Here is a 57,480-nt window from a genome sequence, read left to right as displayed (position 1 = left end):
GTAGGGCGAGCCGCCGGTGATCTCTTTCATGTTGGTGAGCGCAGGCTCGGTGTACGGCACGCCGACGATGATCATGCCGTGGTGGAGCAGCGTGGTGTGGAAGCTGGTGATGGTCGTTTCCTGCCCGCCGTGCTGTGTCGCGGTGCTTGCGAACACGCTGCCGACTTTACCGGCAAGCGCACCTTTGGCCCAGAGGCCGCCGGTCTGATCGAGGAAGTTGCGCATCTGCGCGGTCATGTTACCGAAGCGCGTCGGCGTGCCGAAGATGATCGCGTCGTATTCGGGCAACTGGTCGACGCGCGCGACGGGCACGCTGGCGAAGGCGGCGCGTGCGGCCTTTGCGCCACTTTTTTCCAGCACGTCGTCGGGGACGAGTTCAGGGACCTGCATCACAGTGACGTCGGCGCTGGCGACGCTGCGCGCGCCTTCGGCGACCGCTTCGGCCATCTTGTAGATGTGTCCGTACATGCTATAGAACACCACCAGGATCTTGGCGTTGGCCATGGAATTCTCCTTTGGGGTCGAAAGATGCCGGCGTCGCGGACCGTCGGCCGCGCGAGGCGAGCCGTTCCATCATAGTCGACGCGGATGACGCTTTAGCGCAGGCGGGGCATGCCTTAGCGAAAGTGTGACCCGCCTCAGCGCAAGTGCGACCCGCCTCAGCGCAAGCGCGACCCGATAAGGCAGCCCAGCGTCAGCGCTGCCATGAGCACCGTCACACTCGCCGAGACGCCGCCAGCCAGCGCGAGTCCCGTGGCCGCAAGTCCATGTGCCATCACCGCGGCGGGCACGAGCAGCATGGCGCTGACGACACACCAGCGCATGACGTAGCGCCACATGAAGCGACTCACGATCTGCATACGCGCGTCGAGTTGATGCCGCTGCCAGAAAGACAGATCGGCTGCCGCGTGGAAGAGCCACAGCGGGCTGAAGTATTTGATGAACAAGTCCATGACGCCGTACCGGAAACACAATGCCCGCAGGGCGCGGGCATGTCGTCGAGGCACGATGGCGGGGCAGACGCCCGATGGCACAGTCACGCACTTGGGGGGAGTCGACGCACCGGCATTGTAGCAGGCGCTCACTTACTTTGATGTGTCGAGATCCATCCCGATCAGGTGGTTTTTTGCTGAATTTCGCTCAACGGTGCGCAAAATTCCGGTATCCGTTGGCTATTCCCATCATGTCAGGGAGGGTCGCCCGACGCGTCACTTACGGGGCGTGCCTGACGCAAGCGAGTGCGGCGTATTGGCCGTGATCTGCTGGATCAGTTCCCAGACGGATTGTGCGGCGGGGGAGAGCGTCCGGTTCTTGCGGCGCACCAGCATGATGGTCCGGTCGATCTGCGGCGTGAGCGGCAGGGCCACGAGGCGGCTGTCCGCTTCCGCGCCGTTCACCGCCAGTCCGGGCATGGCGGGCAGCGCCAGCGCAGGCATGATGCTGATGCCGATACCCGCTTCGACCATCCGGAAGACGGTGATCGCGTGCCCGACTTCCTGTGCTACCTGACAGTACGCGCCGTGCTCGGCCAATGCGCGGTCGATCAGCGGTCGGCTACCGGACGCGTAGTCGAGCAACACCAGCTTCTCGCCGTTAAGCTCCTTCCACGTCACCTCTGCCTGCTTCGCAAAGCGATGTGAGCGGTCGCACACCACGAGGAACGGCTCGACCATGATGGGTTCGCCCACCAGATCGTCCGTGCCTTCCGAGGCGACGATCACGCCAAAATCCACTTCACCGTGCCGCACACTGTCCGTCGCGAGCGTCTGAACCTGATCGCGCAGCATCAGCGTGATGTCGGGATAGCGGGCGGCGCACGCCGAGATGCACTCGGGCATGAGATTCGCGGAAATGGTCGGCGCGCTGGCCACGCGCACGCGGCCGCGACGCTCTTCCGCCAACCCGTGCGTGTCGCGCAGGGCGCTCTCCAGTTCGTCGAGCACCCGGGCGAGGGTGGCGGAGAGGCTAGCGCCCACTTCGGTCAGCGTGACCTCCCGCGTGGTGCGGTCCACCAGCTTGAGCCCGAGTTCTTGCTCCAATTCCCGGATGCAGCGGCTCACGGCGGGCTGAGTCAGGCCGATATCCTCGCCCGCGCGGCTGAAACTGCCGTGCTCGGCCACTGCGAGGAATACTTTGAGCTGGCGCAGCGAGATATTCATGCGTCTTTGGTATGAATAAAATTTTTAAATGAATTTGTATTTTAACTACCCTTGCGCTCTAATACGTAAAAACCCGTAGCGCGAGCGCACACTTCCAGTCACTTTTTGACGCCTGGGCCTCCCAGGATCGACAGTCGACCATCGCTGATGGCCCCTCAATGCCATCGCGTCCCGTGTTCTGGCGGAACGGGCTTTGTCATTTCAGACGTATCCGAGAGAGTATTCAAGAGCAACGATGGCCAGACCGCGTTTCCTTCCCGACAATTTCACGTTGATGCTGGTGGCTACCGTAGCGCTGGCCAGTTTCCTGCCTGCGCACGGCGAGGGCGAAGTCGCCTTCAACCTGCTGACCAACGTGGCGATTGCCGCATTGTTCTTCCTGCACGGCGCGAAGCTGTCGCGCGAAGCGGTGCTCGCCGGTGCGACCCACTGGCGTTTGCATCTGCTGGTGTTCGCCAGCACGTTCGCTATCTTCCCGATCGTTGGCGTGGCGCTCAAGCCGGTGCTGTCGTGGATGGTCACCCCCGAGCTGTATCTGGGCATCCTCTTCCTGTGCACGCTGCCCGCCACCGTCCAGTCGGCCATCGCCTTCACGTCGATGGCGCGCGGTAATGTGCCCGCCGCGGTGTGCAGCGCATCGGCGTCCAGCTTGTTCGGCATCTTCATTACGCCGCTGCTGGTCGGCCTGGTCGTGATCCATCACGATGGCAACAGCGGCGCGTCGCCGTTCGACTCCATCGGCAACATCATGTTGCAACTGCTCGTGCCGTTCATTGCCGGGCAGTTGTCGCGCAAGGCCATTGGTAAATGGGTGGAGCGCAACCGTGGGCTGCTCAAAATCGTGGATCAGGGCTCGATTCTGCTGGTTGTCTATACCGCGTTCAGCGAAGCCGTGAACACGGGGCTGTGGCATCAGATTCCTCCGCTGGCGCTGCTGGGCCTGCTGGGCTGCTGTGCAGTCATTCTGGCGATCATGCTCGCAATCACGACGTATTCGGCACGCTGGCTCGGATTTTCGCGCGAAGACGAGATCACCATCGTCTTCTGCGGCTCGAAAAAGAGCCTCGCGAGCGGCATTCCGATGGCCAAGGTACTGTTTGCGACCGGCCCGCTCGGCGCGATTGTCCTGCCGCTCATGCTGTTCCATCAGATGCAACTGATGGTGTGCGCCGTGCTGGCGACACGTTATGCCAATCGTCAACGCGCCGCTCAGGCTGCGAAGGCCGTGGCCGGTAAGGCCGCGCCTGGTGCCAAGCAGGGCAAGGCGGAGAGCAGCAGCGCCAATGCGGGCGCGGGCCGCTGAACGCCCAAGGCGCCCAAACCGCCCGTCCTTCGACGCATTCGCCAGCGCGTAACCTGACGCGTTGTCCGATAGACACGGCCCGTCAAGGGCCGTTGTCACACGTTGGTCGTGCGCAAGTGCTAGAATTGCGTCTGTTTCGCTTCTTGACGACCACCCCGGTCCGGCGGCGCCCGACGCATCTGTTACATGACAGACCCCTCTCGCGCCAGCCTTGAGCATGGCGCGCAGCGCCCCTTGAATCTTCGCGAGTGAGCTTTGATGCGGAAACCCTTCCGCGTGGCGGCCCCCGTTTTTTTAAAAGAGATGTCCCTTCATCATGGCTGATGTAAATGCTGTTCCGACCCCCGGCTTCGATAGCTTTGGGCTGCATGCGGACATCTTGCGGGCCATCGCCGAGCAGGGCTACACCCAACCGACCCCGATTCAGGCACAGGCCATTCCGGTCGTGCTGTCCGGTCGCGACGTCATGGGTGCCGCACAAACGGGGACCGGCAAGACCGCCAGCTTCTCGCTGCCGATCATCCAGCGTCTGCTGCCCGATGCCAACACGAGCGCATCGCCCGCCCGTCACCCGGTGCGTGCGCTGATCCTCACGCCGACGCGCGAACTCGCCGATCAGGTGGCCGACAACGTGCGTTCGTACGCCTGTCACACGGCATTGCGTAACACCGTGGTGTTTGGCGGCGTCGACATGAATCCGCAGAAGGACGCGCTGCGCCGCGGCGTCGAAATTCTCATCGCCACGCCGGGCCGTCTGCTCGATCACGTCGAACAGAAAACGGTGAACCTGAGCCAGGTGAAGATGCTGGTGCTCGACGAAGCCGACCGCATGCTCGACATGGGCTTCTTGCCGGATCTCCAGCGCATTCTGAATTTGCTGCCGAAGCAGCGCCAGACGCTGCTCTTCTCGGCCACGTTCTCGAACGACATCAAGCGGCTCGCATCGAGCTACCTCACGAACCCGGTCACGATCGAAGTGGCGCGTCGCAATGCGACGGCCGATACGGTCGAGCAAGTCGTCTACGAAGTGGATGAAGACGACAAGCGCGCGGCTGTGGTCCAAATTCTTAACGAGCGCGATCTGAAGCAGGTCATCGTGTTCGTGAACAGCAAGATCGGCGCGAGTCGTCTGGCGCGTCAGCTTGAGCGCGACGGCATCGTGACGGCCGCCATTCACGGCGACAAGTCGCAGAACGAGCGCATGCAGGCGCTCGAAGCCTTCAAGCAGGGCGGGATTCGCGCGCTTGTGGCGACCGACGTCGCGGCACGCGGTCTGGACATCTCGGATCTGCCGGGCGTGATCAACTACGACCTCCCGTACAACCCGGAAGACTACGTGCACCGCATCGGCCGTACGGGGCGTGCTGGCGCGTCGGGAGAAGCGCTCTCGTTGTGCGCACCGGACGAGCGCAAGCAACTCGTGGAAATCGAGAAGCTGATCAAGCGCGAACTCAAGCGTGGCGAGCTGGTGATGGAGCGCCGCAGCCGTTCGCGTGACGACCGTGGCGATCGCTACGAGCGCAGCGACCGCGGTGAGCGTGCGGAACGTGGCGAGCGTGGTGATCGCGGGGAGCGCCACAGCCGTCACGATGGCCTGCGCGCTGGCCGTAGCGGTGGCAGCACGCCGCGTCGCGTGCGTCCGGAAGATGAATTCTTCTACAAGCCGTACGAGCCGTCGCCGTCGGCCGGTGAGTCGCAGCGCGACCATCGTGCATCGCATGACGCTGCTGCACCGACGACCTTCGGCGCGCCGTCGGAGAAGGCCCCTAAGCGTCAGGTCGCTGCACTGCTCGCGGGCTTCCCGCGCAAGGCACAGGACCGCTAATCCAAGGCCAGGCGCCGGGTGCGGTAGTTTCAGGCACCTTGCCGTCGTAAAAAAGCCAGCGTACACACGCTGGCTTTTTTCATTGGACGGCGATATCCGGACCGGGCAGGACAGTGGGCCGACGATGTCAGCGTGCGTGTTGCGCCTGCCACGCGCGCGTGGCCGCCGCGTAGAAGTCGGCGCGATGGGAGATGTCGGCGAGTACCGCTGGCAGCCCGAGGTGCGAGGCTGCGTCCTTGAGGGAGGCGAGGACCGCGTCGGGTGTATCGAGCGACAGCGGTGCGGCACCGTTCTGCTTGCTCAGCTTCTCGCCGTCGTCGGCCATGACGAGCGGCACGTGCAGATAGCGAGGCGTCGGTGCGCCGAGGCAGGCTTGCAGGTAGATCTGACGTGCGGTCGAGTCGAGCAAGTCGGCCCCGCGCACGACGTCCGTGATGCCCTGCAATTGATCGTCGACGACGACCGCCAACTGGTAGGCCCACTGTCCATCGGCGCGCTTGAGCACGAAATCCCCGACTTCCGTCGCCAGATCCTGCGTCTGCGATCCCATCCAGCGGTCTTCGAAGTGCATGCATGCGGCGTCGCCATCCGGCACCCGAAGGCGCCATGCGCGGGCCGTCTTCCCTTGCAGACCGTCGCGGCAGGTGCCCGGGTAAGCCAGTGTGCTGTGACGCGCATGCACGCGCGTGAGCGAGTCCGCGATTTCGCGACGGGTACATCCGCACGGATAGACGAATCCGCGTGCCGTAAGGGCCGCGAGCGCCTGCTCGTAAAGCGCATGACGACGGCTTTGCCAGACGATCGGTTCGTCCGAATGCAGGCCGAGACGCGTCAGCGTATCTAGAATGTTGTCAGCCGCACCGGGCACGCTGCGCGGTTCGTCGAGATCTTCCATGCGGACGATCCAGACGCCGCCGTGCGCGCGGGCGTCGAGCCAACTGGCCAGTGCCGTGACGAGTGAGCCGCGATGCAGCGGCCCGGTCGGGGAGGGGGCGAAGCGTCCGCGGTAGCCGCCGACGTCTGCACGGGCCGCCGACGTCGGGTCGTCGGTGGCCGGGGCGGCGGATGAGGTGGCGTCGTGCGCCGAAGCCTGCGCCACCCGGGGTCTCAGGCCGACGTTGCCGTGACGGCCGCAGCGGTATCCGCAGCGATGGCACCTGCCTTGTCACCCACGCACGCCGGGCACTGCTCGCCCTCGATGTAATCGGGGCTGCGCTGGTCCTCGGCCGTCACCACGGCGCGGCAGGCGAAGCACTGCTTGGTCGTTGACGGGGCGAGGTCTGGCGTGAGTGCCGTGCGGTAGTCGAACACGAAGCAGTCGCCCTGATAATGCGCGCCGCCCACATCTTCGAAGTACTTGAGAATCCCGCCGTCGAGCTGATATGTGTGCTCAAGCCCGATGTCGCGCATGTAGATGGCGGCCTTCTCGCAGCGAATGCCACCAGTGCAGAACGACACGATGGTCTTGCCCTCGAAGTCTGCGCGATGTGCGGCGATGACGTCAGGGAATTCCGAGAATTTCGTGAGACGGTAGTCGACGGCGTTGTCGAACGTGCCCACGTCCACTTCGAAGTCGTTACGCGTGTCGAGCATCACCACCGGGCGGCCTTCGTCGTCCTGTCCGGCGTCGAGCCAGCGCTTGAGCGTGGCGGGATCGACACCCGGCGCACGTCCGTCTGCCGGTTTGATGACCGGCATCTTCATGGTGATGATTTCTTTCTTCTGGCGCACTAGCATCCGGCGGAACGGCTGATCGTCCGACAGGCTTTCCTTCACTTCCAGATCGGCAAACCGGGCGTCGGCGCGCAGGCCTGCGAGGAAGGCATCGATCGACTCGCGTGAACCGGCGAGGAACAGGTTGATGCCTTCCGGCGCAAGCAGGATGGTGCCTTTCAGGTCGAGCGCGTTGCAGCGCTCAAGCACGGCCGGGCGCAGGGTCGCGATGTCGTCGAGCGTGACGAACTTGTACGCAGCGATGTTGACGATAGACATGGCAACGAAATTCCGCAAAAGCGTGAAGCAATAAACCGCCATTATCGCCGATTCGGTGCAAGTTCGCGCTTGATTCAGGACAAAGCCGGGCAAATGAGGTGTGACGCAGGCTTCGCACGCGGGTGGCCGCGAGACAGCCCGGGCGCGCGGCGAAATCCGGCGACGCCGCGTTACAATACGGCCCATGTCAGAACCTCGCTTCGTCCACCTCCGTCTCCACTCCGAATACTCGATCGCCGATGGCATCGTGCGGCTCGACGACGTCGTCAAGGCCGCCGCCAAGGATGGTCAGGGCGCGCTCGCGCTCACCGACCTCGCGAACATGTTCGGAGCCATCCGTTTCTACAAGGAAGCCCGTGGCAAGGGCGTCAAGCCGATCATCGGTTGCGACGCCTGGATCACGAATCCGGCCGACCGTGACAAGCCCTCGCGTCTGTTGCTGCTCGCGCGCGACCGGGAAGGCTATCTGAACCTGTGCCAGTTGCTGTCCAAGGCCTGGCTCGGCAACCAGTACCGGGGACGCGCGGAGATCGAGCCGTCGTGGCTTCAGCCCGACGGCCTCGCCCGTGGCCTGCTGGCGCTCTCCGGCGCGCAGATGGGCGACGTGGGCGCAGCGTTGGCCGCAGGCAACCCCGATCTGGCGTTGCAATGTGCGAAACACTGGGAGAGTGTTTTCCCGGGTGCGTTCTACATCGAACTGCAACGCACTGGTCAGCAGGGCATGGAGACGTACGTCCAACAGGCGGTGCAACTGGCGGCGAAGGCCGGGCTCCCGGTCGTCGCCACGCATCCCATTCAGTTCATGACCTCCGACGATTTCACGGCGCACGAGGCGCGCGTGTGTATCTCGGAAGGCGAGATGCTGGGCAATGCCCGCCGGGTGCGTCGTTTCACGCAGGATCAGAGTTTCCGCACGCAAGACGACATGCTGGCCGCGTTCGAGGACGTGCCGTCCGCGCTGGCCAACACCGTCGAGATCGCCAAGCGCTGCAACCTGACGCTCGAACTCGGCAAGCCGAAGCTGCCGTTGTTTCCCACGCCGGACGGCATGTCGCTCGACGACTATCTCGTCCAGTTGTCCAAGGAAGGCCTGGAGACGCGTCTCGCGCAGCTGTTCCCGGACGAAGCAGAGCGCGACAAGCAGCGGCCCGAGTATTACAAGCGGCTCGATTTCGAGACCGGCACCATCATCAAGATGGGCTTCCCGGGTTACTTCCTGATCGTGGCCGACTTCATCCAGTGGGCGAAGAACAACGGCGTGCCGGTGGGCCCGGGCCGGGGTTCCGGTGCCGGTTCGCTCGTCGCCTATGCGCTGGGCATTACCGACCTCGACCCGCTCAAGTACAACCTGCTGTTCGAGCGCTTCCTGAACCCGGAACGTGTGTCGATGCCCGACTTCGACATCGACTTCTGTCAGGACGGCCGCGACCGCGTCATTCAGTACGTGAAGGAAAAGTACGGCGCGGACGCCGTCTCGCAGATCGCCACCTTCGGCTCGATGGCCGCCAAGGCAGCGGTGCGCGACGTGGGCCGCGTGCTCGATCTCGGCTACAACTTCGTAGACGGTATCTCAAAGCTGATCCCGTTCAAGCCGGGCAAGCACGTCACCATCGACGACGCGCTCAAGGAAGAACCCCAACTCGCCGAACGCTTCCAGACGGAAGACGAGGTCAAGCAGCTGATCGAGCTGGCGCAGCGGGTGGAAGGGCTCACGCGTAACGTCGGCATGCACGCGGGCGGTGTGCTGATCGCCCCGGGCAAGCTCACCGATTTCTGCCCGCTCTACACGCAGGGCAGCGGCGAAGACGCCAGCGGTGTGGTGAGTCAGTACGACAAGGACGACGTGGAAGCCGTCGGTCTGGTGAAGTTCGACTTCTTGGGGCTGACCACGCTCACGATCCTGAACTGGGCCGAGCGCTACATCAAGCGCCTGCATCCGGAGATGGCGGACTGGTCGCTCGAACAGGTCTCGCTCACGGACCCGGCCGCGTTCAGCATTCTCAAGAAGGCCAACACGGTCGCCGTGTTCCAGCTGGAAAGTCGCGGCATGCAGGGCATGTTGAAGGACGCTCAGCCTGACCGCTTCGAGGACATCATCGCGCTGGTGGCGTTGTATCGTCCGGGTCCGATGGACCTGATTCCGAGCTTCTGCGCGCGTAAGCACGGTCGCGAGAAGACGGAATATCCGGATCCGCGCGTGGAGCCGGTGCTTCAGGAGACCTACGGCATCATGGTCTACCAGGAGCAGGTGATGCAGATGGCGCAGATCATCGGCGGATACTCGCTCGGTGGCGCCGACTTGCTGCGCCGCGCGATGGGTAAGAAGAAGGCCGAGGAAATGGCCGAGCACCGCGAGATTTTCGCCAAGGGTGCCGCCGAGAATGGCCTGACGCGCGAAAAGTCGGACGAAATCTTCGACTTGATGGAGAAGTTCGCGGGCTACGGCTTCAACAAGTCGCACGCCGCCGCTTATGCGCTGCTCGCCTACTACACCGCGTGGCTGAAGGCCCACCATCCCGCCGAATTCATGGCCGCCAACATGAGCTTGGCCATGGACGACACGGACAAGGTCAAGATTCTCTACGAAGATTGCCTTGCCACGGCCAACGGCTTGGGCGTGCTGCCGCCGGACGTCAACGTCTCGGCGTATCGTTTTGAACCGGCGGACTCGAAGACCGTGCGTTACGGTCTGGGCGCCATCAAAGGCAGCGGTCAGTCGGCCATCGAGGAAATTCTGCGCGCCCGTGAGGGCAAGCCGTTCACCGACCTGTTCGACTTCTGCGCGCGGATCGACCGTCGCGTGGTGAACCGTCGCACGATTGAAGCGCTGATTCGCGCGGGCGCGTTCGATTCGATCCACGACAACCGGGCGCAGTTGATGGCGTCGGTGCCGATGGCGATGGAAGCGGCCGAGCAGGCGAGTGCTGCCGCCAATCAGGTCAGCTTGTTCGATCTGGGCGACGAAAGCCTGCAAGCACCGCTGGAACTGGCCGACGAACCGGCGTGGACCGACAAGCGCAAGCTGCAGGAGGAGAAGCAGGCGCTCGGCTTCTACCTGTCGGGTCACATGTTCGACTCGTATTCGGACGAAGTGCGACGCTTCGTGCGCACGCGTATTCGCGATCTGTCCGAAGGGCGTGATCGTCTCGTTGCTGGCGTGATCTCCAGCATGCGCACCATGATGACGCAGCGCGGCAAGATGCTGATCGTGCAGCTCGACGACGGTACGGCCACGCTCGAAGTCACGATCTTCAACGAGCAGTTCGAGGCAAACAAGCACCTGTTCAAGGAAGACGAACTGCTGATCGTGCACGGCAATGCGCGACCGGACAGCTTTACGGGCGGCCTGCGTTTCACCGTCGAAAGCCTCATGGACCTCGGCCGCGCGCGTGCGCGCTTCGCCCGGGCGCTCAAGCTGTCGTTTAACGGCAACGCCGACTGGACGCGTCTTCGCGCCACGTTGCAGCCGCACTGCACGATGTACCGCGTGGCCGCCACGGCGGGCGCGGGCGGTGGTGGTGGCTTCAATGGCGGCGGTGGGTTTAACGGTGGTGGAGGTGGTGGCGGCGGCGGAGGCTTCGGCCGACGTAACGGTAATGGCAACGGCGATGGCGACGCGGATAAGCAAAACGGCCTGCCGGTGCATATCGTCTATCGCCGCACGGACGCCGAGTGCGAGTCGCGTCTCGGCGACGAGTGGAAGGTGCAGCCCGGCGACGAATTGCTGGGCGAGCTTCGTCAGTGGCTCACCACCGACTCGGTACAAGTCGTCTATTGATGCATCGGTTCGCGCAAGGCAGCGCCGGTTGGCTGCCTTTCGCTAACCGGCGCGTTGGCGTAGCGACGCATTGCCCCATTGCGCCCATCGCGTCCATCGCCCGCCGTTCGATATCACAAGGAAATCCGGATGTTCTCCATCATCGTTCCGACCTGGAACAACCTTGCCTTGCTGCAACTGTGCGTGCGCAGCATCCGACAGAACTCGCGCTACCCGCATCAGATCATCGTGCATATCAACGACGGTTCCGACGGTTCGCTCGACTGGGTCCGGGCCGAGGGGATCGAGCACACGGCCTCGCCCGATAACATCGGGATCTGCTACGCGGTGAATCAGGCGGCGGCGCTGGCGCGCGAGAAGTACATCGTCTATCTGAACGACGACATGTATTGCTGTCCGGGTTGGGACACGACGCTGATCGAGCGCGCGGAGGCGCAACCGGACAAGGCGTTCATGCTGTCGGGCACGATGATCGAACCGGTGGATACCGGCAACCCTTGCGTGCTGGTGCAGGACTTCGGCCGTGACGTCGATACGTTCGATGAGGCGGCGCTGCTCGCCGCTGTGCCGACGTACAAGAAGCCCGACTGGTTCGGCGCGACGTGGCCGCCCACGCTCGTGCATCGCGACTGGTGGTTCCTCGTCGGTGGCTACAGCACGGAGCTGAGCCCCGGCATGAGCAGCGACAACGACTTCTCGATGAAGATGTGGGCCGCAGGCGCGCGCCGCTTCGTCGGCGTGGGTGCTAGTCTCGTCTATCACTTCCAGTGCAAGAGCACCGGCAAGGTGGTCAAGAACGACGGACGCACGCAATTCCTGCGCAAGTGGGGCATGACGCAGTCGATCTTCGATCGCTACTATCTGCGTCGCGGCACGCCGGTGCCGTCGGGCAGCGATGGCCGCCTCGCCGAGCCGGTCGATGACAGCAAACTGCGCTGGCAGTTGTTCCGCTCGCGCATCAAACGAGCGCTGGCGAAGTAAGCGTGGAATGAGTGCGGAATGAGTGCGGAATGAGAAACGGACGCCAGGGGCGTCCGTTTTGCTTTGGGGCGGTCGTCAGACTTCGCCGCGTCGAAGCAAAGCGTACTTCAGGAACGCACTGCGAGCGTTCATGCGGGCAATCGCGGCACCGGCTGCGCCGTCGAGGAAGCCACGACGTAGCACGTAGGTCCGAACGAACGCCCATCCGCCATTGATCCACGGCTTGATCGCGGAGACGCGTTTGCCGCGCAGCGACATCTCCCTGGCGCCGGCGCGTGCGTATCGCTGCACCTTGTCGTCGACCTGACGGACTTCCGTGTAGCTGTAATGGAGCAGGTGGTGGGTGAGGGTGCCGATCTCGCCGTCGACGATCACGCGCTCGTGCACGAGATTGTCGGAGAAGCGTCCGGCTTCGCGGCGAAACAGTCGCAGCACGTAATCGGGATACCAGCCGCAATGCTTCACCCAGTGCCCCAGAAACTGAGACAGACGCGGCATGCGATAGCCAGCGTGGGATGCACTGCCAATCGCCGCCGCGATCTCGGCGGCCAGTTCCGGCGTGACGCGCTCGTCCGCATCGAGCGACAGCACCCACGGTTGCGTGGCGAACGACAGCGCGCGATTCTTCTGCGGCCCAAAGCCCGGCCAGTCGGGCGTGACATGGACCTCCGCTCCGGCGGCGCGTGCGATATCGACGGTGCCGTCCGTACTCGCGTTATCGACCACCACGATCTGCGAGGCGAACGCCTTCACCGATGCAATGCAGTCGGCGATGTTGTGACGCTCGTTGCGCGTGAGGATCGTGACGGTCAGCGGTAATGTGGGCATGAGCGGGCGTGGGCGGGGCGTGGGCGCGGCGTGGGCTTTAGGCGTTCAACAATTCGACGAGCGCTTCGCCGTAACGCTCGATCTTCGCTTCTCCGAGGCCGGTGATATCGACCAGTCCTTCGCGGTGACGCGGGCGGCGCTGAGCGAGTTCTCGCAGTGTACGGTCGTGAAGGATAACGTAGGCGGGGACGGCCTGCGTCTTCGCCATTTCCTGACGCCACGTGCGCAGTTTCTCGAACAATTGCTGATCGGCCGTATCCAGTTCGATGGCCTGCGACGATGCATATCCGGCAAAGCGGCTCTTCTTGCCCGCCGTGGGACGCTGGCGTCGTAGCGACACGACCGTCTCACCCTTGAGTACCGGACGCGCCGCCGCATTGAGCGTGAGCGCACCGTACTGACTGCTGTCCGGCTCGATGATGCCGTGGGCAATCAGTTGACGGAACACGGCCCGCCAGCCCTGATCGTCCATCTCGCCGCCGACCCCGAAGGTCGGCAGGCTTTCGTGGCCGAACTGACGAATCTTGTCCGTGCTACGCCCGCGCAGCAGGTCAACCAGATGGCCTGCGCCGAAGCGCTGGCCCGTACGCAGGATTGCCGACAGCGCTTTTTGCGCCGCAATCGTGCCGTCGAAAACTTCCGGGGGATTCAGGCAGACGTCGCAGTTGCCGCATGGCTCACTCGACTCGCCGAAGTACGACAGGAGCACCGTACGACGGCAGCGCGGGGCTTCGCAGTAACCGAGCAGCGCGTCGAGCTTCTGGCGTTCGATGCGCTTCTGGAGGTCCGGCGCGTTCGACTCGTCGATCCGGCTTCGGTGGACCACCACGTCGTTCAGGCCGTAGGTCATCCAGGCTTCGGCCGGTTCGCCGTCGCGCCCGGCACGTCCCGTCTCCTGATAATAGGCTTCGAGGCTCTTGGGCAAGTCCAGATGGGCAACGAAGCGCACATCCGGCTTGTCGATGCCCATGCCGAAGGCGACGGTCGCGGCCATGACCAGCCCTTCCTCGCGCAGGAAACGCTGTTGGTGCGTGCGGCGCACCTCGGCGTCCAGCCCCGCGTGATACGGCAGCGCGGGAATGCCTTGCGTTTCCAGCCACGCGGCCGTTTCTTCCACCTTCTTGCGCGACAGGCAGTAGACGATGCCTGCTTCGCCGCGATGCCGACTCAGAAAGGCCAGCAACTGCTTGCGGGGGTTGTCCCGGTCGACGATTTCGTACCGGATATTCGGCCGGTCGAAGCTGGAGACGAACAGGCGCGCGTCCGTCAGGCCGAGCCGCGTCTGTATTTCCTCGCGCGTCGCGGCGTCTGCCGTGGCCGTGAGCGCAATGCGCGGCACACGCGGATAACGCTCATGCAACGCCGAGAGCTGGATGTACTCAGGACGGAAGTCGTGTCCCCATTGCGAGACACAGTGGGCCTCGTCGATGGCGAACAACGCCAGCTGACCGCGTTCGTCGAGCCGGTCGAGCAGATTGAGGAAACGGTCGGTCAGCAGCCGTTCGGGCGCGACGTACAGCAGATCGAGCTCGCCTCGCGCGGCGCGGCGTTCGATATCGACCGCTTCATCGAAAGCGAGACTGGAATTCAGATAGGCGGCGCGGACCCCGGCTTGCAGCAGGGCGTCGACCTGATCCTGCATGAGGGCGATGAGCGGGGAGACGACGATGCCGATGCCCGGGCGCAACAGCGCGGGGATCTGGTAGCAAAGTGACTTGCCGCCGCCCGTGGGCATGAGCACGAGTGCATCGCCCCCGTCGGCCACATGGTCGACGATGGCGGCCTGATCGCCACGGAATGCGTTATAGCCGAATACGGTACGGAGAACTTCGAGTGCGCTTGCCATGCGCCGGAGTATACCGGTTCCACCCGGCGTCCGGCGTGCCAAAGACCCCGGAAATCCGGCGTTAGGGCGATTTTTGGGGCGCGGTCCGAGTCCGCTTCGGACACGTCCCGACGGGACCGGCCGGTACGTTAGAATAGCGGTTTTCCCGCTGTCCCCGACTTACATGAGCGCACCGCACAAGCCCACCGGACCGATTCTGCGACGTCTGCTGGGCTATCTCCAGCCATATTGGCACATGGGCCTGCTGGCCGTTCTCGCCATGGCGCTGGTGGCGGCCACCGAAGCGGCCATCCCGGCAGTCCTCAAGCCGGTGCTCGACAAGGGCTTCTCGGGCGGCGATCCCTGGAAGCTCTGGTATGTCCCGGCCGCCGTGATCGGCCTGGCCGTGATCCGGGGGCTGGCGCAATATTCGGCCAACTACATGCTGTCGTGGGTCTCGAACCGCGTGCTGCTCGACCTGCGCGTGAAGATGTTCGAGCGTCTGCTGCACGCCCCGGCCGCCTACTACCAGCGCGAGACGACCAGCACGCTCATCAACGCGATCGTCTATGAAGTCAATCAGGTGCTCGGCGTGCTTACCACGGTGCTGATCACGCTCGTGCGCGATTCGCTCACCGTCGTCGGCCTGCTGGGGTATCTGTTCTATCTGAACTGGCGTCTCACGCTGGTTGTGGCCGTCATTCTGCCGTTGATCGGCTGGCTGGTCGGCAAGATCAACCGCCGCCTGCGTCGTCTCAATCGTGAGCAGCAGACGCTGACCAACGCGTTGTCGTATGTGGTCGAAGAAGCGGTCGGCGGCTACAAGGTCGTGAAGATCCACAATGGCGAAGAGTACGAGAAGAACCGCTTCGACAAGATGACCAGCACGCTGCGCGGCTACGCCATGCGCGTGACGGTCTCCGGCGGTCTCGCGCAGCCGGTCACGCAGGCGCTGGCCTCGCTGGCGCTCGCCATCGTGATTACCGTCGCGATGATCGAGTCGTCGTCGGGCGAGATGACCGTGGGCGGTTTCACGGCGTTCGTCACGGCACTGCTGCTGGTTGTGTCCCCGCTCAAGCATCTGATGGACGTCAACCAGCCGCTGCAACGCGGCGTGACGGCTGCCGAGCTGATCTTCGAAGTGATGGACGTCGAAGTCGAGCCGGTCGGCGGCGAGCGCACGCTCGAACGCGCGAAGGGCCGAGTGACGTTCGATCAGGTGAGCTTCAACTACGGCGCGAGCGAGCGCCCGACGCTTGACAAGATTTCGCTGGAGGTCGCGCCGGGCGAGATGGTGGCGCTGGTCGGTCCCTCGGGCAGCGGCAAGACGACGATGGTCAATCTGGTGCCGCGCTTCTTCGATCCGACCGGCGGACGCATTCTGCTCGACGACATTCCGCTCAATGATCTGCGTCTGGCTGACCTGCGTCGTCAGATTGCGTTCGTGAGTCAGGACGTCGTGCTGTTCAACGACACCATTGCCGCAAACGTCGCCTACGGTCAGGAAGTCGACGCCGAACGAGTGCAGGCAGCGCTGCGCGCTGCCAATCTGGCCGATGCAGTTGCCGCCATGCCCGACGGCGTGAACACGCTGGTGGGCGATAACGGCATGCGCCTGTCGGGCGGCCAGCGTCAGCGTCTGGCGATTGCCCGCGCGATCTACAAGGACGCGCCGATCCTGATTCTGGACGAAGCGACGTCGGCACTCGATTCGGAATCCGAGCGTCATGTGCAGGCGGCGCTCGAAGTGTTGATGGAAGGCCGTACCACGCTGGTGATCGCGCACCGCCTGTCGACCATCGAACGCGCCGACCGTATCGTCGTGCTCGAACATGGCCGCATAGCGGAGCAGGGATCTCACCAGGCACTCGTGGCGCATAATGGCCTCTACGCCCATTTGCACCGCATTCAGTACGCACAGCAGCAGGAAGCGTGACATCCGGGGCGCCCGCCGATGCCGTGTGCACTGCGGGGGGCGCAACGTCATGCCCCAAACCACATACCCCAGCATTTGAGGATTTGAGGAGACTATGATGAGCCAGCCGCCGATCAGTCGTTTTCCCGTGCCGGACCTCGCCGCGTTGCCGGACGATATTCGTGCGCGCATCGTCGCGGTCCATGAAAAGGCTGGCTTCATCCCCAACGTCTTCCTCACGCTCGCGCACCGTCCGGACGAATTTCGCGCATTTTTCGCATATCACGACGCCTTGATGCTCAAGGATGGCAATCTGAGCCAGGGTGAGCGCGAGATGATCGTGGTCGCAACCAGTGCGGTGAATCAATGTCTGTATTGTGTGGTCGCGCATGGTGCGCTGGTGCGCATCTACGAAAAGCAGCCGTTGCTCGCCGATCAGGTGGCCGTCAACTATCTGAAGGCGGACCTGACCGAACGGCAAAAGGCGATTCTGGCGTACGCGATGAAGGTCTGCGAACGCTCGCATGAAGTGAGCGACGAAGACTACGCCACGCTGCGTCGCCACGGGCTGAACGACGAGGATATCTGGGACATTGCGTCCATTACGGCGTTCTTCGGTATGTCCAACCGAATCGCCAATGCCATTTCGATGCGGCCCAACGACGAATTCTTCTTGATGGGGCGCGTGCCTCGCACCCGTTAAACCTACTTCTCACAAAACTTCGATACCTATGATCTTCGTGACTGGCGGCGCCGGATTCATCGGCGCAAACTTCGTTCTCGACTGGCTCGCGCAACACGATGAACCGGTCGTGACGATCGACAAGCTCACCTACGCAGGCAATCTGGCGAATCTGGCAAGTCTTGAGCGCGACCCCCGTCACCATTTCGCGCAAGTCGACATCTGCGATCGCGCAGCGCTCGACAAGCTGTACGCCGAACACCGTCCGCGTGCCGTGCTGCATTTCGCGGCGGAAAGCCACGTCGACCGTTCCATTCATGGTCCGGGCGAGTTCGTGCAGACGAACATCGTCGGCACCTTCACGATGCTCGAAGCCGCTCGCGCCTATTGGGGTTCGCTCGAAGGCGAAGCGCGCGATAACTTCCGATTCGTGCATGTATCGACGGATGAGGTCTACGGTTCGCTGAGCCCGACGGATCCGGCCTTCACCGAGACCACGCCCTACGCCCCGAACAGCCCGTATTCGGCCTCGAAGGCAGGCTCCGACCATCTGGTGCGCGCTTATCACCACACGTACGGTCTGCCGGTCCTCACGACCAACTGCTCGAACAACTACGGTCCCTACCAGTTCCCCGAGAAGCTGATTCCGCTGGTGATCGCCAATGCGCTCGCCGGCAAACCGCTGCCGATCTATGGCGACGGCAGCAACGTGCGCGACTGGCTGTACGTTGGCGACCATTGCTCGGCCATTCGCGAAGTGCTTGCCAAGGGTGTGCTGGGCGAGGTCTACAACGTGGGCGGCTGGAACGAGCAGAACAACCTGTCGGTCGTGAAGCATCTGTGCACATTGCTCGACGAGTTGTCGCCGCGCGCCGACGGTAAGTCGTACCTCGATCAGATCACGTTTGTGACGGATCGCCCGGGACACGATCGTCGTTACGCTATCGATGCCCGCAAGCTTGAGCGCGAACTGGGCTGGCGTCCGGCGGAAACGTTCGAGACCGGCATGCGCAAGACGGTGCAGTGGTATCTGGCCAACGGCGAGTGGGTGCGTCAGGTGCAGTCAGGCGAGTACCAGCGCTGGATCGAAACGCATTATCAGAAGAACGACTGAGGCAACGTATGAGTATCAAACGTAAGGGCATCATCTTGGCTGGCGGGTCCGGCACGCGCTTGTATCCGGCGACGCTGGCCGTCTCGAAGCAACTGCTTCCGGTCTACGACAAGCCGATGATCTATTACCCGCTGACCACGCTGATGCTGGCGGGGATCCGGGACGTGCTGATCATTTCGACGCCGCAGGACACGCCGCGTTTCGAGCAATTGCTGGGCGACGGCAGCCAGTGGGGCCTGAATCTCCAGTATGCGGTTCAGCCCTCGCCGGACGGTCTGGCTCAGGCCTTCCTGATCGGTGCCGACTTCATCGGCAACGATCCGTGCGCGCTCGTGCTCGGTGACAACCTGTTCTACGGACACGATTTCGCTGCGCTGCTTTCGGCCGCCAACGCGCAAACGGACGGCGCATCGGTGTTTGCCTATCCGGTGCACGATCCCGAACGCTACGGTGTGGTCACGTTCGACGAACACGGAAAGGCGATCGAACTCGTCGAGAAGCCGACGGAGCCGAAGTCGCGCTACGCCGTGACCGGGCTGTACTTCTGCGACAACGACGTCGTCGACATCGCACGCTCGATCAAGCCGTCGGCACGAGGCGAGCTGGAAATTACCGACGTCAATAACGAATACCTGAAGCGCGGAAAGCTGAACGTGCAGATCATGGGACGCGGCTACGCCTGGCTCGACACGGGGACTCACGAGTCGATGCTCGAAGCGAGCACGTTCATTCAAACGATCGAATCGCGTCAGGGACTCAAGGTGGCCTGTCCGGAAGAGATCGCGTACCGCAGGGGCTGGATCGATGCGGCGGCCATCGAAAAGCTGGCGCAACCGCTGGCGAAGACGGGTTACGGCCAGTATCTCCTCTCCATGCTGCGTGAGCGCGTGTTCTAAGGTCGGCGCTTTTCCGTCTCAGTTCTCTGTCTCAGATTCTTACCGGTACCTCAATATGCAAGTGATTCCCACCGCCATTCCGGCCGTTCGCGTAATCGAACCCAAGGTGTTCGGCGACTCGCGCGGTCATTTCTTCGAAAGCTTCAACCAGCGTAATTTCAACGACGGTCTTGGCGAGACGCTCACGTTCGTGCAGGACAATCAGTCGCGCTCGGCGCGCGGCGTGTTGCGTGGTCTGCACTATCAGGTCAAGCAGCCGCAAGGCAAGCTGGTCCGCGTGCTGCAAGGCGAGATCTATGACGTGGCCGTCGATATTCGCGAAGGATCGCCGACGTTCGGCAAGTGGGTCGCCGAAGTGCTGAGCGCTGAGAACAAGCGGCAACTGTGGATTCCGGCGGGCTTCGCCCACGGGTTTGTGGTGACGTCGGAGACGGCCGAGGTGCTGTACAAGACCACGGACTACTGGGCGCCGCAGTTCGAGCGCTGCATCCGCTGGGACGATCCGACACTGGCGATTCCCTGGCCGCTCGACGGCATCACGCCGATCGTCTCGGACAAGGATAAGCAGGGCATGCTGTTCGCCGACTACACTCACGAAGACTGAGTTTCGCCCGTGACCCTTAGCACTCGCACAAACCGCAATCCCAGCGGGGCGAAGCGGGCGGTCAGGGCATCGGCGACGGTCTGCGACGGCCCTTCGATGCCGCCGTCGCCCGCCGCCAAACGGTTCGAACCGTTCGAACCGTTCGAACCGTTCAGCCCTTCGACGATCACATCGGCTTCCAGCCCGTTGTTCAGATAGTGCAGCTTGACGTCGTGCAGGGCCAGCGCATTGGCCCGGCACAGCAGTTCGGCCGCACCGACCACCACGGCGCGTGCCGGCCACTGTTGCAGCGCGGTACCCTTGGTGTCGCTTTCCGGGTCGACGTGCACCAGCACGTCGAGGATCTGCGGTTCGTTCATGACTGCGGCCCGAGCCTGTTCGGCCAGGTAGTGCCCCTCCGAGACCGACAGGCGTGCGTCCACGAGAATGTGGACGTCGACGACGATCTCATCGCCCATTCGTCGCGTACGCAGCATGTCGATGCCGCGCACGCCCGGTGTGTCGAGCAGACGCTGGCGAATCGTGACGGTGGTGTCGTCGTCCACGCCGCGATCGATCAGGTCCTGCAAGGCGTTCCAGCCGAATTTCCACCCGGTGCGTCCGATCATCAGCCCGACGAGCGCGGCCGCGAGCGGATCGAGAATGCGGTAGCCCGCGAGGTTGCCGAGAATCCCGCACGCCACCACGAGCGACGAGAGGGCGTCCGAACGTGCATGCCACGCGTTGGCGACGAGCATCGCCGAGCGCACCCGTTGTGCCGCGCGCAGCATGTAGCGGAAGAGTCCTTCCTTGCTGACGAGCACCACGACCGCCACGACCAGCGCGATGGTATGCACCTCGGGAATGTCCTCGGGGTGCAGCAGACGCTCCACGCCACGCCACAACATCCCCGCACCCACTACGAGCAGGATCACGCCCAGAAATAGCGACGCGGCGTTTTCGTAACGGTTGTGCCCGTAAGGGTGATCGGCGTCCGGTGCCCGGGCGCTGCCGCGTGCGGCGGCGAGCACCACAAAGTCGGAGACGATGTCGGAGAGGGAGTGGATGCCGTCGGCGATCAGCGCCTGCGAGCGCGCGAATATCCCGATGACGATCTGGGCGGTCGTCAGCACGACATTGACCCAGATGCTGACCCAGGTCGAATGGCGAGCGACGGCATGTTTGTCGAGCGCCTCGCTCGATGCCGCAAGGTTGTCGTAGTTCGAGTAGGGCATGGCCGGGGCGTGCTTTCGCGCACGACGAAATCGGATCGATTGCGTATTGTATGGCGGATGCCCCGGTTTTTTGCAATGGCGGTTACATCAGAATGATGTCGTACTGTTCCTGATGGAACGAAGATTCGACCTGAAGCGAGATCGGCTTGCCGATGAAGTCGATCAACATCGCGAGGTGCTGCGACTCTTCTTCGAGGAACAGATCGACGACTTCCTGCGAGGCGATCAGGCGGAACTCGCGCGGGTTGAACTGACGCGATTCGCGCAAAATCTCGCGCAGGATGTCGTAGCACAGCGTGCGCGGCGTCTTGACCTGTCCCTTACCCTGACACACGGCACACGGCTCGCATAGCACGTGCGCAAGCGATTCGCGCGTGCGCTTGCGCGTCATCTCCACCAGCCCCAACTGCGAGAAGCCGTTCACCGTGATGCGCGTGCGGTCGCGTGCAAGCGCCTTCTTCAACTCCGAGAGTACGGAGTCGCGATGGTCGGCGCTTTCCATGTCGATGAAGTCGATGATGATGATCCCGCCCAGATTACGCAGCCGCAACTGGCGCGCAATCATCAGCGCCGCTTCCAGGTTGGTCTTGAAGATCGTGTCGTCGAAGTTGCGCGCACCGACATAGCCGCCGGTGTTCACGTCGATGGTCGTCATCGCTTCGGTCTGGTCGATCATCAGATAGCCGCCGGACTTCAGATCGACACGACGCGACAACGCGCGCTCGATTTCCGTCTCGACGTTGTACAGATCGAACAGCGGACGCTCGCCCGTGTAGTGCGTGAGCTTGCCGAGCACGGCAGGCGTGTAAGTCGCCGCAAACTCGGCCAGCTTCTGATACGTCTCGCGCGAGTCGACGAGGATCTTGCCCGTCTCTTCATGCACGAAGTCGCGCAGCACGCGCTGGGCCAGATTCAGATCCTGATACAGCAGGGCAGGGGCGGGCACACGCGTGCTTTGCTCGCCAATCGTCTGCCATGACTTGCGCAGATAGGCGACGTCGTTGGCGAGTTCGGCGTCCGCTGCATCTTCCGCAATAGTGCGCACGATGAAGCCACCTTTCTCGTCGGCCGGCACGAGCGCCTGAATCTTGCTACGCAGCGCCTCGCGCTCGGCTTCGCTCTCGATGCGCTGCGAGATACCGATATGCGGCTCCTGCGGCAGATAGACGAGCGTGCGTCCGGCAATGCTGATTTGCGTCGACAGACGCGCACCCTTCGTGCCGATCGGGTCCTTGATGACCTGCACCATCAGCGTCTGCCCTTCGAAAACCGTCTTCTCGATGGGCGGCTGCGGATGCGGCACGGACGTGTCGTTATTGGTGCGCGGATGCCAGATATCGGCCACATGCAGGAACGCCGCGCGCTCCAGCCCGATATCGATGAAGGCCGACTGCATGCCCGGGAGCACGCGCACGACGCGGCCCAGATAGATGTTGCCGACCAGACCGCGCGAGAGCGTGCGCTCGATGTGCAGTTCCTGCACGGCGCCGAGCTGCATAAGCGCCACACGGGTTTCCTGTGGCGTGATATTGACCAGAATGTCTTCGTTCATAAATTGTCGACCAGACTCGAAATGCGCGGGGCCAAATAGCGTTAGAAGTCGACGCCCGCCTGGCGCAGCAGCGCGGCGGTTTCGCAAAGCGGCAGTCCCATGATGCCGGAGTAGCTGCCGTCGATACGCATCACAAACTCGGCAGCCTTCCCCTGAATACCATAAGCGCCCGCCTTGCCTTTCGGTTCTCCCGAGGCGACGTAGCGCTCGATCTCCTCGCGGCGCAACGGCCGGAACCACACGTGCGAGATGTTGACCGCCTGATGGACCTGTCCGTCGGCACAGACCGCTACGGCGGTGAGCACGCGATGACGGGTGCCCGACAGACGGGCGAGTACGGCGCAGGCGTCGGCGTCGTCGAACGGCTTGCCGAGGATGGTGCCGTCGAGACAGACGGTCGTGTCGGCCGTCAGGATCGGCGCGCCGGGCAGTCCGGCACGCGCCAGACGGGCCATCGCCGCTTCGGCCTTGGCGCGCGTGACGCGCTGCACGTAGTCGTCGGGCGGCTCCCCAGGCAGCACGGCTTCGAGTGCTTCGGCGTCCTCGTCGGCATGGGGCAGCAGCAACTCGAAACGAACGCCGAGCTGTTGCAGCAGTTCCTGACGGCGGGGGCTTTGCGAAGCGAGATAGATGTACGGCATGGCGGCTTGGCTTGAATTCGTCCAGCCCGGCACACGGCTTTGCAGAAATTTGCAGCGCGCGCACCGGGCCGCTGGATGGGCTGGGCGAGGGGAACGCCCTATTATGCCGCCTTGCGACCCCGCCCGCCACCATGCGGCGGCGGCAGGCGGGTGCCGTTTTTCAAGGGAATTGCGTGCGATAGGGGGCTTTCAGGGACGGTAGAGGCCGTGGAGCCAAAGCGCCGAACAGGCCGAACAGGCCGAAAGGGCCGTGCAGGGCGGGGAACGTCCACGACGTCCCCCTCTACCGCTCAGAGGTCGGCCAGGAAGTCCGCGCCGATCAGGTCGATGCGGTCGGTGCAGATGGCGTCCACGCCCCACGCGGCCAGTTCACGGGCACGTGCCGGCTCGTTGACCGTGTAGACGAGCATATGCAGCCCAGCGGCTTTGATCTCGGCGACCTGCGGGCCGTCGAGATGCTTGTGGCTCGCATGCAGCGTGACGGTGCCCAACTTACGGGCATCGTCGCGCCAGTGCGCCGGTACGGCCTCGTACAGCATGCCGCGCGGCAGTTCCGGCACGGCAGCGGCCGCCGCTTCGAGCGCCTCATAGGAGAACGAGGAAAGCAGCGGCGGCTGGGCCTGACCGGCCCACAGCGCCTTGACGGCTTGCGCCACCAACGTGCCAGTCTCGGCTTCACGCCCCGGGCATGGCTTGATCTCGACGTTCGCCGCGAGTCCCAGCGCCTGACAACGCTCCGCCACCTGCGCCAGCGTCGGCATCGTCTGGCCTGCAAAGCGGCCGTCCGCGCCAAACCAACTGCCAGCGTCGAGCTTTTCGATCTCGGCGTAGGTCATTTGCGCTGCAGCGCCGTGACCGTTGCTGGTGCGATCGACGGTGTCGTCGTGCAGCAGGAAGACGACGTTATCCGCCGAGAGCTTGGCGTCGAACTCGACCATGCGCAGGCCGAGCGAGGCACCCATCTCGAAGGCGGCGAGCGTGTTCTCCGGCGCGAGCTTGCCGCCACCGCGATGCGAGACGATGCGCGGATACGGCCAGTCGCGCCACAAATGGCCGGTTGCCGGGTCTGAGGTCGTGCCGCTCACGCTTCCACCCGCTTGCCCGTCGAAGGATCGAACAGGTGCAGCGCCTTGGCGGAAATCGCCAGCGGCATGACGGAACCCGCCGCCGGACGCAACTCGTGCGGCAGACGCACCGTCAAGTTTTGCTCGCCCCAGCGGCCGTGCAGCAGATTGTCCGCGCCGAGCAGTTCGAGCTGATCGACGGTGATGCTGGTTTGTGCGGCGAACGCGCCCAGCCCGTTCTGCTGTTCGGCAGGCACCAGATGTTCCGGACGCACGCCAAGCACCAGTTCGCGCCCTGCGTGGGCCATGCTCGTCGGCGGCAGGCGCAGCGCCGGACCACCGTCGACTTCGAACGTACGGCCTTCCGCATCGACCCGGCCCTTGAGCAGGTTCATTGCGGGCGAGCCCATGAAGCTCGCCACGAACAGCGACGCCGGACGCTCGTAGACGTCCGTCGGCGTGCCGATCTGCTCGGCGTAGCCCTTGTTCATGACGATCACGCGATCGGCGAGCGTCATGGCTTCGACCTGATCGTGCGTGACGTACAGGCTCGTCGTTTTCAGACGCTTGTGCAGACGCTGAATTTCCAGACGCATCTGCACGCGCAGCTTGGCGTCGAGGTTCGAGAGCGGTTCGTCGAACAGGAACACGGCCGGTTCGCGCACGATGGCACGGCCCATAGCCACGCGCTGACGCTGACCGCCCGACAGTTCACGGGGCTTGCGCGCGAGCAGGGGTTCGAGTTCCAGAATGCGCGCCGCCGCGAGCACGCGCTCTTCGATGGCCTTCTTGTCGATGCCGCGAATCTTCAGGCCGTACGACATGTTCTGACGCACGTCCATGTGCGGATACAGCGCATAGTTCTGGAACACCATCGCAATGTTGCGATCCTTCGGCTCCAGCTGATTGACGACCTGCGAGCCGATCAGAATGCTGCCTTCGCTCACCGATTCGAGGCCGGCGACCATGCGCAGCAGCGTCGACTTGCCACAGCCCGACGGGCCGACGATGACCACGAACTCGCCATCTTCGATGTCGATGTCGACACCGTGCAGCACGTAGTTGCTCTGGTCGTAGGTTTTCTTGACGCTATGGAGTTTGAGATTTGCCATGATTACTTATCCGAATCGACCAGACCGCGCACGAACCAGCGTTGCATCAGCAGCACCACCGCGAGCGGCGGCAGCATGGCGAGCAACGTAGCGCTCATGACGAGTTGCCATTGGGTAGCGGTGTCGCCGCTACCGATCATGCTCTTGATACCCACGACCGCCGTGGTCATCTCCGGTGCGTTGGTCACCAGAATCGGCCACAGGTACTGATTCCAGCCATAGATGAAGGTGATGACGAACAGCGCCGCGATGTTCGTCTTCGACAGCGGCAGCACCACGTCGAAGAAGAAGCGCATCGGCCCTGCGCCGTCGATGCGCGCGGCTTCGACGAGTTCGTCCGGCAGCGTCATGAAGAACTGACGGAACAGGAAAGTGGCCGTGGCCGAGGCGATCAGCGGGATCGTCAGACCGGCGTAGCTGTTGATGAGCCCGAGGCTCGAAATCACCTGCACCGTTGGGAAAATCCGCACTTCGACCGGCAGCATCAGCGTGACGAAGATGAGCCAGAAGAACAGATTTCGCAGCGGGAAGCGGAAATACACGATGGCGAAGGCCGACAGGATCGACACCGAAATCTTGCCGATCGTGACGACCAGTGCCATGAACAGACTGTTGCCGAGCATCAGTCCGAAGGGCATGGCAGCGTTGCCGGTGCCCGCACTCCACACCGTCGAGAAGTTCTCGAGCAGGTGCGTGCTCGGAATGAGCGACAGGGGAACGTTGAAGACTTCGCTCTCGTTCATGGTGGCGGCGACGAACGCCACGTAGAGCGGGAAGACCACCAGCAGCACGCCGATTATCAGCATGACGTGGCAGAAGATATCCAGGCCGCGACGGTTCTCGATCATGCGTATTGCACCTTGCGTTCAATGAAGCGGAACTGCACGACCGTGAGCACGATGACGATGACCATCAGCACCACCGACTGGGCAGCCGAGCTGCCGAGGTCGAGCCCCTTGAAGCCTTCCGAGTAGATCTTGTAGATCAGCGTCATGGTCGACTGACCCGGACCGCCGCCCGTGGCCGCATCGATCACCGGGAAGGTGTCGAAGAACGAGTACACGAGGTTGACCACGAGCAGGAAGAACGTCGTCGGCGAAATCAGCGGCAGCACCAGCCCGAAGAAGCGTCGGATCGGGCCTGCACCGTCAATCGCGGCGGCTTCCACGAGCGAGCGCGGAATCGCCTGTAACCCGGCGTAGAAGAACAGGAAGTTGTAGCTGACCTGTTTCCAGATCGAGGCGAGCACGACGAGGAACATCGCCTGACCACCGTTGAGCGCGTGGTTCCACTCGATGCCGACCTTCGCCAGGCCGTAGGTGACCAGACCGATACTCGGGTTGAAGAGGAACGCCCACAGCACGGCGGCAATGGCCGGTGCCACGGCGTACGGCCAGATCAGCAGCGTCTGGTACAGGCGCTTGCCGCGCGTGACCCGGTCGGCCATCGCCGCGAGCAACAGCGAGATGACCAGTCCGCAGACGGTGACCAGCCCACTGAAAATCATCGTTGTCTTGAACGACGCGAGATAGAGCGGATCGCCCCACAGCGAGGTGAAGTTGTCGAGCCCGACGAACTCACTCGACAGGCCGAAGGCGTCTTGCGTCGACGTCGATTGCCACAGGGCCTCGCCCGCAGGCCAGAGGAAGAACAGGGCGGTGATGATGAGCTGCGGCGCGACAAGCGCGTAGGGCAGCCAGCCGGTGCCGAAGCGGGGACGTTCTCTGGAGGTATGCGCCATAACGTAGTGACCGAAAAAAACCAAACCGGCCCGCGTATCACGCGAGCCGGGGTGGCGTCATTGTAACGTCACGATTCACGCCGCAAATGCAGGAAAAGCCCCGGCATTGCGTGCGTTATCGCGCGTTCATCGAACGTTGAGCGCGACTTAGCTACCTTGTTTCGCGAAGCGAGCCAGAAGGTCGTTGCCACGTTCCACTGCCTTGTCGAGCGCGGCTTTAGGCGTTTGCTTGCCGCTCCACACGCCTTCGAGTTCCTCGTCGACCACCGTACGGATCTGCGGCATGTTGCCCAAACGCAGACCGCGCGTGTACGGCAGCGGGTCCTTGTTGAGCATCTGCTTGATGGCCGTGTCGGCACCGGGGTTCTTCGCGTAGAAGCCTTGCTTCTCGGTCAGCTCGTAAGCCGCCTTGGTGACCGGCAGGTAGCCGGTGTCCTGGTGCCACTTGGCGGCCACGGCCGGCGAAGCGAGGTAGTTCAGGAACTTGGCCACGCCCTTGTACTCGGTGGCCGACTTGCCGGCGAGCACCCACAGGCTGGCGCCACCGATGATGGCGTTTTGCGGAGCGCCCTTCACGTCGGCGTCGTACGGCATCATGCCCACGCCGTAGCTGAATTTGGCGTACTTGCCGATGTTGGCGAGCGCGCCCGACGTCGTCATGGCGATACCGCAGTCGCCGCTGTAGAACTTCGAGGTCACTTCATCCTTGCGGCCCACATACGTGAACGTGCCTTCCTTGGCCATGTCGGCCAGGAACTGGATGTGCTTGATCTGTTGCGGACCGTTGAATTCGAGCTTGGCGTCGAGACCGCCGAAGCCATTGTCCTTCGTGGCGTACGGCAGGGCGTGCCAGGCGCTGTAGTTCTCGAGCTGCGTCCAGCCTTGCCAGCCCATCGTGAAGCCGCACGACATGCCCGAAGCCTTCAGCTTCTCGGCGTCGGCCTTCACGTCGGCCCACGTCTTCGGCGCCTTGTTCGGATCGAGGCCAGCCTTCTTGAAGGCGTCCTTGTTGTAGTACAGCACCGGCGTCGAGCTGTTGAACGGCATCGAAATCAGGTGATTGGTCTTGCTGTCGGCGTAGTAACCGGCGATGGCGGGCACGAAGGCCTTTTCGTCGAACGGCTCACCGGCGTCCTTCATCACTTGCCACACGGGCTTCACGGCCTTCTTGGCGCCGATCATCGTGGCGGTGCCCACTTCGTACACCTGAAGAATGGCCGGTGCATTGCCAGCGCGGAAGGCGGCGATCCCTGCGGCCAGCCCCTGCTCGTAGTTGCCCTTGTAGATCGGGACAATCTTGTAGTCGCTTTGCGATGCGTTGAAGTCGGCAGCGATCTGGTTGACGCGATCGCCAAGGGCCGATTCCATCGAATGCCAGAATTGGATTTCCGTGGCGGCCAGGGCCGACGTGCTCATGCCGAGTGCCAGGGCGGCGCCAACGCCAGCGAGGGCGAACGTGCGCAGGGAAGGTTGCTTCATGCCAATCTCCGGGGGTTCACGAGAAGTCAAGGGTCTGATTGTGTGAGTGGACCCTACTTGTTCGCGGTGCGAACTGTAGCGCCGCGTAGACTAACACGTCACCGTGTTATTTCCATTCGCACTGCACAATGCGTGTTGCACGCGAGTGCAACGGGGGGATTGACACGCCGCGAAGTGCCACGTCCAGCAAGGCCCGGCGTGGTGTCGAGGGTCTGGCACAACGTTGCATTGCACCGCAAAACGCGTTGATGACTTATGGATGACTTATTTTTTTGTCACACAAGGACGGCGGATATCACGTCAGGTGACGTGCCGTCCCGTCGACAGAATGCCGTCAGACCCGATGATAGGGGTGATTGGCGTTGATGCTCCACGCGCGGTAGAGCTGTTCGGCGAGCAGCACGCGCACCATGCCGTGTGGCAGGGTGAGGCTGGACAGGCGGATGAGGGTGTCGGCGCGCGACTTGAGGGCTGGGTCGAGCCCGTCGGCGCCGCCGATCACGAAGGCCACGTCGCGTCCGTCCTGTTGCCAGACGGTGAGCGACTGGGCCAGACGCATGGTGGTGAGATCCTGCCCGCGTTCGTCCAGACAGACGAGACGACAGCCGCGCGGCAGCGCCGCGTCGATGCGTTGCGCTTCGGCGGCCATGACCGTCTCGGCGGTGCGGGAGTTGGAGCGCTGCTCCGGCTTGATTTCCTTGAGTTCGATGCGCAGCTCGGGCGGCATGCGCTTGGCGTACTCGGCGAAGGCGGTCTCGATCCAGCCGGGCATCTTGTGCCCGACTGCGAGAATGAACAGACGCATGTCGGCAGTGTCGCTTGCGGCGTCTTACTTGCTGGTCTTGCGACGGGCTGGTGCCGGGGCAGCGGGCGCCTCTTCCTCGTCTTCGTCTTCCGCGCTGGCCTTCGCACCGGCCTTGGTGCCGGCGGCCTTCAGGCGGACGGGCTTCTCGCCCCAGATTTCTTCGAGGTTGTAGTACTGGCGCAGGGCCGGTTGCATGATGTGGACGATGGCGTCGCCCGTGTCGACCAGCACCCATTCGCCCACGTCTTCGCCTTCCATGCTGACGATGTCGCCGCCGGCGGCCTTGACCTTGTCGCGCACGCTCGCGGCCAGTGCCTTGGTCTGGCGGTTGGACGTGCCGCTCGCGATGATCACGCGCTCGAACAGGGCGGTGAGGTGTTCGGTGTTGAACACCTTGATGTCCTGGGCCTTGACGTCTTCGAGGGCGTCGACGATCAGGCGCTGAAGTTTACGAATATCCATAGTGCGTCTATTTGGTGAAACAGGGGTGCGAGATAGCGGCCCGGCAATTGCCGTGGGGCCGTCAGGCGCGGTACAGGTGTTGCGTGCGGATGTACTGCCACACGGGTTCGGGCAGGTTTGCCGGGGGTGTGACGGTGTCTCGCGCGTGCGCCAGCATGGCGCGCAACTCGGTGGCGGAGATGTCGACGGCCAGTGAGTCGTCGATCAGGATGCCGCCGCATGGCGTGGATTGTACCCCGAGCGCGGACTTTTCCCGCTCCCCGAAGACCTGACGCAGTTCCGGGGATGCTGTTTCGCGACTGAAACCGGGCCGCGCCGCCGCACAGACGTGGGCGTAATCGAACAGTTCGCGCCACGCGTGCCAGGTGTCGAGCCGCACCAGTTGGTCCGAGCCGATGAGCAGCGAGAGCGACGCGTCGGGCCCGGCGTCCTGTCGCATGTCCCGCAGGGTATCGACGGTGTAGCTCGGCCCGGCGCGCTCGATCTCGCGCGTGCTGACGATCACCTGCGTCGACGCATGGGTGACGGCCAGCTCGGCTGCCAGCCCCTGTGCGGCGAGCCGGGTCATGGCCAGCCGGTGCTCGGCGGCCGTGCTGCCTTGCTTTTGCGGCTGTTGGCCTGCGGGCATCAGCACCAGCTCGTCCAGCGCCAGTGTGTGCGCGAACAGCGCGCCGAGCGCGAGATGGCCGGTGTGGATCGGATCGAACGTGCCGCCGAGCACGCCGATACGCTTGCGCGTTGGGTGGGACGGAGTGGCCGGGACGCCTTGCGTTGCAGGAGAGGTGACGGTCATGCGTGCAGCGCCTTTACACCCACTCGCGGCGCACGAGGAAGTCGGTGTAGAGCTTTTCTTCGGGCGTGCCCGGCTCCGGCTTCCAGTCGTAGTGCCATTTCACGATCGGGGGCATCGACATCAGAATCGACTCGGTGCGCCCGCCCGATTGCAAGCCGAAGTGCGTGCCACGGTCCCACACCAGATTGAATTCGACGTAGCGGCCACGGCGATGCGCCTGAAAATCGCGTTCGCGTTCGCCATACGGCATACCGCGACGGCGTTCGATGATAGGCACGTACGCGTCGAGGAACGCATCGCCCACGCTTTGCATGACGGCAAAACCCGTGTCGAAGCCACCGCCGGAGAAGTCGTCGAAGAAGATGCCGCCGATGCCGCGCGGCTCCTGGCGATGCTTCAGATAGAAGTACTCATCGCACCACGTCTTGAAGCGCGGATACCACGTGGTGTCGAACGGATCGAGCGCGTTCTTGCACGTCTGATGGAAGTGTTGGCAGTCTTCTTCGTGGGCGTAGTACGGCGTGAGATCCATGCCGCCGCCGAACCAGAACGCGGGCAACTCGCCGGGCGCGGTGGCAATCAGAATGCGCACGTTGAAGTGCACCGTGGGGCAATACGGATTGCGAGGATGCAGGACCAGCGAGACACCGAGCGCCTCGAAGCCGCGTCCGGCCAGCTCAGGCCGCGAGGCGCTGGCCGACGCGGGCAGCTTGTCGCCGATCACATGAGAGAAGTTGACGCCGCCGCGCTCGAAGAAGTCACCATCGTCGAGCACGCGGGTGCGGCCGTCGCCACGCAGCGCGCCATCGGCGGGACGCTGCCAGTCGTCGACGAAGAAGCGTTTGCCGTCCAGGCGCTCCAGCGTCTCGACAATGCGGTCCTGAAGCCCGAGAAGATACGTGCGTACCGCGCCCGTGTCCGGCGCCGGTGCGGTGTCTTGCGCTGTCATTCTGTGACGTCCCTTGCGTGGTCTGTGTATGCAAATTGCGGTTTTATCCGCGATTGTACCGGCACGAGGGCAGACGCGGGCGGGCGGCACCGCGTGCCGGTGCCGCCCGAATGACCTGAATCAAAGGAGGATGCGCCGGCGTTTCAGGGCGCTGGTGCGTTCGGAAGTGTCCCGGCGGGGGCCGTGCCCCCCGCGCCCGGCACGATCGGCGGCACGGCGCTGGTGCCGCTGGCCGCCGGTCCCGATATGCCCGGCGGGGGCATGAGGATCTGCCGCGTGGCGGGTACCGGCCAGTGAGCTGTGCCGCCGACTTCGGCAATCGCCTTGTTGGTGTCGAAGTAGACCTGCCAGTAGTCGCGGTTGTGGCAGTAAGGCCGCACCGCGAGCACCGGCCCGGACGGGTTGAACTCGAGAATCTCGACGTCCACGCCCGGCTTCTCGACCACGTTGGGAATCTGCGCCACGCGTGCCTTCAGGCGCGCCACGGCGTCTTGCAGGTCAACCGTATGCGCGAGCTGTGCCGTGAGGTCTACGCGTCGGAAGGCGTTGGCGTCGTACACGGTAATGTTGTCGCCGAATACCTTCGTGTTGCCGACGTACACGCGCAGGTTGTCCGGCGTCGTGAGCGTGGTGACGAACAGGCCGATCTCGTCGACCACGCCCGTCACGCCGCCTGCGCTGATCATGTCGCCCGACTTGAACGGACGCAGCACGATGAGGAAGATGCCCGACGCAAAATTCGACAGCAGTCCGGACCAGGCGGCCCCGATGGCGATACCGGCGGCGGCGAGCAGGGCAGCGAACGACGTCGTTTCAATGCCGCAGACACTCAGAATGGAAAGGATCAGCGCGATACGCAAGGCAATGCGCATCGTCGATTCGGTATAGCGAACGAGGGTGGGATCGATGTGGCGGCGATTCATCGCGCTGCGAACGAGCCGCGCCAGCAGATTGATGACGATGCCACCGATGATCCAGATGACGACGGCCATCACGATTTTCAGGCCGAACGGCACCAGATAATCGTTGACCAGCTTATCGAGGTCGAACATGTAAGTCTCCGTCGAGCGAGGGTCTGTCGGGAAAACTGCATGAATGCCGCCGGGGCTGGCCGGCCGCGCGCTCTCGGGGTAAACCTTCGATGTCACGCGACGCCAGCGTGCCAATTTGGCCTGCGCTTGTCAATCGCGGGGCAATGAAGATGTGAGGCGGCCCATTTCGGGGGCGCAAGGAAGGTGGGGGCGGGCGACGCAATTGCCTGCGTCAAAAGACAACGGCCCGGGGAGCGCGAGGTTCCCCGGGCCGTGGCGAAACGATCCGGCGCAAGTCAGCTAAGCGCCGGACGCTGGCGACTTATTCCGGCTTGCGCGCAAGTGCGCGGTTGCCGATGTCGTGGCGATACTGCATGCCGTCGAAGTTGATCTGATTGACGGTCTGGTATGCGACGCTTTGCGCACCGCGCACGGTGTCGGACAGGCCGACCACGCACAGCACACGTCCGCCCGTGACCTTGAGCACGTTGTCTTCGAGCTGAGTGCCTGCGTGGAACGTCACGCATTCGTCGGTCTCCGCCGGGACTTCCGAGATACGGTCGCCCTTGCGCGGCGTGTCCGGGTAGCCGTGAGCGGCGAGCACCACGCCCAGCGCATAACGACGATCCCAGTCGAGTTCGATCTTGTCGAGCGTACCCGCAATCGCGTGCTCGACCACCACCGAGAAGTCGCCCTTCAGACGCGCCATGATCGGCTGCGTTTCCGGGTCGCCCATGCGGCAGTTGAATTCGAGCGTCTTGACGTTACCGTCGGCGTCGATCATCAGACCGGCGTAGAGGAAGCCCGTGAAGCGAATGCCGTCGGTCTCCATGCCGCGCACCGTCGGCATAATGATCTCGCGCATCACCTTCGCGTGAATCTGCGGCGTGACGATCGGCGCGGGCGAGTAAGCGCCCATGCCGCCCGTGTTCGGGCCCTGATCGTTGTCCAGCAGACGCTTGTGATCCTGCGACGTGGCCAGCGGCAGCACGTTCTTGCCGTCGACCATCACGATGAAGCTGGCTTCTTCGCCTTGCAGGAATTCCTCGATCACCACGCGCGCACCGGCGTCGCCGAGCTTGTTGTCCGCGAGCATCATGTCGACGGCGTTGTGCGCTTCTTCCAGCGACATCGCCACGACCACACCCTTACCGGCGGCCAGACCGTCGGCCTTGATGACGATCGGCGCACCCTTGGCGTCGATGTAAGCGTGAGCGGCGGCTGCGTCGGCAAACGTTTCGTAATCGGCGGTCGGAATGCCGTGACGCTTCATGAACGCTTTGGCGAAGTCCTTCGACGATTCGAGCTGTGCAGCTTCCTTGGTCGGTCCGAAGATCTTCAGGCCACGGGCGCGGAAGATGTTGACGATACCGGCGGCGAGCGGCGTTTCCGGGCCGACGACCGTCAGCGCGATGCCTTCGCGTGCGGCGAATTCGGCCAGCACGTTCGGATCGCTGATCGGCACGTTGCGCAGACGTTCGTCGAGCGCCGTGCCACCGTTACCCGGTGCGACATAGACGAGTTGAATACGCGGCGATTGGGCAAGCTTCCACGCGAGCGCGTGTTCGCGGCCGCCCGAGCCGACAACCATGATCTTCATGCTTATTCCCCGATGACGGCGTTGGTGAACACTTCCTGCACGTCGTCGAGGTTTTCGAGCGCGTCGAGCAGCTTTTGCATCTTCACGGCGTCGTCGCCGGTGAATTCCACTTCGGTTTGCGGCTTCATCGTCACTTCGGCGACTTCTGCCTTCAGGCCAGCGGCTTCGAGCTTGTCCTTGACGGACTGGAAGTCGTTGGGCGGGCAGATCACTTCGAAGCTGCCGTCTTCATTGGAGATGACGTCGTCCGCACCGGCGTCGAGCGCCACTTCCATGAGCTTGTCTTCCGGGGTTTCCGGCGAGAACAGGAACTGACCGCAGTGCGTGAAGAGGAAGGCGACCGAGCCGTCGGTGCCCATGTTGCCGCCGAACTTCGAGAAGGCGTGACGCACTTCGGCCACCGTACGCACACGGTTGTCCGTCATGGTGTCGACGATCACGGCCGCGCCGTTGATGCCATAGCCTTCGTAGCGGATTTCTTCGTAGTTCGCGCCGTCCAGACCGCCCACGCCGCGATCGACCGCGCGCTTGACGTTGTCCTTGGGCATGTTCGCGTCGGCAGCCTTTTCGACGGCCAGACGCAGGCGCGGGTTGCTGTCGGCGTCACCGCCGCCCAGACGAGCTGCGACCGTGATTTCCTTGATCAGACGTGTCCAGACTTTACCGCGCTTGGCATCTGCCGCAGCCTTCTTGTGCTTGATGTTGGCCCATTTGCTATGACCCGCCATGAATTTCTCCGTCGTGCCGCGCTGAGCGGCGAAGTATGCTCTGCCGGCCTGCGCAGTCCGGCGCGGCCAACCGTTGAAACGGGAGCGCCCGCCACCAATGGGGTCGCGGGCGCCGATTGCCTCGCCGCCCCGTCGTCTCGCACGGATCCTGTCGGTCGCGTGGGGCATTTCGGGGCGGTGCAGTCCGAGCGGCAACCTGTGCCGCTATAATCGGAGGCAATTTTATCATGCCGCCGCACCGTGCCACGGGTGTTTGCTGCGCCGTGTCACGAGCCACGCCGCGTCTACCGCAGAGGTCGCTCATGCCCAAGAAGCCCGTGCCGTCGCAAGCGTCGTCCACCGCGACTCCAGCCGCTCCCGGCTCTTCCGCCGCAACATCCGCTGCGTCAACGAGTTCCGCTCACGAGTCCAGTGAAGGGCTGGTGATCGCGCGCAACGCGCAGCACCTGCTCGGCCTGCTGCCTGCGATGGGCAACCGCCACGGGCTCATCACCGGCGCGACCGGCACCGGCAAGACAGTGACCCTGCAAGTCATCGCCCAAGCGTTTTCGGACATTGGCGTGCCCGTCTTTCTGGCGGACGTCAAAGGCGACCTGACAGGGATTACGCAGCCGGGCGTCGAGACGCCCAAGCTCAAGGAGCGCATCGCCAACCTCGGCTTCGACACCCCCGACTGGCACGGCAGCCCCGCCACGCTATGGGACGTCTTCGGCGAGCAGGGCCACCCGGTGCGCGCCACCATCTCCGATTTGGGACCGCTCCTGCTCTCTCGCCTGCTGGGCCTGAACGAGACGCAGACTGGGGTACTTAACCTCGTCTTCAAAATCGCCGACGACAACGGTCTGCTGCTGCTCGACAGCAAGGACCTGCGCGCCATGCTCCAGCACGTGGGCGACAACGCGTCGAACTTCACCACGCAATACGGCAATATCTCAGCCGCGTCAGTCGGGGCGATCCAGCGCGGGCTGCTCACGCTGGAGCAACAGGGCGCGGACAAGTTCTTCGGCGAGCCGATGCTCAACATCGAAGACTTCATGCAGACGGACGCGCAGGGACGCGGCATCGTCAACATTCTTGCGGCGGACAAACTGCTGGCCGCCCCGCGCATCTATGCCACGTTCCTGTTGTGGTTGCTCGCGGAGCTGTTCGAGCGCCTGCCAGAAGTGGGCGACCCCGATAAACCCAAACTCGTCTTCTTCTTCGACGAGGCGCATCTGCTGTTCAACGAAGCGCCGAAGCCCTTGCTCGAACGCATCGAGCAGATGGTCCGGTTGATTCGTTCGAAGGGCGTCGGCGTGTACTTCGTGACGCAAAACCCGGTCGACGTGCCGGACACGGTGCTCGGCCAGTTGGGTAACCGTGTGCAGCACGCGTTACGCGCCTATTCGCCGCGCGATCAGAAGGCGGTGAAGGTCGCTGCGCAGACGATGCGCGCCAATCCGTCGCTCGACATCGAGACGGTGATCGGCGAATTGGGTGTCGGAGAGGCACTCGTGTCGCTGCTCGACGAAAAGGGGCGTCCGGCCATCACCGAGCGCGCCTACATCTCGCCGCCTGCATCGCGTATCGGGCCGATCACGCCGCAGGAGCGCGCGGCGTTGATGGCCAGCTCGCTCGTTGCGGGCGTGTATGAGAAAGCCGTCGACCGCGAATCGGCGTACGAGAAGCTCGTGGGCCGTACGCAGGAACGGCAGCCCGATGGCACGCCGACGCCTGCGGGCAGTGCACCCGCCGGGGCGGGTGGAGCGGGTGGAGGCGGCGGCTGGCTCGACTCTCTCGGCGGTCTGTTGGGTGGCAGCGGGTCGCGCAGCAAGGACTCGCCCGTCGAAGCGATGGTCAAGAGCACGATGCGCACCGTCGGCAGTCAGCTCGGACGCGAAATCGTACGCGGCGTGCTGGGCAGCATCCTGGGCGGCAACAAGCGCCGGTAAGGCGGATACTGACGAGGATGTGGGCGTTGCATTGAGCATTGCGCGCCCGCGTTTTCACGTTTATCGCCTCTCGCGTCTTCTTTGCCCGTGTTGCAGATCCGGTTCCCGTCAAACAATAAAAGGTCGCTCACTCGCCGATGTCCCTCAAATCTTCGCTGGAGCCGGTGCGAACCGGTGTCGCACACGATCCGCTGTGGCTGCGCGCCGCACCGCTCATCTTCCTGTTCCTGTGGTCCGTCGGTTTCACCGTCGCCAAGATCGGTCTGGAGTATGCCGATCCGCTGACCTTCCTGGCGTTGCGCTACGGGCTGGTGCTCGTGGTGCTGGCGCCGCTGGCGGTCGTCATGCGCCCGCCTTTGCCGAAGACGGCGGCTGCGTGGGGCCATCTCATCGTCATCGGCTTGCTGATTCAGGCGCTGTATTTCAGCATGACGTATCTGGCGCTGCGACTCGGCGTGTCGGCGGGGAGTGTGGCGCTGATCACGTCGCTGCAACCGATTCTGGTGGCACTGGCGGTGCCGCATCTGGTGGGCGAGCGCGTGAGCGGGTTGAATTGGATCGGGCTCGGTCTGGGGCTGGCGGGGGCGGCGCTGGTGATCGTGGCGCGCTCGGCGGTGGAGGCGACGTCGGCCGTCGGGCTGCTATTGACGTTCGTGGCGCTCGGCGCGATTACGTGCGGCACGCTGTACGAAAAGCGCTTCGGCGTGGGGCAGCACCCGGTGACCTCGAATCTGGTGCAGTACTTCGTCGGGTTCGCCGCGACGCTGCCGCTTGCGTGGTGGCTCGAACCGATGCACGTCGCATGGACGTGGCAACTCGGCCTGACGCTCGTCTACCTGGTGATCGGCAACTCGATCATCGCGATCTCGTTGCTGCTGGCGATGATCCGGCGCGGCGAGGCGTCGCGCGTGTCGGCGCTGTTCTTCCTCGTGCCGCCCTCGGCGGCGCTCGCGGCGTGGCTCATGGTCGGGGAGCATATGCCGCCGCTGGCGTGGGCGGGGATGGTGCTGGCGGCCATCGGTGTGGCGATGGCTACGCGACGCAAGGCCGTATAAGGTAGGTGCAGCAGAACGCGCCCCCAAAGCAAAAGCCCCGGCAGGACCGGGGCTTTTTTCATCGTTTCATCAGTTCTTGGTGCCGAACAGGCGGTCGCCTGCGTCGCCAAGGCCCGGAATGATGTACGCGTGGTCGTCCAGACGCTCGTCGAGCGAAGCGACGTAGAGCTTCACGCCCGGATGCGCGTCGAGCAGCACCTTCACACCTTCCGGGGCGGCCACGAGTGCGAGGAATGCGATGTTCTCGGGCGTGACGCCGCGCTTGATCAGCACGTCGACGGCATGCACGGCCGAGTAGCCGGTGGCGACCATCGGATCGCACAGGATGAAGCGGCGGTCGGCCACGTCGGGCAGGCGCACGAGATACTCGACCGGACGATGCTGCTCGTCGCGATACACGCCAATATGGCCGACGCGTGCGGACGGCACCAGATCGAGCAGACCGTCGCTCATGCCGACGCCGGCACGCAGCACGGGCACGATGGCGAGCTTCTTGCCCGCGATGACCGGGGCGTCCATCTCGACCATCGGCGTATCGATGCGCTCGGTGGTGAGCGGCAGGTCGCGCGTGATCTCGTAACCCATGAGCAGCGTGATCTCGCGCAGCAGACCGCGGAACGTGCGCGTCGACGTTTCCTTGTCGCGCATGTGCGACAACTTGTGCTGAATCAGCGGGTGATCGCAGATGAAGAGGTTCGGGAATCGGGTGTCTTGTTTCATGGCAGGCAATTTGGGGCTGGGCCGCTGGATCGCCGGGTCGGTATGACCCGGTTCGGCCCGCATGGCCGCGATTTTAGCCGATGCGGGCGATGCCGGTCCGGGTTTCGACTTAGAATCGCTGCAAGACGGCCGCACAGCGGCCAACGACCAACGCATCACTTGTCTTGAAGGCAGAACATGGATCTGGGAATCAAGGGCCGCACCGCGCTGGTGTGCGGCGCGAGCAAGGGATTGGGACGCGCTTGCGCACAAGCGCTGGCAGAAGCCGGTGTCAATGTCGTGATCGTCGCGCGCACGGCCGACGCGCTGAACGCCACCGCGGCCGAGATCCGTGCGGCCACGGGCGTGAACGTGACCGCAGTGGCCTGCGACATCACCACCCCGGAAGGCCGTGCGCAGGCGCTCGCTGCCTGCCCGCAGCCCGACATCCTCGTGACGAACGCGGGCGGACCGCCCCCGGGCGATTTCCGCGACTGGCAGCGCGACGACTGGATTCGCGCGCTCGACGCCAACATGCTCACCCCCATCGAACTGATCAAGGCCACGGTCGACGGCATGATGGCGCGCGGCTTCGGGCGCATCGTGAACATCACGTCGTCCGCAGTCAAAGCGCCCATCGATATTCTCGGGCTGTCCAACGGCGCACGCTCCGGGCTGACGGGCTTTGTCGCCGGGCTGGCGCGCACCACCGTGTCGCACAACGTCACTATCAACAATCTGCTGCCGGGCGCGTTCGACACTGATCGTCTGACGGCGACAATGCAGGCGTCGGCAGCCAAGAGCGGCCAGAGTGTCGAGGACACGCGCAGCAAGCGCGCTGCCGCGATTCCGGCGCGGCGCTTCGGTCAGCCCGAGGAGTTCGGCGCGACCTGTGCATTCCTGTGCAGCGCGCACGCAGGCTACATCGCCGGACAAAACGTGCTGATCGACGGCGGGGCTTATCCCGGCACGTTCTGAATCGCGCCACGACGCATTCATCTATCGCACTCACTGCACGCATCAGCACTCAGGACTCGCATTCATGACGGTTTCGACGGTACCCAAGGTAAGAATTGCGCTGATCGCGCACGACAAGAAGAAGGACGAGATCCTCGCGGTCGCACGCGACTATGTCGAGGTGCTGCGTCAATGCCAGCTCGTCGCGACGGGCACGACCGGCGGGCGCATCGCCACGGAACTCGGCCTCGACGTCGAGCGCATGCTCTCCGGCCCGCACGGCGGCGACTTGCAGATCGGCGCACAACTGGCCGAGGGGCGAGTGGACATGGTGCTGTTCCTGCGCGACCCCATGACACCGCAGCCGCACGAACCCGACATCAACGCATTGGTGCGTGCTTGCGACGTGCACAACGTACCGTGTGCGACCAACAGCTCGACGGCGCGTCTGCTGCTCGAACAGTTGATCGTGCGACTGGCAGCACAACCATCCGCTTGAGCGTCGACACGTTCGACGGCAACGCCGCAGCAAGACACTACCCAGACAGAAAGGAGCGAGGAAGACAACCATGACGAAAGCCATTCGCATCGAACAGAACGGCGGCCCCGAAGTAATGAAGTGGGTCGATGTCGAAGTCGGCGAGCCCGGTCCGGGCGAGGCGCGTGTGCGCCACAACGCCGTGGGGCTGAATTACATCGACGTCTATTTCCGCACGGGCTTGTATCCGCAGCCGCTGCCCGCCGGTCTCGGCATGGAAGCGGCGGGCGTGGTCGAAGCGGTGGGCGAGGGTGTGACGCATGTGAAGCCCGGCGACCGTGTGGCCTACGCGAGCCGTCCGTGCGGCGCTTACTCGCAGGCGCGCGTGATGCCCGCTGCACCGCTGGTGCGTGTGCCCGATAACATCAGCGACGATCAGGCCGCCGCCATGATGCTGCAAGGCATGACGGCGCAGTACCTGCTGCGTCGCACGTATCCGGTCAAGGCCGGGGACACGATTCTGATTCACGCCGCCGCAGGAGGCGTGGGGCTGATCGTGTGTCAGTGGGCGAAGGCGCTGGGCGCGACGGTGATCGGCACCGTAGGCTCGGATGAGAAGGCCGCGCTGGTGCGTCAGCACGGCTGCGATCACCCGATCGTCTACACCCGCGAGAACTTCGTCGAGCGTGTGAAAGAGATTACCGGCGGCGAAGGCGTGCCGGTCGTGTACGACTCCATCGGCAAAGACACCTTCATCGGCTCGCTCGACTGCCTGCGTCCGCTGGGCACGATGGTGAACTTCGGTAACGCGTCCGGCCCCGTCACGCAAATCAACACGGCGGATCTGGTGTCGCGCGGCTCGCTGTTTTTCACGCGCCCCACGCTGTTCAACTACACGGCCAAGCGTGCCGATCTGGAGGCCACAGCCAACGAATTGTTCGACGTCGTCGGCAAGGGCACGGTCAAGATCGAGGTGAATCAGCGTTATGCGCTGGCCGACGTCGCACAGGCGCATCGCGATCTCGAAGCGCGCAAGACCACCGGGTCGACGTTGTTGATGCCCTAAGGCACTTGCGCGCGGTTTGCACGTTTTGCGCGATGCCAATGAAAAAGGACGCCTCGGCGTCCTTTTTCGATTTCTGCGATGCGTGAGCGTCAGCGAGCATCAGGCCCGCTGGGTGAACACATGCGCACGCGCGTCCTCGCGCACATCGACCGGCAGGCGCTTGATGAGCCAGTGGACCACCATGCCGATCACGACCACGTCGTCGAGCAAACCGAACACCGGTACGAAATCGGGGATCAGATCGATGGGGCTGAGCAGATAGACGGCGAGCAACACCACGGCAGGCAACAGCCAGCGCGGACGGCGCGGGTCACGGGCCGCATGCCAGAGCACGCGGAAATCATGACGGGCGATTTGCCACAGACGAAGAAAACGCTTCACTTGCAGACTCCTAGTGCCAATGCGTCCGCCAGGAAGCCCCGGTCAGGGCCGGGCAATGTTGGACGCCCAAAAACAATTTCACTCTATCGACACGAACGTCGCTCAATATCAATTGAATATCGTGCAATTTGTCCCGATTATACGCAATCGACATGCTGTGTGCAGAGCCGCGCTCAACCGCCGATGACATGTATTCCATGCGTAACAATGAAATAAGACATCGTTCGGCCGGGACGGTTTCATCGGCGCGGGAAAGGGGGAGTAAAGGGGAAGGAAAGGGGAAGGAAAGGGTGGTGGCGAGGCTAACGTCGCGGGGCGTGCAAAAAGGGACGTCTGGGATAGCGGTTGCGGCGGGATTGTGGCGGCGGGATAATTCCTGGGCCGACGTGGTCAATCCTACTTTCCCCCTTCGTCCACCTTTTTTCGGACGCACCCAAACGCCATCATGACCGACGCTCAAGATCCGAAATCGCCGCAGCAGCCGTCCAAGCCCGAATCCGATACGAGTAAGAGCGCAACCTCGCCGACGGCCCCGGCCGCCCCGGCACACGAATCTGCAAAACACAGCGACTCACCCGCGGACTCGCCCGCGACGCGTTCGTCCGAGTACGTGGCACCCGCGTCGCCCGCGACACCGCGTCCCACGGCAAAGCCAGTCGCCGGTACGGCCGAAGGTTCGGGTGATATGCCGCCTAATCCCGACACGCTGACACGTCCTGCGCCGCCTGCCGAGCAAGGCAGCGCGGTGCGATCCGATGGGTCGGACGATTCGAAGGCCGAGACACCCGCATCCGGTGCGCCTGCGGCCAAGCCGGCTGCGCCTGCCTCGGCGGCCGAAGTGGCGTCCGACCGCAATCCGATCGGCTCCCCCGTTCCGAAATCCGGCGACGACGTTAAGGCGGCCGGTGTGGGGAGTGCCGGGGGCAACATCGGCGAGACGGGGGCAGGTGCCGCCGGTGGTGCGGGCGGCGGTGCAGGCGGTGGTGAGCCACCGCATCAACCGTCGTTCGGCGCAACCGGGCCGCGTCCTGGCAGTCCGGCGTCGATGGGCGGTCAGCCGTCGTACTTGCAGGCGGGCGACTCGCCGTGGTCGGTGCTGCGCCGGATCATGTCCGCGCGCTTTCGTGCCTGGTACGACCGCGCCGGTCAGCGCATTACGCAACGCACGCTGAAGATCGGCATCTCGGCGCGTATCTTCCATCCGGAACCCGGTTCGAAGGGATTGCGCAGCAAAACGCTGCAATACCTGGAAGAGTCGATTGCGCACTGGGTGATGTCGCGCGATGTGCTCGTCTTCATGATTCCGACGGTGGACACGCAAGGCTTGCTTCACCCGAGCCACATTCGTCTTCACGATTACGCGAAGCACCTCGACGGGCTGGTCTTGCAGGGCGGGGCCGACGTCTCACCGCTGACCTATTCGGAAGTGGCGACGCGTCACGAATGGCAGGGCGACCGCATGCGTGACATGTACGAACTGGAATTGCTCCATGAGTTTGTCGAGCAGGGCAAGCCGATTCTCGGCGTCTGCCGTGGCTGCCAACTGATCAACGTGGCGTTCGGCGGCACGTTGCATCAGGACATTGCGACGGATTTGCCCGAAGCGATCCCGCACGTCACGGAAACGTACGAACACAATCGTCATACGCTCACATTCCCGGAAGGGTCGTCGCTCGCGCAGATGCTGGCGCCGGTCGATGTACCGATCGTCAACTCGATTCACCACCAGTCGGTCAAGACGCTGGGGCGCGATCTGAGCGTAGAGGCGGTGTGTGCGGAAGACGGTGTGGTGGAGGCGATTCGCTACCGCAAGGCACCGTTCGTGATGGGCTTGCAGTGGCACCCGGAATTCCACCGCGCAGGCGGTCCGGAGTTTCTGGATTGCACGCCGGTGCTGGACAACTTCCTGCGTGCCGCACGCGAGACGCGTTTCTGATGTGACGGACCAAGGGGGCGGCGCTGTTCTACGCAGCGTCGTAGCGCCCAGATCATACGTTGATGCAATAAAAAATGGCAGCCCGAAGGCTGCCATTTTCATGTCAGGAGCACCGCGATACGACCGTCGGTGCTCACGCCACTTCGATGCTTAGAAGCGGTGACGGATGCCCGTGCCCACAACGGTTTGCGAGCTGGTCGACGACATACCGCCGGCAGCGCCGACACCGGCTTGGAGGCCCGTGCCTTCGTTGTCGGAGATGTGCTGGTACGAACCCGTCAGGTACACATCGGTGCGCTTCGACAGACGGTAGTCAGCTTGCAGCGTAACGGTGTGGAACTTCGGCTTCTTGTCCGTCGAATCTTGCTTGGCCATCGTGTACGTGTACGCGGCCGACAGCGAGACTGCCGGGGTCAGCATGTAGCGACCGTTGACTTCGAAGTTGTCGAACTTCAGGCCGTCGTTGCCGAAAGCAACTGCGGTGCTGTTGTAGTTCAGACCCGTCAGACCTTGCAGTTGGGTGTGGGTGTACACCAGGCCGACCGTTGCCGGGCCGAAGGCGTAGTTACCACCGATACCCCAGACGCGTTGCTTCGACGACTGGAACACCGAATCACCACCTGCCGACGTGTCGACAGCGCCCGTGCCGTTGTTGTTACCCGGATTGCCTTGACGCTCCAAGTAAGCAGCAGCAACCGTCAGCGGGCCGTTTGCGTAGTTCACGCCGGCGCTGAATGCACGGTTGTTGGCGAAGTCACCAGCCTTGTTCGAGAAGCCATACAGGCCGCCGAACGTCAGGCCGTTGTAGTTGGCGCTCGAGTACTTGACCGAGTTGTTCACACGGAACGAGTTGTTCGTGTTGTCGTTGTCATACGGGTGCGAAGCGATCGTGCCGCCGAACGACGAACCGTTCAGGGTCAGCGGTGCCAGGTAGTCGACCAGCGAGTCGTACTGACGACCGATCGTCACAGCGCCGAAGCGATCGTTTTGCAGACCAACGAAGGCTTGACGACCGAACATGCGGCCGTTTTGGCCCGACGTGCCGTTGTTGATCGAGAAACCGTTTTCCAGCACGAAGATGGCCTTGTTACCGCCACCCAGGTCTTCCGAGCCCTTCAGGCCCCAACGGCTGCCGTTGACCAGGCCGCTCGTTGCACGGAAGTTCTTCGAACCCGAAGCCGACGACGTCGTCGAGTTGCTCGTGTAAGCGACGCCAGCGTCGATCAAGCCGTACAGGGTGACGCTGCTTTGAGCGTGCGCGGTCATCGAGAACGCGCCGACGACGGCAGCGGCAAGAAGAGTTTTTTTCATGGTTTAAGCTCCAGTAACGTGACACGAATCGCAGAATTCGCGTGTAAACAGAACGCGGCGAAACAGAACATGTCGAGGTGACGATTCATCACGCTTCATCACTCGCGGACCCGTACAGCTATCGGCACTGCTCTGTTGACAGGGGGCAGTGTATGAGTCACCGCTACTCCCGCCTATTTCAGAATCCGCAAGAATCTATTTCAGATATGAAAAGAATCTGTGAGACACGTCCTAAAGCGTTGTCGGACAAGGGATTGGCTTGATTAAGCGTAGGCGAGAAATCGCGATGCAAGCGATGTGTGTTGCGCTCGGGACACAGTGTGATGTGCAAGTGAAAGCGCGCGCGAAGCATTGCCAGCACTGGTTTTGCGCGCGACATGCATGTTCGCGTTAAGTTCCATCGCAGTGAATGCACGCGGCGGTGACGGCTCGCGCGCCCGATGCGTCGCGAGAAAAGTGCGATGTGAATTTGTGTGAAGAAGTGAGTGCGTTGCTGTGATGTGCGACGTCGCTATATAGAGAGCGATTCATCGCCATGTCAGGTGGCTGCCATCTCACTGTCATGGGGCTCACGTACTCGCGCGTATTGAGCCATTTCTGAGATATTGGCAAGCGCGTGAAATCGTCGCGTGCCAAAAAGGCCTTTATTTATGGGGTTTTACGGACTATTGCGAGTCGCCGAATAATTCATTGCGTCGAATGATGACAATGATTTTCGCGTGCGCACCTATACTACGTTTCGCGAGAAGTAGACTTTTGCGTTGAGTGAAAAGTCTCCAAACCTTGGCGCGGCCTCATCGGCCGCGCTTTTTTTTGCCCGCGATTTTCGTGTCGGAAAAACTAGGCGTAATGCCTTGTGCTGAGCGCTTCACCGCAATCGCGAACATGCGGAATGCTCAACTGCTTGAGCTTGCGATACAGCGATGCGCGACAGAATCCCAGCGTGCGCGCGGCCGCAGAAATGTTCCAGCGATGCTGTGCGAGTGCTTGCAGAATGCGCTCACGTTCCTGATCGTGCGGCGCGTGAGCATCGTCATGTGCACGATATTGCGTGTGCGAAGCAATGCTGGCGGCATAGGACGTTTCATCGATCCGAGCGTCGCGCGCTTCCTCGTGGTGATTCACCGGAGGTGTCGAGTGCAATGCACGCGACGACGCAAGTTCTGGCGGAAGATCGTCCACACACAAACGCTCCCCACTCATCACGGCACAGGCGTACCGCAGTGCCGCGCGCATCTGACGCAAATTCCCCGGCCACGCATGCGTGAGAAGACACGAGAGCGCGTCGGACGTCAAACGCGCGAGCGCCTGATCGACACGCATCCCCGGCCATTCGTCGCACAACATGCGCGCGATCAGTTCGCGCTTGTCGTCGCGCTCACGCAAGGTGGGCAGCGTCAGCACGCCGACGGCAATCCGGTAGTAGAGGTCTTCTCGGAACGTGCCTTGTGCGACGGCGCTTGCCAGATCCTGATGCGTGGCACAGATCAGTTGGACATCGACCGGCACCGGCTGACTTGCCCCTAGCGGTGTGACTTCACGTTCCGATAGCACGCGCAGCAAACGCGTCTGCATCGCGTACGGCATGTCGCCGATTTCGTCGAGGAACAGCGTGCCGCCATCGGCTTGCTGCATCTTCCCTTTCATCCCCCCAGGCAACGCGCCGGAGAAGGCGCCGCGCTGATAGCCGAACAGCTCGCTCTCGATCAGATGCTCAGGCAGCGATGCTGTATTGATGGCGACGAACGCCTGTGCGCGTCGCTCGCTGTACTCGTGCAACGCGCGGGCGAGAAACTCTTTGCCAGTGCCCGTCTCACCGAGAATCAGCACGGGCAGGCCACGGTCGACGAAGCGTTTGCCGCGCGCGAGCAGATCGCGCATGCGGGCATCGGTGCCGCACAAGTCGTCGATAGCGAGGTAATCGGGGCGAAGCTGACGGGACGCCGAGGCGGGCGCGGCGGCGGCTGGCACGCGCACGACACGCTCGGCAAGCGCGGCGATGTTGTTGAATGCGGTATTGGCACTATGGGCACTGGCTGCGCCGAGGGGGGCGGCGTGGCCGACAGGTCGAGCGGGGGCGGACGCTACAGCGAGGTGAGCGGGCATGACTTGTCTCCTTCTCGTATTGGTACGAAAGGGCGCCGTCGGTGGCTTGTGGCCTGGCGATTCCTGACGTCTCTTTATGTTGCGGCTGGCTCGGGTGACCTACCGCCAAAGCAGGATACGACCGCACAGTCATAACATCCAATACAATATTGATGCGCTATTAATACCTCAGGGGTATCAAATGATCGAGTTGCGCCATTTTCAGTACTTCGTGGTGCTCGCGCAGACACTGCACTTTGGCCGCGCAGCCCAGCAGTTGCACATCTCCCAGCCGCCGCTCTCGCGTCAGATTGCCTTGATGGAGGCGGAGCTGGGGGTTCAGTTGTTCGAGCGGACGAACCGCAGCGTGCGACTCACGCGGGCGGGCAATCGCTTCTATCAGGACGCGGTAGAAATCCTCAACGCCGTCGATCGCGCGCGTCGCAACGTGGTGGCGGCCAGCCGGGGGGAAGATGGCGCGATTACGGTCGGCTTCATGATGTCCTCGGCTTACAACATCCTCCCGGCGCTTACGCGGACATACGCAGCGGCGTTCTCGCGCGTCGACATGAAACTTGCGGAGACGCTGCCGAACCTGCTGGCAGAGGCCGTGCGCGCTGGTCAGACCGACGTCGGCATCATGTATCGCCCAGAGGACCTGACCGGCCTCGACACGGCGACGGTGTTTCGCGAAGAGATGGTGGCGGTGATTCCCCGCACGCACCCGCTGGCGAAGGTGCGCGTGCTCGACGCGGCGCAACTGGCCGAGGAATCGTTCGTGAGCATCCCGCGCGAGATCGCGCCGCTCGTCTACGATCTGGTCGTCACCCACTGCCGCCGCTCCGGGTTCTCGCCGCACATCCGGCTCGAAACGAACCTTCAGCAGACGATCATCAACCTCGTGGGGGAGGGGCTGGGTGTGGCGATGGTGCCGATGTCGATGAGCAGCGCGAGTGCGTCCGGCAATGCGGTGTTCAAGCCGCTGCGCAATGCGCCGGTGGCGGAGGTGGCGCTGCTATGGAGCCGGGACAATCACAACCCGTGCGTGGCGACGTTCGTGGAGAATGCGCGCAGTGTGTGGCGCGAGATGCAGCGTGCGCCCGGTGCGCGGCTGGTGCCCGATCTGCCGGACACCAGCGTGCTCTGAGGCTAAGAGGGCGTTGTGCGCGACGATCGCGTCGCGCCAGCCTTCCTCAGATTTCCAGAATCCCGGCGGCCACGAAGCCGCCGTCGACCGGCAGGATATGGCCGGTGACATACGATGCGTCGTCCGACGCGAGAAAACTCACCGCACCGGCAATCTCATGCGGCTGTCCGTAGCGCCCGAGCGGCGTCGTCTCCGTATAGTGACGGCGCGAAACGTCCGAGTGCAGCACTTTGGTCAGCGGCGTGTCGATGGGGCCGGGGGCGATCCCATTGGCGGTAATGCCGAAGGGGGCGAGTTCGATGGCCATCTGGCGCGTCAGACCGATTACTGCCGCCTTCGACGTGCCGTACGCCGTGCGTCCGGCACTGGCGAGAATGCCTGCGACCGACGCCAGATTGACGATCCGTCCCCAGCGCTGCTCGCGCATGAGTCGCGCGGCGTGCTGCCCGCACAGCAACGTGCCCGTCAGATTGACGGCCATGACCTGATGCCAGTGATCGAGCGGGTAGTCGAGAAACGGGAACGTTTTGGCGACGCCCGCATTGTTCACCAGCACGTCGCAGCGCCCGTGCCGCTTGGCAATCTGTGCAAAGCCGTCGGCAATCGACGCCTCCTCACCCACGTTCATGCCCAGCGCCCACGCGCGGCCACCTGACGCACTCAGCGCTGCGGCCGTCTCCGTCGCCGCGCCTTCGTTCAGATCGGCCACGACAACCGTCATGCCATCCTTGATCAGACGTTCGCAAATGGCGGCGCCAATACCCATTCCACCGCCCGTGACTACTGCTACCTTCTCCGTCATGCTATGGACTCCTAAATATACTGATGGCTACAGCACGGGCCCCGCCGCCAGCTAAGCGGCGGAGCCCGTCGGTGATATCGCGAAACCGTTAGGGGGTTAGCGTTACTTCAGGAAACCGATCGAGATCCAGGGGATGAAGACCACGATGAGCAGGGCGACGAGCAGTGCGCCCATGTAGGTCCACATCCGATTGAACACTTTGTCGGGTGATGTCTTGCCGATGGCGCACGCGGCGTAGAAGCCCACGCCGAGCGGCGGTGCGAACAGGCCCATCCCCATCGAGAGAATGACGACCATCGCATAGTGCACGTCGTGAATGCCAAGCGAGCGGGCGACCGGGAACAGCAGCGGGCCGAACAGCACGATGGCCGGAATGCCTTCGAGCACGCTGCCGAGCACGATGAACACGACCATCGAGATGAGCAGGAAGCCGACTTGACCGCCCGGCACACCGTGCATCAGGCCGACGAGCTTCGCGGAGAAACCCGATTGTGTGAGCGCCCAGGCCATGGCCGTCGCCATACCGATGATCAGCAGAATCGCGCCGGAGAGTGCAGCCGTTTCCGTGAGCAGCGGATAGAGACGTTTGAAATTCAGGTGCTTCTTGAAGGCGTGAACGATCAGCCCGATCACGATCGTGTAAGCGATACCGATGGTCGAGACTTCCGTCGCTGTGGCCGCACCTTCGATCACCGCCGTACGGATCAGAATCGGCAGCGCGAGGGCAGGCAGCGCCACGATAAACGTCTTGCCGATGACGCCCCACGGTGCGCGACGTGCTGCGCTCGGCGCTTCCTTGCGCGAGCGGGCAAAGCACACGACGACGATGGCGAGCGTGGCGATCACGGCGGGCAGAAGACCGCCGACGAAGAGCGCAGTGATCGAGACACCGCACACCGCACCGATGGTGATAAGTACTAGGCTCGGCGGAATCGTCTCCGTCATCGCGCCCGTGGCGGACAGCAGCGCCACCAGGTCTTCCTGCTTCGAACCGCGACGTTGCATTTCGGGGAATAGCGCCGGGGCGACGGCCGCCATGTCGGCCGCCTTCGAGCCGGAGATGCCCGAGACGAGGAACATCGCACCGAGCAACACGTATTGCAGGCCGCCGCGCACATGGCCGAGCAGCGACGCCATGAATTCGATCAGGCTACGTGCCAGACCGCTCATCTCGATGAGTGCGCCCAGCAGCACGAACAGCGGCACCGACAGCAGCACGAGGCCGGACATGCCTTCGTCCATGCGGCTCACGACGATTTGCAGCGGTGCATCCGTCACGAGCGCCAGATAGGCGAGTGTGGCGGTCCCGAAGGCAAACGCAATCGGAATACCACCGGCCACGCATGCGCCGACGATCAGCACGAAGAAGATCAGCAAGTTGTAGTTGCCCATCGCGATCAGCGCGGGACGGCCGAGCCAAAGGGCTGCACCGAGGGCCGCGACGAATAGCACGCCGAGGCCGAACTGACGCGCACTGGAGCAGCGCGCCATGCGCGAGATCGCGGCAATGAGCATGAGTGCCGCGCCCACCGGCAGGGCAGCTGCGCGCAGCCCGTCGGGGATTTCCAGCGCGGGCGTGGTGATGTCCATCTGTTCGATGGCATGCGTGTACGCGGGCATGATGATGAGCGCAACGAACACGCACACCGTCAGCGCGGCCATGGTCTGGAACCAGTCGCGCCAGGCAGCGGGAAGTTTGTTGACGATGGCGGACAAGCGCATGTGCTCGCCCCGGTCCAGGGCGATCACGGCACCGAGCATCGAAAGCCAGATGAACAGAATCTGCGCGAGCTCGTCCGACCACGTGAGCGGATTGTCGAACCCGTAACGCGAGACCACGCCCGCGAGCAGGATGAGAGTTTCCGCCACCACCAGCAGCACGGCAACCGCCTCGGTGACTTTCATCACCGCGCGGTTGACGTGGCAGAAGAGGCGGGCGAGCGCGTGCGTCGGCTCGGCCGTCATCGTCAACGTTTCCATTTACGCGAGCTTCCCAGTGTACTTTTCCAACATGGCCCATGCTTCGTCGCCAAACTTCTTGTGCCATTCGGCGTAGAAGCCGGCGGCGCGAAGCTTGTCGCGGAACTGCTCATTGTTCGGGGCGTTGAACACCAGACCCTTCTGCTTGAGCTCGGCCATCACGCCATCGTTGAGCTTGCGCACGTCGTCGCGCTGCGCCATGGCGGCAGCGTTCACGTTGGCGGTGACAATCTCCTGAAGGTCCTTCGGCAGCTTGTCCCACTTCTGCTTGTTGGCGAGGAACCAGAAACCGTCCCACATGTGGTTCGTCATCGACACGTACTTCTGGACTTCGTAGAGCTTGGCCGTGGTCAGCAGCGCCAGCGGGTTTTCCTGCGCTTCGACGATGTGCGTTTGCAGGGCCGAATACACTTCGGCGAAGTTGATCGACGTGGGCGACGAATCGAACGCCTTGAACATCGACGTCCACAGCGGGCTCGTCGGCACGCGGATCTTCAGACCCTTGAGGTCGGTCGGCGAGTTGATCGGACGGCTGCTCGTGGTGATCTGGCGATAACCGTTCTCCCAGATCTTGTCGAACGCGAACACGGTCGTCTTCGAGATCTGGCCGCGCACGTGCGCACCGAGATCGCCGTCCATGGCCGCCCACACCTGGCTGTAATCCTTGAACGCGAAGCCCACGCCCGAAATCTGTGCGGACGGTACGAGCGTGCCGAGAATCAGTGGCGAGAGCGTGAAGTAGTCGATGGCACCCGAGCGAATCTGGCTCAGCATGTCGCTGTCGGAGCCGAGCTGATTGTTCGGATAGATCTGGAAGTCGATGCGGCCTTTCGATTGCTCCGCGATCTTCTGCGCCATCTCCTTGGCGCGGATGTTCATCGGATGGCTGACCGGCAGGTTATTGGCGAACTTCAGTGTGAATTCGGCAGCATGCGCCTGCGTCTGATACAACCCCGTAGCGGCGGCGGCCGATGTGGCGGCCACAACCTTGATGAAGTGGCGGCGATCCATGGTGCTCATACTGCATGTCTCCTGTTTATTGGTTTGGTGACTGCGTCTGAAGCGCAGGGCGTGCACACGTGCTGCCGTGCAACGTCCCGGCCAACTCGGAAAAGTGGCTGGCTAATCTTACGCAAATCGAATGCCAGTTCGGCATCCGAACGGGAAAACCCTTACGTTGTTAAGCATTAGTGAAATCCCGGGGGGAGTGCTGGGCGTGCGCCGTGCGCCTGTCACAGGCCTTTCATCAGGCGCAACAAGCCTTCGCGGCGATGTCTCGGGCGCGGCGCGTTTTGCTGCGCGTGCGCGACTCGGCCGAACCCAGCAAACATGCGGGTGTGACACCTGTCGCATTTCGTCGACGCCTTGCGACACTTGTCGCAAATGTCGCCGCGCCCGGTGCGACAGGTGTCGCACGCACTTCGGCGTGCGAGTCATTGTTGCGGCACAGCAAATTTGCTTCACCTGGCGTGCTTAAGAATTCACTTGATGGGCTAGTGACTCCCGCTTTACGCTTGCGTCAATTGCACAGGCGCCACAAGCGCGGCAAGAGAATGACCTCGCAACGACGACTGACCGGGCCGTCGATGTGGCAGATCGGGTGTCGCGTCACGCGCATGCAGACGCCTTGCAGGGATCTGGCATCGAAATTGCTCACCGGAGTCTGGATGACCCCAATTTTCCGGAGACACTTCATGGTTGCTGCATGCCTTACCGGCTGGGCCCACTCCCAGTTCGGCAAACTCGATAACGTCGACGCCGAGGTCCTGCTGGCCGACGTCGCCCAGGCCGCCCTCGACGATGCGGGCCTCTCGCCCGAACAGATCGATTCCATTCACGTCGGCACCTTCAACGGCGGTTTCCTGTATCAGGACTTCCCGTCGTCGCTCATCTTCAACCGCATTCCCGGCCTGCGTTTCAAACCCGCCACACGCTACGAAAATGCGTGCGCGACCGGTTCGGCTGCCGTGCACGGCGGGTTGCAATCCATCGAAGCGGGCAAAGCCACACATGTGCTCGTGATCGGCTTCGAGAAGATGACCGAACTCGCCACGCCGCAGGTCGGTGAAGTGCTGCTCAAGTGTTCGTATGCACGTGAGGAGGCCGGGATTCCCGGTGGCTTCGCGGGCGTGTTCGGCACCATCGCGCAGGCCTACTTCGACCGCTACGGCGATCAGTCCGATGCGCTCGCGCGCATTGCCGCGAAGAACCATCGCAACGGCTCGGTGAATCCGTACGCGCATATGCGTCGCGACTTTGGCTACGACTTCTGCCGCAACGTCTCCGAGAAGAACCCGTTCGTGGCCGGGCCGCTCAAGCGCACCGACTGTTCGATGGTGTCGGACGGTGCGGCTGCGCTCGTCATCTCCAAGGCGGACGTTGCACGCGGCATGCCCAAGGCGGTCGGCTTCCGCGCCGCTGTGCAGGTCAACGACTATCTGCCGCTCTCGCGCCGCGACCCGCTGGCGTTCGAAGGCGGGCAGCATGCATGGCGTCAGGCGCTGGGCGTGGCCGGGGTGTCGCTCAAGGATCTGTCGCTGGTCGAGACGCACGACTGCTTCACCATCGCCGAGCTCATCGAATACGAAGCGATGGGGCTGGCCAAGCCGGGGCAGGGCGCGAGTGTCCTCGCCGAAGGGTTGACGGAAAAGAACGGGCTGCTGCCGGTGAATCCCTCGGGCGGTCTGAAAGCGAAGGGGCATCCCGTGGGGGCTACCGGCGTCTCGATGCACGTCATGGCGGCCATGCAACTGACGGGTACGGCGGGCGACATGCAGATTCCCGATGCGAAGCTGGCGGGCGTCTTCAACATGGGCGGCGCGGCCGTGGCGAACTACGTGAGCATTCTCGAAGCGCGCTAAGCGTGCCGGGCCATCAAGGAGACGAGAAATGCTCAAGAAGGTTATGAACCTCGGCCGGCTGTTGGCCGACGTCGCACGCCGGCACCCGGACGAAGCCGGTCTGATCGTCGGCGACAACGTAGCGACGTGGGGCGAGATCGACGCCCGCGTGAACGCTGCCGTCGACGCGCTGCGCAAGCTCGGCGTGAAGAAGGGCGACAAGTTGCTCGTGCATTCGCGTAACAACCTGCCGATTTTCGAGAGCGCGTGGATTGCGTTTCGCCTCGGGGCCGTGTGGGTGCCGACGAACTTCCGCATCACCGCCCCCGAAGCGGCGTATCTGGGGCAGTCGAGCGGCGCTTGCGTGATGATTTACGACGCGGGTTTCGAAGGCCACGTCGATGCGGTACGGGCGGCGTCGCCCGCATTGCGACACGTCATCGCCCTCGGTGCGCCGCGTGCGGGCGAGCTGCATTACGAGACGCTCGTTGCCGAACACATGGGCGCAGACGGGTACGAGGAGGAGGTGGAGTACGAAGATCCCTTGTGGTTCTTCTACACCTCGGGCACAACCGGCCATCCGAAGGCGGGCGTACTCTCGCATGGGCAGATGGCGTTCGTCGTCACCAACCATCTGGCCGATCTGATGCCCGGCATCACGTATCGCAGCCGCTCGATGGTCGTCGCCCCGCTCTCGCATGGCGCGGGCATTCATGCCATCGTCAACACGGCGCGCGGTGCGGCGAGCGTGTTGCTGCCGGGCGAGAAGATGGACGCGGAACAGGTCTGGCAGGCAATCGAGCGCCATCGGGTCGACAACATGTTCACGGTGCCGACCATCGTCAAGATGCTGGTGGAAGATCCGGCGGTGGATCGCTACGACCATAGCTCGCTGCGTTTCGTGATCTACGCGGGCGCGCCAATGTACCGCGCCGATCAGAAGTACGCGTTGCAGAAGCTGGGCCGCGTGCTGGTGCAGTACTACGGACTGGGCGAGGTGACGGGCAACATCACGGTGCTGCCGCCGTGGCTGCATAGCGATGACGACGATGCGCCCGATGCACGCGTCGGCACGTGCGGGGTGCCGCGCACCGGTATGGAGGTGGCGATTCTGGACGAGCAGGGGCAGCGTCAGCCGGCGTTTGCGTCGGGCGAAATCTGCGTGCGCGGTCCGGCCGTCTTCATGGGGTATCACAACAATCCGGACGCCAACGCCAAGGCGTTCAAGGACGACTGGTTCCACACCGGCGACCTGGGTCATGTGGATGCGCAGGGGTTCCTGTACATCACGGGCCGGGCCTCGGACATGTACATCTCGGGTGGCTCGAACGTCTACCCGCGCGAGATCGAGGAAGCGCTGCTCACGCATCCGTGCGTGTCGGAGTGCGCGGTGCTTGGCGTGCCCGACCCCAAGTGGGGCGAGAGCGGGCTCGCGGTGGTGGTCGCCCGGGAAGGCATGGCCGCTCAGGCCGATGAACTGCTCGGACATCTCGAAGCGCGTATTGCCCGCTACAAGTGGCCGCGTCGCTTCGTGTTCTGGAGTGCCATGCCCAAATCGGGCTACGGCAAGATCGTGAAGAAGCAAATCAAGACGATGCTCGAAGAGCAAGGAGACTATCGACTATGAAACCTGCGCTTTCACGGGTCTATCGACATGCTGGCGCCCCCACGTTACCCCGTGTGGAAGACTGCGTGTTGAGCGGGCAGCACGAACTGCGCGTGACGATCCGGACTGGTGCCAATCTCGGCGAGGCTTTGCGCGCGGCGTTATCCCGCTATGCGTACGGCGGCGGCGTCGGGCGTTTCTGTGCGGGGACCGCGCGAGGTCTGCGGTACCACATGATCGAGAACACGACGGATGCGGATCGTCCCTTCGGCTATGGTCAGCCGGTCGACGAGATGCGCGAAGTCGATCTGATCGGCGGCGCGATTACCGTGGGCCGAACGGCCGACGGCGCGACGCTGATGCACTGCCATGCGGGCTTTTCCGATCCGTCGGGCGAGTTGCATGGCGGACATCTGATTCTCGATCACACGTGGGCCGGAGACGAGCCGGTGGTGATTCGTCTTTGTCTCTTTGCGCACGGCGGTTACGTGACGGGGGACGACGAGGAGACGCGGTTTCATCTGTTGCGTCCGGTGGCGGGAGAACTGTCATGAGTGTCGCGCTGGATGTTCCCGTCGCCATCGAGAATGGCACGTTGGGCAGGTTGGTGGTGGCACGTCTGAAGCCGAATCAGGATCTGACGGAAAGCATCGAAGCGCTGTGCGCCGAGCATTCGATTGCGCGCGCGATTGTGCGTGGTGCGGTCGGGAGTCTGATCGATGCGAGGCTGGCGTTTCGCGCTGGCGACGGCTGGCGCGAGCAGGTGGTGAACGGCCCAGGGGTGGAGATCCTCAATGTATTCGGCGAGGTGGATGCGCGTCCTGGGGCAGCGAGTGCCATGCCGATGCTGCACGGCATGGTGGCGGACACCGAAGGCCGCATGTTTGCGGGACGCTTCGTGCGCGGCGGCAATCTCTCGTTTATCACCATCGAGGTGACGTTGCAGGAGTGGTTGCCAGCCTGAGCGTGTAAGCGGTGGCAGAAAGCGAAAAGGGGGACGCATCCGATGCGTCCCCCTTTTTTCGTCGTACTCGACGGCTACCGTTATCGTTATGCGGTGACCGGCTGCACCAGCCCGTCTTCACGGAACATATGCTTGATGCCGCGCACGGCCTGACGGATGCGCGACTCGTTTTCGATCAGCGCGAAGCGCACGTATTCGTCGCCATACTCGCCGAAGCCGATGCCCGGCGAGACCGACACCTTCGCCTGCGCGAGCAGCTTCTTGGCGAATTCGAGCGAACCGAGCGCACGGTACGGTTCGGGAATGCGTGCCCAGATGTACATCGACGCTTTCGGCAGATCGACCGCCCAGCCTGCTTCCGTCAGTCCTTTGTAGAGCACGTCGCGGCGGCGCTGGTACTGCTCTCGAATTTCCTCGACGCACGTCTGATCGCCTTCGAGTGCGGCGATGGCTGCGACCTGAACCGGCGTGAACGTGCCGTAGTCGTGATAGCTCTTGATGCGCGCGAGTGCCGCGACCAGTTCCGCGTTGCCGACCATGAAGCCGATACGCCACCCGGCCATGTTGTAGCTCTTGGACAGCGTGAAGAATTCGACGGCGACGTCCTGCGCGCCGGGTACCTGCATGATGGACGGCGCTTTGTAGCCGTCATACACGATGTCGGCATAGGCCAGATCGTGCACCACGAGAATGTCGTGTTTGCGCGCGAGATCGACAACGCGCTCGAAGAATTCCAGCTCGACGCATTGCGCCGTAGGATTCGACGGGAAGCCGAGGATCACCATCTTGGGCTTCGGATGGCTTTCGCGAATGCCGCGTTCGAGTTCGGTGAAGAAGTCGATACCGGGCGTCATCGGCACGGAGCGGATGTTCGCACCGGCGATCACTGCGCCGTAGATGTGAATCGGGTAGGACGGATTCGGCACGAGCACCGTGTCGCCCTGATCCAGCGTGGCGAGCATCAGGTGGGCGAGGCCTTCCTTCGAACCGATGGTGACGATGGCTTCGCGCTCGGGGTCGAGTTCGACGTCGTAGCGGTCCTTGTACCAGCGCGTAATGGCGCGACGCAGGCGCGGAATGCCGCGCGAGGTCGAGTAGCCGTGGGTATCGGGACGTTGTGCGACTTCGACGAGCTTATTGACGATATGCGGCGGCGTGGCCCCGTCGGG

The 57,480-nt window shown here is 63.4% G+C and carries 50 protein-coding genes (2 of these 50 only partly in view); 20 read left to right on the top strand and 30 right to left on the bottom strand.

The window, feature by feature from the left end:
• The 3 genes from wrbA to PCO31010_RS10895 form a co-directional block, all read right to left on the bottom strand.
• Positions 1–504: the 5' portion of an NAD(P)H:quinone oxidoreductase gene (gene wrbA / locus PCO31010_RS10905; protein WP_039400726.1), read on the bottom strand. The gene continues 129 nt to the left of window position 1, outside the view; 504 of the gene's 633 nt are visible here — the first part of the coding sequence; it begins with the start codon at positions 502–504; its stop codon lies off the left edge, out of view.
• Positions 505–659: 155 nt separating this feature from the next.
• Positions 660–953: a hypothetical protein gene (locus PCO31010_RS10900; RefSeq protein WP_150664303.1), complete on the bottom strand. Its 294-nt coding sequence runs from the start codon at positions 951–953 to the stop codon at positions 660–662.
• A gap of 255 nt (positions 954–1,208) precedes the next feature.
• A complete protein-coding gene (locus PCO31010_RS10895) occupies positions 1,209–2,159 on the bottom strand; it encodes a LysR family transcriptional regulator (RefSeq protein WP_150664302.1) in 951 nt (316 codons plus the stop codon).
• Between the two features lie 235 nt (positions 2,160–2,394).
• On the opposite strand from PCO31010_RS10895, the gene PCO31010_RS10890 reads away from it, so the two are divergent.
• A complete protein-coding gene (locus PCO31010_RS10890; RefSeq protein ID WP_150664301.1) occupies positions 2,395–3,462 on the top strand; it encodes a bile acid:sodium symporter family protein in 1,068 nt (355 codons plus the stop codon).
• A 316-nt stretch (positions 3,463–3,778) separates the two neighbouring features.
• Positions 3,779–5,287, top strand: a complete 1,509-nt coding sequence (locus PCO31010_RS10885; RefSeq protein ID WP_150664300.1) for a DEAD/DEAH box helicase — start codon at positions 3,779–3,781, stop codon at positions 5,285–5,287.
• A gap of 127 nt (positions 5,288–5,414) precedes the next feature.
• Here PCO31010_RS10885 and gluQRS read toward each other — a convergent pair whose 3' ends face one another.
• Positions 5,415–6,386, bottom strand: coding sequence for a tRNA glutamyl-Q(34) synthetase GluQRS (gene gluQRS, locus PCO31010_RS10880; RefSeq protein WP_150664299.1), 972 nt, complete (start codon positions 6,384–6,386; stop codon positions 5,415–5,417).
• Positions 6,387–6,394: 8 nt separating this feature from the next.
• Entirely contained in the window at positions 6,395–7,279 is an 885-nt protein-coding gene (locus PCO31010_RS10875; protein ID WP_150664298.1) for a sulfurtransferase, read from the bottom strand.
• 175 nt (positions 7,280–7,454) lie between these two features.
• Here PCO31010_RS10875 and dnaE point away from each other — a divergent pair, with 175 nt between their 5' ends.
• On the top strand, positions 7,455–11,057 hold the full coding sequence (gene dnaE, locus PCO31010_RS10870) for a DNA polymerase III subunit alpha (protein ID WP_150664574.1): 3,603 nt from the start codon (positions 7,455–7,457) through the stop codon (positions 11,055–11,057).
• A gap of 129 nt (positions 11,058–11,186) precedes the next feature.
• Positions 11,187–12,038 (top strand): glycosyltransferase family 2 protein, encoded by an 852-nt coding sequence (locus PCO31010_RS10865; RefSeq protein ID WP_150664297.1) that lies wholly within the window; start codon positions 11,187–11,189, stop codon positions 12,036–12,038.
• A gap of 75 nt (positions 12,039–12,113) precedes the next feature.
• On the opposite strand, the gene PCO31010_RS10860 is transcribed toward PCO31010_RS10865, so the two are convergent.
• Both PCO31010_RS10860 and recQ read right to left on the bottom strand, forming a co-directional pair.
• Complete coding sequence (locus PCO31010_RS10860) at positions 12,114–12,866, bottom strand: glycosyltransferase family 2 protein (protein WP_150664296.1); 753 nt, start codon at positions 12,864–12,866, stop codon at positions 12,114–12,116.
• A gap of 37 nt (positions 12,867–12,903) precedes the next feature.
• A complete protein-coding gene (gene recQ / locus PCO31010_RS10855) occupies positions 12,904–14,712 on the bottom strand; it encodes a DNA helicase RecQ (protein WP_039400709.1) in 1,809 nt (602 codons plus the stop codon).
• Between the two features lie 163 nt (positions 14,713–14,875).
• Here recQ and msbA point away from each other — a divergent pair, with 163 nt between their 5' ends.
• The 5 genes from msbA to rfbC all read left to right on the top strand — a co-directional run bounded on the left by msbA (position 14,876) and on the right by rfbC (position 19,902).
• Positions 14,876–16,627: a lipid A export permease/ATP-binding protein MsbA gene (gene msbA / locus PCO31010_RS10850; RefSeq protein ID WP_150664295.1), complete on the top strand. Its 1,752-nt coding sequence runs from the start codon at positions 14,876–14,878 to the stop codon at positions 16,625–16,627.
• 97 nt (positions 16,628–16,724) lie between these two features.
• Positions 16,725–17,309 (top strand): peroxidase-related enzyme, encoded by a 585-nt coding sequence (locus tag PCO31010_RS10845; RefSeq protein WP_174984633.1) that lies wholly within the window; start codon positions 16,725–16,727, stop codon positions 17,307–17,309.
• 28 nt (positions 17,310–17,337) lie between these two features.
• Entirely contained in the window at positions 17,338–18,402 is a 1,065-nt protein-coding gene (rfbB, locus tag PCO31010_RS10840) for a dTDP-glucose 4,6-dehydratase (RefSeq protein ID WP_150664293.1), read from the top strand.
• Between the two features lie 14 nt (positions 18,403–18,416).
• Positions 18,417–19,298, top strand: a complete 882-nt coding sequence (gene rfbA / locus PCO31010_RS10835; RefSeq protein WP_150664573.1) for a glucose-1-phosphate thymidylyltransferase RfbA — start codon at positions 18,417–18,419, stop codon at positions 19,296–19,298.
• 55 nt (positions 19,299–19,353) lie between these two features.
• Positions 19,354–19,902 carry a dTDP-4-dehydrorhamnose 3,5-epimerase gene (rfbC, locus tag PCO31010_RS10830; RefSeq protein ID WP_039400704.1) on the top strand — a complete coding sequence of 183 codons (549 nt, stop codon included), beginning with the start codon at positions 19,354–19,356 and terminating at the stop codon, positions 19,900–19,902.
• Here rfbC and PCO31010_RS10825 read toward each other — a convergent pair.
• The 15 genes from PCO31010_RS10825 to PCO31010_RS10755 all read right to left on the bottom strand — a co-directional run bounded on the left by PCO31010_RS10825 (position 19,890) and on the right by PCO31010_RS10755 (position 35,073).
• Positions 19,890–21,116, bottom strand: coding sequence for a cation diffusion facilitator family transporter (locus PCO31010_RS10825; protein WP_246184550.1), 1,227 nt, complete (start codon positions 21,114–21,116; stop codon positions 19,890–19,892). The two genes, rfbC and PCO31010_RS10825, sit on opposite strands and share 13 nt — an antisense overlap.
• Before the next feature lie 82 nt (positions 21,117–21,198).
• Positions 21,199–22,668 (bottom strand): ribonuclease G, encoded by a 1,470-nt coding sequence (rng, locus tag PCO31010_RS10820; RefSeq protein WP_150664292.1) that lies wholly within the window; start codon positions 22,666–22,668, stop codon positions 21,199–21,201.
• 41 nt (positions 22,669–22,709) lie between these two features.
• Positions 22,710–23,309, bottom strand: coding sequence for a Maf family protein (locus tag PCO31010_RS10815; protein WP_150664291.1), 600 nt, complete (start codon positions 23,307–23,309; stop codon positions 22,710–22,712).
• Between the two features lie 290 nt (positions 23,310–23,599).
• On the bottom strand, positions 23,600–24,394 hold the full coding sequence (ugpQ, locus tag PCO31010_RS10810) for a glycerophosphodiester phosphodiesterase (RefSeq protein WP_174984630.1): 795 nt from the start codon (positions 24,392–24,394) through the stop codon (positions 23,600–23,602).
• Complete coding sequence (locus tag PCO31010_RS10805; RefSeq protein ID WP_150664290.1) at positions 24,391–25,485, bottom strand: sn-glycerol-3-phosphate import ATP-binding protein UgpC; 1,095 nt, start codon at positions 25,483–25,485, stop codon at positions 24,391–24,393. Before PCO31010_RS10805 ends, ugpQ begins: the two co-directional genes overlap by 4 nt.
• A gap of 2 nt (positions 25,486–25,487) precedes the next feature.
• A complete protein-coding gene (gene ugpE / locus PCO31010_RS10800) occupies positions 25,488–26,333 on the bottom strand; it encodes a sn-glycerol-3-phosphate ABC transporter permease UgpE (RefSeq protein WP_150576340.1) in 846 nt (281 codons plus the stop codon).
• Positions 26,330–27,226: a sn-glycerol-3-phosphate ABC transporter permease UgpA gene (gene ugpA, locus PCO31010_RS10795; protein WP_150664289.1), complete on the bottom strand. Its 897-nt coding sequence runs from the start codon at positions 27,224–27,226 to the stop codon at positions 26,330–26,332. The genes ugpE and ugpA overlap by 4 nt, the downstream gene beginning before the upstream one ends.
• Before the next feature lie 147 nt (positions 27,227–27,373).
• Positions 27,374–28,705 (bottom strand): sn-glycerol-3-phosphate ABC transporter substrate-binding protein UgpB, encoded by a 1,332-nt coding sequence (ugpB, locus tag PCO31010_RS10790; RefSeq protein ID WP_150664288.1) that lies wholly within the window; start codon positions 28,703–28,705, stop codon positions 27,374–27,376.
• A gap of 334 nt (positions 28,706–29,039) precedes the next feature.
• Positions 29,040–29,510, bottom strand: coding sequence for a 23S rRNA (pseudouridine(1915)-N(3))-methyltransferase RlmH (rlmH, locus tag PCO31010_RS10785; protein WP_150576343.1), 471 nt, complete (start codon positions 29,508–29,510; stop codon positions 29,040–29,042).
• A 24-nt stretch (positions 29,511–29,534) separates the two neighbouring features.
• On the bottom strand, positions 29,535–29,972 hold the full coding sequence (gene rsfS / locus PCO31010_RS10780) for a ribosome silencing factor (RefSeq protein WP_150664287.1): 438 nt from the start codon (positions 29,970–29,972) through the stop codon (positions 29,535–29,537).
• A gap of 61 nt (positions 29,973–30,033) precedes the next feature.
• Complete coding sequence (locus PCO31010_RS10775) at positions 30,034–30,765, bottom strand: nicotinate-nucleotide adenylyltransferase (RefSeq protein WP_150664286.1); 732 nt, start codon at positions 30,763–30,765, stop codon at positions 30,034–30,036.
• 13 nt (positions 30,766–30,778) lie between these two features.
• Positions 30,779–31,714, bottom strand: coding sequence for an oxygen-dependent coproporphyrinogen oxidase (gene hemF / locus PCO31010_RS10770; RefSeq protein WP_150664285.1), 936 nt, complete (start codon positions 31,712–31,714; stop codon positions 30,779–30,781).
• 143 nt (positions 31,715–31,857) lie between these two features.
• Positions 31,858–32,766 carry a mechanosensitive ion channel family protein gene (locus PCO31010_RS10765; protein ID WP_150664284.1) on the bottom strand — a complete coding sequence of 303 codons (909 nt, stop codon included), beginning with the start codon at positions 32,764–32,766 and terminating at the stop codon, positions 31,858–31,860.
• A 301-nt stretch (positions 32,767–33,067) separates the two neighbouring features.
• Entirely contained in the window at positions 33,068–34,345 is a 1,278-nt protein-coding gene (purD, locus tag PCO31010_RS10760; protein ID WP_039400673.1) for a phosphoribosylamine--glycine ligase, read from the bottom strand.
• 2 nt (positions 34,346–34,347) lie between these two features.
• A complete protein-coding gene (locus PCO31010_RS10755; RefSeq protein WP_150664283.1) occupies positions 34,348–35,073 on the bottom strand; it encodes a YebC/PmpR family DNA-binding transcriptional regulator in 726 nt (241 codons plus the stop codon).
• A gap of 467 nt (positions 35,074–35,540) precedes the next feature.
• Here PCO31010_RS10755 and PCO31010_RS10750 point away from each other — a divergent pair, with 467 nt between their 5' ends.
• Both PCO31010_RS10750 and PCO31010_RS10745 read left to right on the top strand, forming a co-directional pair.
• A complete protein-coding gene (locus PCO31010_RS10750; protein ID WP_246184581.1) occupies positions 35,541–37,004 on the top strand; it encodes a helicase HerA-like domain-containing protein in 1,464 nt (487 codons plus the stop codon).
• A gap of 137 nt (positions 37,005–37,141) precedes the next feature.
• A complete protein-coding gene (locus PCO31010_RS10745; RefSeq protein WP_150662354.1) occupies positions 37,142–38,059 on the top strand; it encodes a DMT family transporter in 918 nt (305 codons plus the stop codon).
• A gap of 69 nt (positions 38,060–38,128) precedes the next feature.
• Here PCO31010_RS10745 and upp read toward each other — a convergent pair whose 3' ends face one another.
• Positions 38,129–38,779, bottom strand: a complete 651-nt coding sequence (gene upp / locus PCO31010_RS10740; protein ID WP_150576351.1) for a uracil phosphoribosyltransferase — start codon at positions 38,777–38,779, stop codon at positions 38,129–38,131.
• A 177-nt stretch (positions 38,780–38,956) separates the two neighbouring features.
• On the opposite strand from upp, the gene PCO31010_RS10735 reads away from it, so the two are divergent.
• From PCO31010_RS10735 to PCO31010_RS10725, 3 genes are all read left to right on the top strand, one after another.
• Positions 38,957–39,736: an SDR family oxidoreductase gene (locus PCO31010_RS10735; RefSeq protein ID WP_150664281.1), complete on the top strand. Its 780-nt coding sequence runs from the start codon at positions 38,957–38,959 to the stop codon at positions 39,734–39,736.
• A gap of 64 nt (positions 39,737–39,800) precedes the next feature.
• Positions 39,801–40,214: a methylglyoxal synthase gene (locus PCO31010_RS10730; RefSeq protein ID WP_150576353.1), complete on the top strand. Its 414-nt coding sequence runs from the start codon at positions 39,801–39,803 to the stop codon at positions 40,212–40,214.
• Positions 40,215–40,284: 70 nt separating this feature from the next.
• Positions 40,285–41,259 carry a quinone oxidoreductase family protein gene (locus PCO31010_RS10725; protein WP_150664280.1) on the top strand — a complete coding sequence of 325 codons (975 nt, stop codon included), beginning with the start codon at positions 40,285–40,287 and terminating at the stop codon, positions 41,257–41,259.
• 99 nt (positions 41,260–41,358) lie between these two features.
• Here the strand turns inward: PCO31010_RS10725 and PCO31010_RS10720 are convergent, their stop codons facing one another.
• Complete coding sequence (locus PCO31010_RS10720; protein WP_150664279.1) at positions 41,359–41,640, bottom strand: YkvA family protein; 282 nt, start codon at positions 41,638–41,640, stop codon at positions 41,359–41,361.
• A gap of 445 nt (positions 41,641–42,085) precedes the next feature.
• Here PCO31010_RS10720 and PCO31010_RS10715 point away from each other — a divergent pair, with 445 nt between their 5' ends.
• Complete coding sequence (locus tag PCO31010_RS10715; RefSeq protein ID WP_150664278.1) at positions 42,086–43,576, top strand: type 1 glutamine amidotransferase; 1,491 nt, start codon at positions 42,086–42,088, stop codon at positions 43,574–43,576.
• A 150-nt stretch (positions 43,577–43,726) separates the two neighbouring features.
• Here the strand turns inward: PCO31010_RS10715 and PCO31010_RS10710 are convergent, their stop codons facing one another.
• Together PCO31010_RS10710 and PCO31010_RS10705 are read right to left on the bottom strand one after the other, a co-directional pair.
• A complete protein-coding gene (locus PCO31010_RS10710; protein WP_150576357.1) occupies positions 43,727–44,887 on the bottom strand; it encodes a porin in 1,161 nt (386 codons plus the stop codon).
• A gap of 840 nt (positions 44,888–45,727) precedes the next feature.
• Entirely contained in the window at positions 45,728–46,993 is a 1,266-nt protein-coding gene (locus tag PCO31010_RS10705; RefSeq protein WP_150664277.1) for a sigma-54-dependent Fis family transcriptional regulator, read from the bottom strand.
• Between the two features lie 181 nt (positions 46,994–47,174).
• Here PCO31010_RS10705 and PCO31010_RS10700 point away from each other — a divergent pair, with 181 nt between their 5' ends.
• Entirely contained in the window at positions 47,175–48,119 is a 945-nt protein-coding gene (locus PCO31010_RS10700; protein ID WP_039400645.1) for a LysR family transcriptional regulator, read from the top strand.
• A gap of 46 nt (positions 48,120–48,165) precedes the next feature.
• On the opposite strand, the gene PCO31010_RS10695 is transcribed toward PCO31010_RS10700, so the two are convergent.
• From PCO31010_RS10695 to PCO31010_RS10685, 3 genes are all read right to left on the bottom strand, one after another.
• Positions 48,166–48,921 (bottom strand): SDR family NAD(P)-dependent oxidoreductase, encoded by a 756-nt coding sequence (locus PCO31010_RS10695; RefSeq protein ID WP_150576360.1) that lies wholly within the window; start codon positions 48,919–48,921, stop codon positions 48,166–48,168.
• Between the two features lie 102 nt (positions 48,922–49,023).
• On the bottom strand, positions 49,024–50,886 hold the full coding sequence (locus PCO31010_RS10690) for a TRAP transporter large permease (RefSeq protein ID WP_246184579.1): 1,863 nt from the start codon (positions 50,884–50,886) through the stop codon (positions 49,024–49,026).
• A 15-nt stretch (positions 50,887–50,901) separates the two neighbouring features.
• Positions 50,902–51,921 carry a TRAP transporter substrate-binding protein gene (locus PCO31010_RS10685; RefSeq protein WP_150664275.1) on the bottom strand — a complete coding sequence of 340 codons (1,020 nt, stop codon included), beginning with the start codon at positions 51,919–51,921 and terminating at the stop codon, positions 50,902–50,904.
• Between the two features lie 674 nt (positions 51,922–52,595).
• Here PCO31010_RS10685 and PCO31010_RS10680 point away from each other — a divergent pair.
• Genes PCO31010_RS10680 through PCO31010_RS10665 form a run of 4 tightly spaced genes read left to right on the top strand, consistent with a single transcriptional unit; the run spans position 52,596 to position 56,311 of the window.
• Positions 52,596–53,762, top strand: coding sequence for an acetyl-CoA acetyltransferase (locus PCO31010_RS10680; RefSeq protein WP_150664274.1), 1,167 nt, complete (start codon positions 52,596–52,598; stop codon positions 53,760–53,762).
• A gap of 28 nt (positions 53,763–53,790) precedes the next feature.
• Entirely contained in the window at positions 53,791–55,368 is a 1,578-nt protein-coding gene (locus tag PCO31010_RS10675; protein ID WP_150664273.1) for an acyl-CoA synthetase, read from the top strand.
• Positions 55,365–55,901 (top strand): PPC domain-containing DNA-binding protein, encoded by a 537-nt coding sequence (locus PCO31010_RS10670; RefSeq protein WP_246184549.1) that lies wholly within the window; start codon positions 55,365–55,367, stop codon positions 55,899–55,901. The genes PCO31010_RS10675 and PCO31010_RS10670 overlap by 4 nt, the downstream gene beginning before the upstream one ends.
• On the top strand, positions 55,898–56,311 hold the full coding sequence (locus tag PCO31010_RS10665) for a PPC domain-containing DNA-binding protein (protein ID WP_150664272.1): 414 nt from the start codon (positions 55,898–55,900) through the stop codon (positions 56,309–56,311). The genes PCO31010_RS10670 and PCO31010_RS10665 overlap by 4 nt, the downstream gene beginning before the upstream one ends.
• Before the next feature lie 86 nt (positions 56,312–56,397).
• On the opposite strand, the gene alaC is transcribed toward PCO31010_RS10665, so the two are convergent.
• Positions 56,398–57,480, bottom strand: partial view of an alanine transaminase gene (alaC, locus tag PCO31010_RS10660; protein WP_150664271.1) — the 3' portion only. 135 nt of this gene lie beyond the right edge of the window; only the last 1,083 of its 1,218 coding nucleotides appear in the window; the start codon falls outside the window, past its right edge; it ends in the stop codon at positions 56,398–56,400.

The organism is Pandoraea commovens, from assembly GCF_902459615.1.
GTDB lineage: Bacteria > Pseudomonadota > Gammaproteobacteria > Burkholderiales > Burkholderiaceae > Pandoraea > Pandoraea commovens.
The sequence above is the reverse complement of the archived record's forward strand: the minus strand, read 5'-3'. Positions and strand labels throughout refer to the sequence as shown.

What these genes read in the sequence shown, in the direction of transcription:
- PCO31010_RS10900 (WP_150664303.1), bottom strand. Translation starts at nt 953, where the DNA reads ATGGACTTGTTCATCAAATACTTCAGCCCGCTGTGGCTCTTCCACGCG.
- PCO31010_RS10895 (WP_150664302.1), bottom strand. Translation starts at nt 2,159, where the DNA reads ATGAATATCTCGCTGCGCCAGCTCAAAGTATTCCTCGCAGTGGCCGAG.
- PCO31010_RS10890 (WP_150664301.1), top strand. Translation starts at nt 2,395, where the DNA reads ATGGCCAGACCGCGTTTCCTTCCCGACAATTTCACGTTGATGCTGGTG.
- PCO31010_RS10885 (WP_150664300.1), top strand. Translation starts at nt 3,779, where the DNA reads ATGGCTGATGTAAATGCTGTTCCGACCCCCGGCTTCGATAGCTTTGGG.
- PCO31010_RS10875 (WP_150664298.1), bottom strand. Translation starts at nt 7,279, where the DNA reads ATGTCTATCGTCAACATCGCTGCGTACAAGTTCGTCACGCTCGACGAC.
- PCO31010_RS10865 (WP_150664297.1), top strand. Translation starts at nt 11,187, where the DNA reads ATGTTCTCCATCATCGTTCCGACCTGGAACAACCTTGCCTTGCTGCAA.
- PCO31010_RS10860 (WP_150664296.1), bottom strand. Translation starts at nt 12,866, where the DNA reads ATGCCCACATTACCGCTGACCGTCACGATCCTCACGCGCAACGAGCGT.
- recQ (WP_039400709.1), bottom strand. Translation starts at nt 14,712, where the DNA reads ATGGCAAGCGCACTCGAAGTTCTCCGTACCGTATTCGGCTATAACGCA.
- msbA (WP_150664295.1), top strand. Translation starts at nt 14,876, where the DNA reads ATGAGCGCACCGCACAAGCCCACCGGACCGATTCTGCGACGTCTGCTG.
- PCO31010_RS10845 (WP_174984633.1), top strand. Translation starts at nt 16,725, where the DNA reads ATGAGCCAGCCGCCGATCAGTCGTTTTCCCGTGCCGGACCTCGCCGCG.
- rfbB (WP_150664293.1), top strand. Translation starts at nt 17,338, where the DNA reads ATGATCTTCGTGACTGGCGGCGCCGGATTCATCGGCGCAAACTTCGTT.
- rfbC (WP_039400704.1), top strand. Translation starts at nt 19,354, where the DNA reads ATGCAAGTGATTCCCACCGCCATTCCGGCCGTTCGCGTAATCGAACCC.
- PCO31010_RS10825 (WP_246184550.1), bottom strand. Translation starts at nt 21,116, where the DNA reads ATGCCCTACTCGAACTACGACAACCTTGCGGCATCGAGCGAGGCGCTC.
- rng (WP_150664292.1), bottom strand. Translation starts at nt 22,668, where the DNA reads ATGAACGAAGACATTCTGGTCAATATCACGCCACAGGAAACCCGTGTG.
- PCO31010_RS10815 (WP_150664291.1), bottom strand. Translation starts at nt 23,309, where the DNA reads ATGCCGTACATCTATCTCGCTTCGCAAAGCCCCCGCCGTCAGGAACTG.
- PCO31010_RS10805 (WP_150664290.1), bottom strand. Translation starts at nt 25,485, where the DNA reads ATGGCAAATCTCAAACTCCATAGCGTCAAGAAAACCTACGACCAGAGC.
- ugpE (WP_150576340.1), bottom strand. Translation starts at nt 26,333, where the DNA reads ATGATCGAGAACCGTCGCGGCCTGGATATCTTCTGCCACGTCATGCTG.
- ugpA (WP_150664289.1), bottom strand. Translation starts at nt 27,226, where the DNA reads ATGGCGCATACCTCCAGAGAACGTCCCCGCTTCGGCACCGGCTGGCTG.
- ugpB (WP_150664288.1), bottom strand. Translation starts at nt 28,705, where the DNA reads ATGAAGCAACCTTCCCTGCGCACGTTCGCCCTCGCTGGCGTTGGCGCC.
- rlmH (WP_150576343.1), bottom strand. Translation starts at nt 29,510, where the DNA reads ATGCGTCTGTTCATTCTCGCAGTCGGGCACAAGATGCCCGGCTGGATC.
- rsfS (WP_150664287.1), bottom strand. Translation starts at nt 29,972, where the DNA reads ATGGATATTCGTAAACTTCAGCGCCTGATCGTCGACGCCCTCGAAGAC.
- PCO31010_RS10775 (WP_150664286.1), bottom strand. Translation starts at nt 30,765, where the DNA reads ATGACCGTCACCTCTCCTGCAACGCAAGGCGTCCCGGCCACTCCGTCC.
- hemF (WP_150664285.1), bottom strand. Translation starts at nt 31,714, where the DNA reads ATGACAGCGCAAGACACCGCACCGGCGCCGGACACGGGCGCGGTACGC.
- PCO31010_RS10765 (WP_150664284.1), bottom strand. Translation starts at nt 32,766, where the DNA reads ATGTTCGACCTCGATAAGCTGGTCAACGATTATCTGGTGCCGTTCGGC.
- purD (WP_039400673.1), bottom strand. Translation starts at nt 34,345, where the DNA reads ATGAAGATCATGGTTGTCGGCTCGGGCGGCCGCGAACACGCGCTCGCG.
- PCO31010_RS10755 (WP_150664283.1), bottom strand. Translation starts at nt 35,073, where the DNA reads ATGGCGGGTCATAGCAAATGGGCCAACATCAAGCACAAGAAGGCTGCG.
- PCO31010_RS10750 (WP_246184581.1), top strand. Translation starts at nt 35,541, where the DNA reads ATGGGCAACCGCCACGGGCTCATCACCGGCGCGACCGGCACCGGCAAG.
- PCO31010_RS10745 (WP_150662354.1), top strand. Translation starts at nt 37,142, where the DNA reads ATGTCCCTCAAATCTTCGCTGGAGCCGGTGCGAACCGGTGTCGCACAC.
- upp (WP_150576351.1), bottom strand. Translation starts at nt 38,779, where the DNA reads ATGAAACAAGACACCCGATTCCCGAACCTCTTCATCTGCGATCACCCG.
- PCO31010_RS10735 (WP_150664281.1), top strand. Translation starts at nt 38,957, where the DNA reads ATGGATCTGGGAATCAAGGGCCGCACCGCGCTGGTGTGCGGCGCGAGC.
- PCO31010_RS10730 (WP_150576353.1), top strand. Translation starts at nt 39,801, where the DNA reads ATGACGGTTTCGACGGTACCCAAGGTAAGAATTGCGCTGATCGCGCAC.
- PCO31010_RS10725 (WP_150664280.1), top strand. Translation starts at nt 40,285, where the DNA reads ATGACGAAAGCCATTCGCATCGAACAGAACGGCGGCCCCGAAGTAATG.
- PCO31010_RS10715 (WP_150664278.1), top strand. Translation starts at nt 42,086, where the DNA reads ATGACCGACGCTCAAGATCCGAAATCGCCGCAGCAGCCGTCCAAGCCC.
- PCO31010_RS10710 (WP_150576357.1), bottom strand. Translation starts at nt 44,887, where the DNA reads ATGAAAAAAACTCTTCTTGCCGCTGCCGTCGTCGGCGCGTTCTCGATG.
- PCO31010_RS10705 (WP_150664277.1), bottom strand. Translation starts at nt 46,993, where the DNA reads ATGCCCGCTCACCTCGCTGTAGCGTCCGCCCCCGCTCGACCTGTCGGC.
- PCO31010_RS10700 (WP_039400645.1), top strand. Translation starts at nt 47,175, where the DNA reads ATGATCGAGTTGCGCCATTTTCAGTACTTCGTGGTGCTCGCGCAGACA.
- PCO31010_RS10695 (WP_150576360.1), bottom strand. Translation starts at nt 48,921, where the DNA reads ATGACGGAGAAGGTAGCAGTAGTCACGGGCGGTGGAATGGGTATTGGC.
- PCO31010_RS10690 (WP_246184579.1), bottom strand. Translation starts at nt 50,886, where the DNA reads ATGACGGCCGAGCCGACGCACGCGCTCGCCCGCCTCTTCTGCCACGTC.
- PCO31010_RS10685 (WP_150664275.1), bottom strand. Translation starts at nt 51,921, where the DNA reads ATGAGCACCATGGATCGCCGCCACTTCATCAAGGTTGTGGCCGCCACA.
- PCO31010_RS10680 (WP_150664274.1), top strand. Translation starts at nt 52,596, where the DNA reads ATGGTTGCTGCATGCCTTACCGGCTGGGCCCACTCCCAGTTCGGCAAA.
- PCO31010_RS10675 (WP_150664273.1), top strand. Translation starts at nt 53,791, where the DNA reads ATGCTCAAGAAGGTTATGAACCTCGGCCGGCTGTTGGCCGACGTCGCA.
- PCO31010_RS10670 (WP_246184549.1), top strand. Translation starts at nt 55,365, where the DNA reads ATGAAACCTGCGCTTTCACGGGTCTATCGACATGCTGGCGCCCCCACG.
- PCO31010_RS10665 (WP_150664272.1), top strand. Translation starts at nt 55,898, where the DNA reads ATGAGTGTCGCGCTGGATGTTCCCGTCGCCATCGAGAATGGCACGTTG.